This window comes from Bifidobacterium sp. UTBIF-68 (assembly GCF_006408855.1).
GTDB classification, from domain to species: domain Bacteria; phylum Actinomycetota; class Actinomycetes; order Actinomycetales; family Bifidobacteriaceae; genus Bifidobacterium; species Bifidobacterium reuteri.
This window is the reverse complement of sequence record NZ_JFAN01000038.1, coordinates 1-49,923: the sequence shown is the minus strand read 5'-3', so window position 1 is coordinate 49,923 and position 49,923 is coordinate 1. Positions and strand designations below refer to the sequence as shown.

Genomic DNA, 49,923 nt, shown 5'->3' with positions numbered 1-49,923 from the left:
CCAATAACCCGAGGGGCGCGTGTCACGCCACTGCACAATCATGGTTATTGCATTCGCGTGGCGCAGAAGACGCGCGAACAGCTTTGTGCGCCGTTCACAATTCGCCACAGCACAGTAGGTCTTATCGCACCCTAGAACAGGCGCAGGGAATCGTCCTCGGTGCCTTTCATCTCGTCATAGTCGAGGATCAGACACGTGAAGCCACGATCCTTGGCCAGCACCTGGGCCTGCGGCGTGATGGTCTGCGCGGCGAAGATGCCGTGCACAGGAGCAAGCAATGGATCGCGATTGAGCAGCTCACAGTATCGCGTCAATTGCTCCACGCCATCGATGCCACCATGACGTTTGATCTCCACGGCCACATGCTCGCCATCCGCATTGATGGCCATGATGTCTACCGGACCGATGGCGGTGGGATACTCGCGGCGGACCAGTTTCGCGCCCTTGCCGATGCGTTCGATCTGCTCGGCGAGATAGCGCTGCAGATGATCCTCCACACCGTCCTTGATTAATCCCGGATCCTCGCCCAAATCGTATGTCTGGTCGGAGTACACGCGGTACAGCGTGACTTCGAGCACATCCGACCCTTTGTCGGCAGTGACACGCAGCACTTTTTCGGGAATATCGTTCTCGTTGACAGAGTCGGTGTCGACAGAGTCGGTGTCGGCTGGCGTCATTTCGCGAATGGTGCAGGGGGCGGTCATCCAATTAAGCGGTTTATAGGATCCCAGTTCGGAGAAGATCAACAAACTGGAGTCGGCCTTGATAAGCAGCACCCGCTTGGCCAGCGGCAATGAGGCGTTGAGACGGCCGGAGTATTCGGCAGCACAGTCGGCAACAATGATTCGCATAAGCCACCACTGTAATGCAATGCATGGTGATTGTTGTGGGCGGGGAGAGGAGCGCCGCAGAGAAGCAACGGTATCGGCTTATGTTTCGCTCCACTTTCCCATACAACAATGGGGCGAAACATAAGCCACTGTTGTCAATGACTTATGTTTCGCCCCATTCCATACGCGATTCACGGCGTACGAGGCAATCAGTACGCGGCGAGGATGTCGATCACGAACACCAGCGTGGAGTTGCCCGGAATCGTGTCCCCGGAGCCATCGGCGCCGTAACCCAAGTCCGGCGGAATCACGAGCAGCACCTGCGAGCCGACGGTCTGACCGATCAGCCCCTGCTTCCATCCGGAGATGATCTGGCCGCTGGCCGACAGGTCGGCGTCGAACGTGGTGTTCTTGTCCCACGAGGAGTCGAACTGCTTGCCATTCGTAAGCCAGCCGGTGTACTTGACCACGGCGGTATCCGAATCGGTCAGGGTCTTGCCGGAACCCTTGATAAGCGTCTGCGTCACCAGACTGTCCACAGAACCCTGACCGTTCATATCGACTGAGGGCTTGCCATCCTTGGCGCGGGTCACCTTCGGCAGGTTGGCGGGCACATCCTTGACCTCCTCGCCAGTGGCCTTCTCAAGATCCTTGGACTTGGAGACGAACGTCATCGCCAGGATGTACGAGTAGCCTGACGAGTCGTTGTCATTGACGCCGAAACCGATGGTGGTGTTGATTTTCGCGCCCTTGATCTGGTTGTAGTAGGTGGAGGAGAGGGTCGAGGAATCCACCTTGAGCGAACAATCCGGGGTGTTCTTGGTCCAGGTGTCCATGAGCTCGGTGCCGTCCTTGACATTCAGGGCTATGCCCTGCGCGCATACGCGATCGCCTTCCTCGATGGTCTCGCCATCACCTTTCTGCAGCACCACATAGGAGCCGTCGGAGACGGTCATCGGAGTGTTGAAGGAAATCGTCGGCTTCTCGCCGAGTTTGCCGGTGGCGGTCACGCCGGCGATCTGCCTCGCGGACGAGGATGCCGAGGAATCGTTGGAATTCTTGGAATCGGAAGAATCGGAAGAGCTGGAGGAGCCTGAACATGCGGCCAGCGAAGCGCACATGACCAGTGAGCATGCCAGCGCTGCGGCTTTGGACAGCGGGCGGAATTGAGACTTACGCATGGCTCACCAGAGTACCGTCAAACCCTGATTTTTTCGTTCGCCGGCAACGGTTCAGACGAGTTCCTAGGCAATGGACAGGTTCGGATTGTAGAATAGTGTCGTTATGAGTGCTCAAGAACAGACCATGAATCCAAGTCAGGATGTCATCGATCCATTGGAGAACCGCGTTGAGGGGCAGGGATCCGAGGCGGGAAATCCGGGGGAGAACAAGGACGGCGAGCCGAAGCGTGCCGCGCGTCCGACCCGTCATGCCATGATCATGCGCGGCATCGTGACGCCTATTTTCGGCTTGCTGGCCGTGGCATCCGTGGCATTGGGAATTCTGAATGCCACGATGTGGAAGCCGTCCAGCATCATCAACGCCAGTGCGACAATCAGCGGCACCCAATATGTCGTCACCGATCCCGGCGTATTGCCGCTGCTGGATCGGAACGCCACGCTGAACGTGAAGCCGAGCTCGTCGTCGATGCAGGTGTGCGTGGCGCTTGGCACGTCCAAGGATGTAGCCGGCTGGGTGGCGTCCGAGTCGTCGTATCAGCGCATCACCGGATTGGCGTCGTGGACTTCGCTCGCCACGCAGCAAGGCAAGGCCACGGGGGCCGCCTCCGAGGCCAGCGATGACAACGCCGTGGCATTCAAGGATTCGGACATGTGGTCGCAGGTCAAGTGCGGCAAGGGCGAAGTGACATTGACCAGCACCAAGACCGCCGATTCCACCGTGGCTATCGTCGATTTGGGCAAGGATGCGTCAAGCGCCGAGATTTCGATGCGCTGGGTGCGCTCGCAGGTGCCTGATTTCGCGATGCCGTTCTATCTGTCCGGCGGCCTGCTGGCAGTGGTCGCCGTCCTCTGCGCCTCCGTGTTCGCCATGCCTCCGCATAAGCGTCGCAAACGTATGGTGGAAGGCAAGGCCGTCATCCATACCGATTTGTCGTTTGCCGAGCGGGTTGAGCAGGGGCTGGTCGGCACCAAGCTGCCGGAGTCCGTGCCTGCGCGCAAGCGTCGCCGCCATGCCGCACATCGCCGTGGCGCGAAGAACGAGCCGGAATTGGAATCCGAGCAGATCGAGACCCCGGTGATCGTGGATCCCGCGGCGCGCAATATGGTCGCGGACCAGCAGGCCCAGCAGTCCGAACAATCAGAGCAATCAGCGCAGCCAGAGCATGATGTGTTCGAGGCTGCGGAGTCCGGTGCCGAAACCGGAACTCAGCTTGGCGGTGCGGACGGTGCGCACAGCGCTGGTCATAGTTATGGACATAGCGGGCGCGCCGGTTCGTTCGATGATCAGGCGACTTCAGTAATCACCCCTGACGAACTGCAGGCGTACTTCTCCCGTTTGGCCCGGGAAGTGCAGGATGGGCAGGCCGCAGATACGAACACCGGGGATGATGCGGACGCTGACAGCACCGATACACACGTCGATCAGCAGGAGGAGGGGAAGTGATGAGCAAACGGATGCATGGCTTGATGAGACATGGCTGGGTAAAACTTGGCGCGACGGCCGCCGCTGCATTGGCTCTGGTGCTGCCATTGGCCGCATGCGAAGGGCAGCTGCCGACCGCTGAAGCGCCTGCCGCCTCGCAACCTTCGCCTGACCTGACCGAGGCGCAGGAGAAGAAGATCCGGACCAAGATTCTTGAGACATTGGATGAGGCCGACGCGGCGAAGTCCGCAGATGGCTACAAGGCGGTGATGGCTGGCCCGCAACTGGAGATCCGTGCCAGTCAGGTGACCATCGCACAGAAGAGCGGCAGCATGAACAAATATGCGACCATCCCCAAGGATGTGTCGCAGGTCGTGATTCCCACCGATGACGGCTGGCCGCGTTCGGTGTTCACCATCACCACGACCACCGAAGACCAGCAGTCACAGCGTCTGCTGGTGCTCAACCAGAACAGCGCGCGTGAGAACTACAAGCTGGTTGCCATGGCGCGTCTGTTCGATGGCGTGAGCATGCCGAAGTTCGAGATTCCCACGCACGGTTCGCAGATGGGCACCGCCAAGGACACCGGTCTGGTGGCCACGCCGACCGATGCGCTCACCCAGTATGCCGACGTGCTGCAGAACGGCTCCAGCAGCCAGTACGCCTCGACGTTCACCGACGATATGCTCCGCCAGCGTATCGCATCATTGACCAGCACGGTTCAGGAAGGCATCGCACGAAACAACGGTACGCAGCAGCAGACGTTCACCGCAGTGCCGGACCAGATGTGGGTGATGCGCACCGCCGACGGCGGCGATCTGGTGGTCGGACGCATCGATTCGACATGGACCCGCCAGGCAGGCGACGGCCGAGAATCCCAGCCCGCGTCCGACGATGAGAGAATCCTCTACAATTCCGACCATTACACCAGCATCATGAAGGTCACCTATGTGAACGTGGTGGCGCTGTACGTTCCGCAGTCCGGCGACGGTGCTCAGATCACCGCGGTCGGTGCCGATCGGCAGCCGGTCAAGGTGGAGGCGCTGTGACGCGTTCGTCGTGTCCGCCTATCGCTGAGCAAGGGCAATGAAGCGCGGTTCTTTCGATGCTGGAACTACAATCGGTTCCAGCATCGTTTTGTTATGCGCAGGCATGTGTGGCCATGCGCGATTACATGTGGAGGCATGGTATGGCTGATCAGCAGTTCAATCCGGGAGTATCTCTGGCGGGCGCGGTCGATTTGGAGGCGCTGAAGCACCAGGTCAAGGCTGAGCCTGGTCAGGCCGGGGGAGCTCCGGCTGCAGGCGCTTATGTGATAGACACCACGGAGAATACGTTCCAGGCGATGGTACAGACCTCTGCCACATTCCCGATTCTGCTGCTGCTGTGGATTCCGACCGATGACCGCCTCTTCCCGATGGCGCGTGCGCTGGGTGATGCCGTCAACGCGTTGAACGGCAAGATCCAGCTGTCCCGTATCGACATCTCCACCAACGCCTCAATCGCCCAGGCACTTCAGGTGCAGGGGGCACCCGCGCTGTTCGCGCTGATCGGCGGCCGTCCGATGCCATTGCTGCAGGGGCTGCCCGGCGATGATGAGCTCAAGCAGCTGTGCGATGAGGTCATCCCGAAGATCATCCAGGCCGCCGCCCAGGCTGGGGTCAGCGGCACCGCCCCGTATTCCGGGGACCCCGATTCCGATGCGGCCAAGAGCGCTGCGGCATCCGGTGCCGACGCGGCACAGCAGGTGCCGCCCGAGCATGCCGAGGCGCACCGCCTTGCAGAGGAGGGTGATTACGCCGGTGCCGCAGCCGAATACGAGCATGTGCTGGAGATGAACCCGGGCGATGCGCTCGCCGCCCGCGAACGCGCCAAGGCGCTGCTGCTGGCCCGCTCCGGTCAGGCGAATGTGCGGGAGGTCCGTGCCGCCGCAGCCGCCGCTCCCGATGACGTGGATGCGCAATTGGCCGTGGCTGATATCGATATGATCGGCGGGCAGATTCAGGATGCGTTTGATCGGCTGCTGGACTATCTGGCCGCCGGCCACAAGGCGGACATCGAGCCGGTGCGCAAGCGTCTGCTGGAGTATTTCGCCATTCCGGAACCTACTGATCCGCGTCTGGCCCGCGCACGCCGTCGCCTCGCCACGCTGATGTACTGAGAGGTACTGAAGCGGTACTGAGCTGTACTGAGAGGTGCTGACTCTGGTCGGGGCGAGTGCTGACTCTGGTCGTGGCGGAGCGGATTACGCCATTCTGTTCGTTCCGAAGTACTGCTGGAAATGCGGGCCGCTTGTGGCGAGTTCGGCCTCGAAATCGCCGGCCCATTCGCCGAACGGGCGCGCGGCCAGCCCGTCATTGTTGAACCTGGCCTGATCGGTGATTTCGGTGATGCAGAACTTAGGTATGGTGAGGTTCGTCACCGGACTTGATCGTTCTGCCTCGGCGACGATCAGCGGCGCATTGCCGCCACCGAATACATCGATGCTCCAGCCGTCTTCCGCGATCCACGCGGAATAACGGTTTTTGATGATGATGGCTCCGCCTCGCTTGACCAGTTCCGCGGCGATGCGCGTATCGATCTCCCGTTCCACTTCGTACCGTGTGCCTCCCACGGAGGGGCCCTTGACCGTGACATAGGCTTCGGTGAAGCGCTCGCGATGCTGGTCCAGCACATCCATCGGATTGACGTCCGCGGTCATCGGCACACGCAATGTGTGCGAAGTCAAACGGATACGTAGCGCGTAATTGTCGGCGTGCACGTAATAGCTCTGGATGATGAGGGTCGGCGCATCGCCGTCATCGTATTCCGCGGGGAATTCGCGGCAGAAAAAGCGGCGCTCGTATTCGAAGTCATCTGTAAGTTCCGACATAACCCCATTGTAGGGCGTACTTCGGGGGCGACGAACTGCCGATGCCAGTCATGTGCCGTGTTCGTGCCGGGGATGGTGTACAGTGGAGAAATTGTTTGGGTCCGTAGCTCAGTGGATAGAGCGTCTGTCTCCGGAACAGAAGGTCGAGGGTTCGATCCCCTTTGGGCCCACCAGAATGGCCGTATGGCGGGCATTGCAATCGCCCGGATACCGCAAGCCGCTAGACTGCGACGTAATCGGCAACAAGCCGGTGAAGGCATATTGATGCGTGTGGTCGGCACTTTTCGTGACACGATGGCGTGCGCATCACATCATGGAAGGACAATGATGATGAGCGAGAAGATGGAAGCGGTCGCTACTTCTGAAGCGCCGGCGGCGCTGGGCGCGTACAGCCAGGCGGTGAAGGCCAATGGGTTCGTGTTCGTCTCCGGCCAGCTGGGCATCGACCCGGCCACCGGCGAACTGGCCGGTGAAACCGCCGGTGAGCAGGCAGCACAGGCATTGAAGAACATCAAGTGCATTCTGGACACCGCAGGTACCGGCATCGAGCATGTCGTGCGCGCCACCATCTACCTGAAGAACGTCGAGGACTTCAAGGAGGTGGATGCCCGCTATGCTGAGGTGTTCATCGGTTCCGTGAAGCCCGCCCGCGTGGCCTTTGGCGGCAACGATATCCCCAAGGGCGCGCTTGTGGAGATCGACGCCATCGCCGCGCTCTGATTTGGGGCGGTTGCGGCCGTGCTGCGCGTGGCGGCTGTGGGCGCCGTTGCAGATTGCGGGTTGTATAAGCGTCACTCTGTATGAAACAAACTGCTTGGGTGGGAAATCTTTGTGCTGGGCAACAGTCAGTGCAAGTAATTCCCGCCCGAGCCGTTTGTCTCGGGAAATCGTTGCGCTGACGGTTGGTGAGCGCAAGTAATTCCCGCGTGAGCCGGAAACAGGGGTGTGCAGACGGCTGAACGGATTGTCCGCGCAACGATTAACGATGTGCGCCGATTCGGCAGGGGACCGTGCAACAATAGTGGTCATGGCATCCAAAGGAAAACCGTCACCGCGTTCGGCCGTGAGCCCGCTCAGTGACGCGCAGGTCGCGACACTCGGCCAGCGGCATAAACTTGTAGACCCTATGCACGATTACCCCACCGGTCCGGGGCGCAAGGCCAAACTCGACGAAATCAACGCGCAGAATCCCAAGGCCACCAAGCGTCTGCTCACCGGAGTGGATGTGGTGTTCCGCGCCAGCTGCAAGACGCGCGCATGGGGTCTGGAGCAGGTGCCCGAAGATGGGCCGTTCATCACCGCAGCCAGCCATATAACCATGTTCGACGTGTTTGTGCCGATGGCGAGTCTGTTCCACATGGGTCGTCGCCCGCGATACATGGCCAAGGCGGAGATGGCGAAGTGGCCGTTGATTGGCAGATGGTTCCAATTGGTTGGCATGCAGCCGGTGCAACGACATTCCGGCAAGGCCAAGCAGATTGAGGAAACCTCCATTGAGATTCTTACATCCGGTCGTCCGTTGACGGTCTGGCCGGAGGGCACGGTGACCCGTGACCCGAAGAAATGGGTGATGAGCATCAAGGAAGGCGTGGGGTATATCGCTTTGGAATCCTCGCGCAGGCTCGGGCGTCAGGTCCCGTTGTATCCCGCAGTGACGTGGGGTGCGGCATCCATCAACCACTGGTGGCCGTGGCCGCGCAAGAATGTGGTCATGTGCTATGACCATGCGCTTGACTATGCCGATCTGCTCGCGGATATGGACTCATGGGGCGAAGAGCCGCCAGCCGAATTGGTGAACGAACTGATGTGGCGCGTGCTCAAGCGCATGAATACCGTACTGGCTGAGATTCGTGGCGAACAGTTTCCTGCTGAAGGCTACTGGGACTATCGGAGTATGTCCCGCAAGCCATGGCCTGAAGCAGGCGGCCCTTTCCCGGCGCAGTAAGCGACGCCTGAGCGAGGCGATAGCCGAGTGAGGGTAGGAATTATAGAACCCCATGCGACAGACGAAGGAGTAAAACATCATGGGTAAGAAAGTAACGGTACTTGGTGCAGGAGCATGGGGTACCACCTTCGGCCAGGTTCTGGCGGATGCCGGCAACGCCGTGACCATGTGGGCGATCGAACCGGAGATTGTGGAGGGCATCCGCGACCACCACCGCAACGCGGTTCGTCTGCCTGTCGTGGAACAGCTGCCGGACAACATGACCGCGACCGGCGATCGTGCCGAGGCCGTGAAGGACGCCGACATCGTGGTGGTGGCCATCGCCGCGCAGTTCGCGCGTGTGGCGCTCGCCGAGTTCAAGAATCTGATTCCCGAGGACGCCATTGTGGTCAGCCTGATGAAGGGCATCGAGCGCAATACCAACAAGCGTATGGATGAAGTGGTGCGTGAGACGCTCGATCTGCCTGCAGAACGGTTCGCCGCCATTTCCGGCCCGAACCTGTCCAAGGAGATCGCATTGCGCAACCCTGCCGCCACCGTGGTGGGTTGCGCGGATATCGAGAATGCGCGCAAGGTCGCTGAAGCCTGCACCACGGATTATTTCAAGCCATTCGTCACCACTGATGTGATCGGTCTGGAGATGTGCGGCAGCCTGAAGAATGTGACTGCGCTCGCCGTGGGTATGGCGCGCGGTGCCGGATACGGCGAGAACACGGCCGCCATGATCGAGACCCGTGGCCTTGCCGAGCTGACCGCGTTGGGCGCGGCCGCAGGCGCCGATCCGAAGACTTTCGCCGGTCTCGCCGGTGTGGGCGATCTGATTGCCACCTGTGGTTCGCCCCTTTCCCGCAATTACACGTTCGGCTCGAACCTCGGCAAAGGCCTGAGCGTGGAGGAGGCCACTAGGGTGAGCAATGGTGTGGCCGAAGGCGTACCTACCACCGATGCCGTGGTGGCGTTGGGCAAGCAGCTGGGTGTGCCGACCCCGTTGGCGTATCAGATGAGCCGCGTGCTCAACGAGGGCATTTCCTGCGCTGAAATGCTGGCCGGATTGTTTGGCAGTGAGGTCACGGCCGAGTAGGCTACCTATAGGTTGATGCCGTTAGGGCGGATTCCGGTTGCCGTCGGCAAGGCTTCGGCGGCGGTCGGGTTCCGGCTGCATGGCATCCACAGGTTTGATTCGACTGCTGGGGCGGTTGCGCATGCTGAAAGCCACGGCGGTATTGCAAAGGATGGTTATGGCCAAGAAGCGTATTGTGGTTCTCTACGGCGGACGTGCAGACGAGCATTCGATTTCATGCATTTCCACGGCCGGAGTGCTCAATGCATTGGATACCGAACGTTTTGAACCGATTCCGGTCGGCATCACCAAGGACGGCACATGGATTGTCAACGGTGAGGATCCACGCGGTTGGGCGCTTGACGGCGGTGAGCTGCCGACCGTGAAGGTCACGCCGGAATCCCGCCCGGTGCTGATTGACCCGTCTCGTGGCAAGGATGGTTTCTTCGCAGGCGAACCGGAGCATCTGAGTGGTGCGCACAGTGGCGACGCCGGCTTCGGCACCGGTTTCGTCAGTCTGAATGATCCTGAGGCGCATCACGTGCTGACCTCGCTCGGCCATGTGGACGCGGTATTGCCGGTGCTGCACGGTCCCTATGGCGAAGACGGCACGGTGCAAGGCCTGCTGGAGATGATGGGTGTGCCGTATGTGGGCTGCGGCGTGTTCGCTTCGGCGGCATGCATGGATAAGCACTACACCAAGATCGTGCTCAACGCCGCCGGCATCCCCACCGCGCCTGGCATCATGGTGGATGCGCGCAATTTCACTGCGGCGGATGTACTCGCCCAAGTCGAGGCCGCGAATCTCGCGTACCCGCTGTTCGTCAAGCCCTCCCGAGCTGGCTCCAGCTTCGGTGTGACCAAGGTCGAGCAGGCGGAGGACTTCGAGACGCAGCAGGACCTCTTGGCCGCAGCCGTCGCCACGGCCGGTGAGCATGACTGGAAGGTGCTGATCGAACAGGGAATCGACGGTCGCGAGGTCGAATGTGCGGTGCTGTGCCCGAAGGCAGGCGAGGAGCCGGAGGCCAGCTGGCCGGGCGAGATCGTGCTCGATCATCAGGACGATGACCAGTTCTACGATTTCGACTCCAAGTACATGGATGCCTCCGCAAGCCATGTCGAGGTGCCCGCCAACCTGCCGGTCAGCGTGCTTGAGGACGTGCGCGATGTGGCCCGCCGCGCCTTCAAGGCCGTGGACGGTGCCGGTCTGAGCCGTGTGGACACGTTCGTGACGCCGGACGGCACGGTGATGGTCAACGAGATCAACACGATGCCCGGTTTCACGCCGATTTCCATGTATCCCAAGGCTTGGGAGGCCACCGGTGTGGACTACACCGAGCTCATCACCCGCCTCATCGAAGGCGTGCTGCGGTAGTCCTTGCTCCAGTGGCCTGTCTCGTCGCTGTCTGATCGTCGGATTGTCTGATCGTCTGCGCGGTTGGACTGCTGATGGACTGCTGATGGGATGGTCACGTTAAACCGAATGTCAAATCAAAGGAAACCGATCATGATTCTGGTCACTACCACGCCGTCCGTGGACGGATATGTCATCACCAATTACCAGGGCATTGTGTTCGGCGAGGTGGTCGCCGGCGTGAACATGTTCAAGGACATCGGGGCGGGATTCCGCAACATGTTCGGTGGACGTAGTCAGGGTTATGAGGAGGAGCTGACCAACGCCCGCAACGAGGCGATTGCGGAGATGCAGCAGCGTGCTGAGGCGTTGGGTGCGCATGCGGTAGTCGGCGTGGATGTCGATTACGAGGTGCTTGGCACTGACGGCTCCATGTTGATGGTCACCGCTTCCGGCACCGCTGTGCAGCTCTCGCGCAGGGGGTGAAGCGGCAGTCCGCGACAGTCTGTCTGGATCCGCCGCGGCATCCGTCGGTGATTCTCGGGGAGTCGCTAAGTCCCGCCGAGGCTTGTTGCGGCATCCGTAGGCAATTCTCCGGCGATCCGCTAAGTCCCACCCCGCCGAGACACTGTGTGGGGCCTTTGTCGTGGTGGCGGCTCGTATCCGGTTTACTTGCCATTGCATGATGCGCACGAGCCGTGGCGCCTGAGGCGGTCCGTCGGGCGAACCTGTCTGGGGACACAGCCTGGGACACAGCCTTGCCGGGGCAAAACCTCGGCTGGGTTGGATTTCTGTCCCGCTGACGGGTTGTGAGTGGGCTGTGAGCGGGGTGTTTCCTTTACACGGCCGAGGTTTTGCTTCGCTGAGGGGTGACTGGCGGAGCTTTTTCTCTGTCGGTCCGTGGTTTTGCTTCGCTGGCGGGCTGTGAGTGAGGTGGAATGTCGGCTGGGTCGAGGTTTTGCTCCGCTGAGGGATGGCTGGCGGAGCTTTTTCTCTGTCTGTCCGAGGTTCTGCCCCGCTGACGAGCCATGAGCGGGGCGGATGTGTGATTGGTCCGAGGTTTTGCTTCGCTGGCAGGCTGTGAGCGGGGTGTTTCCTTGGTGGAGTCGTGGATTTGCTTCGCTGAGAGGCGGTGAGCGGGGCGGATTATGGGTTGGTCCGAGGTTTTGCTCCGCTGACGGGCTGTGAGTGAGGTGGGTCATCGGTCAATCCGAGGTTTTGCTTCGCTTGGGGATGATTGGTGGGGTTGTTTCTCGGTTGGTCCGAGGTTTTGCTTCGCTGGCGGGTTGTGAGCGGGGTGAATTACAGGTAGAGCCGAGTATATGCCTCGCTGGTGGGCGGTAGGAGGGGTGTTTCCTTGACGCGGCCGAGGTTTTGCTTCGCTTGGGGATGATTGGCGGGGTTATTTCTTGATTGGCCCAAGGTTTTGCCTCGCTGGCGGGCTGTGAGTGGGGTGTAGTCCCGGTTGGTCCGAGGTTTTGCTTCGCTGAGGGATGATTGGTGGGGTTGTTTCTCGCTTGGCTAGAGGTTTTGCCTCGATAGTGACCTGTGATCAGAAGTGATCAGAAGTCCGTTGACGAATGACTGACTCTCAGACCCTCTTCACGTGCCAGCTCGTCCTGTAATGACGGACACGCTATGCGCGCGGCCCGTTGGTTTGCCTGTCGTCGCGCGTTGCCTGCAAGCAGCTCTGTTGTCTGCTTCGCGGCAACGCTTCGACAAGAAGGCACAGCATAATCAACGAGTTTCTGACGCAGGAGAGCCGGATACCAGAGAGAGTTGTAGAGAGAGTCGCTGTAATACCCAGCAATATTGACGCATCATCGTCGAGCGTCACTAATTCACTTGTAGTTTCCTTTTATTCAGCATCCGTACCGCAAACGGCGAACACTGTTCACTTGAACGCCAGTGTCGGGACAGATAAGCCTCATACCTTCTTGCCTTGGAATTATGGGCCGCGCGAATACAGCGCGAATCGATGCCCCGACTCCCAGGGTTCGGCCCCGCTGACCGGATCTGGATGTGCGTTGAGAAAAAGGAACATCATGAAGAACCTGCGTAAGATTGCGGCTGGCGCCATCGCCGCCGTGCTGGCGTTCTCGATGGCCGCCTGCGGCTCGTCGACCGCCTCCAACAGCTCTGACTCCGCTTCCACCGGCAAGTCCGTGAAGGTCAACGAGAAGTCCGCCAAGGCCACCTCCCTCGCCGACTTCGGCACCATGGACGACCTCGTCAAGGCCGCCGAAGAGGAAGGCGCCCTGAACGTCATCGCTCTGCCTCACGACTGGTCCAACTACGGCGAGGTCATCGATACCTTCAAGAAGAAGTACCCGAAGATCAAGGTCACCGAGCTCAACCCGAACGCTTCCTCCAAGGAAGAGCTGGACGCCGCCAAGACCAACAAGGGCACCGACGCCGCTCCGGACGTCTTCGATGTCGGCCAGCAGATCGCCGCCACCTCCACCGATGCCTTCGCCCCGTACAAGGTGCAGGCCTGGGACAAGATCCCGGATGAGAACAAGGACGCCAACGGCGCCTACTACGCCGACTACACCGGCATCATGTCCATCGGCTGGAACAAGGACAAGTACGGCGACATCTCCAAGCTCGAGGACCTGCTCGACCCGAAGTTCGCCGGCACCGTGGCCCTCAACGGCAAGCCCGCCGAGGCTGGCGCCGCCTTCAACGGCTACCTGATGATCAACCAGCTGGCTGGCGGCGACATCAACAACCTGCAGCCCGGCCTCGACTTCTTCAAGAAGCTCAAGGACGCCGGCAACCTGACCACCGTTGACGTGACCAACGGCACCATCGACTCCGGTCAGACCGGTGTGGTCATGGACTGGACCTACAACCAGGCCTCTTACAAGAAGGAACTGAAGTCCAAGGGCGTGAACTGGGAGTACAAGACCTTCCCGAAGGCCCAGGTCGTCAGCTACTACAACCAGGCCATCAACGTGGACGCCCCGCACCCGGCCGCCGCCCGCCTGTGGGAGGAATACCTGTACTCCGCCGAAGCCCAGAACCTGTGGTTCAAGGGTGGTGCCAACCCAGTCCTGCTCTCCTCCATGAAGGAAGACGGCACCGTGGATCAGGACACCCTGAAGGACGCCATCACCATCGAGGGCAAGCCGGTCTCCTACACCAACGATGACGCCACCCGCATCACCGAGTGGCTCCAGAACAACTGGGACAAGACGATCGGCAACTGAGCCTGACCGCCCACGCTCAAGCCAATCAAAGGTAATTCAAGGTAATCACCTATGACTGCTGCAATCGCACAGAACGGACCTGCCGCCGCCAAGGTGGCGGGTCCGTCCGCTAACTCCAGCTCTTCCACGCTGGCGCGCCACCGTCAGGAACTCGGCACTTTCGCCGTCACCCTGCCGTTCTTCGCCTACACCGCGTGCTTCCTGCTCGCGCCGACCGTGATCGTGGTAATCGGTGCGTTCCAGACCCGTGACGGTGGCTTCACGCTCGCCAACTTCAATAAGCTGTTCGAGCCCAACACGCTGTCCGCGTTCGTCACCTCCATCCTCGTGTCCATCGCGTCCTCGGTGATCGGCGCCGTGGTCGGTGGCCTCGCCTCATACGCTCTGGTCATCGGTGCCAAGCCGAACGGTCTGATGCGTCGCCTGGTTTCCGCCATCTCCTCCGTGCTCGCCCAGTTCGGTGGCGTGATGCTCGCCTTCGCGTTCATCGCCACCATCGGCATCAACGGTATCGGCACCATGCTCATCAAGACCCTGACCGGTTTCACCGTGAATCCGAACTGGCTGAGCTCGCTGCCCGGCCTCGTGACCGTGTACTGCTACTTCCAGATCCCGCTGATGATCATCATCTTCCTGCCGGCAGTCGATTCGATCCGCCCGCAGTGGCGTGAGGCATGCGAATCCCTGGGCGGCAACACATTCCAGTACTGGACGCGTGTAGCGCTGCCGATTCTGGCGCCTCGCTTCATCTCCGCGTTCCTGCTGCTGTTCGCGTCCGCGTTCTCCGCATACGCCACCGCAGCCGCTCTGTTCTCCCAGCGTTCGATTCTGGTTCCGCTGATGATTCAGGGTGCCATGCGCAATGAGATGGATCCGAACCAGCAGGGCTTCGCTCAGGTGCTGGCGTTTGCAATGATCATCGTCGTGGCCGTCGTCATGCTGCTGAGCCACGCTGTGGAAAAGAGGGCCGGACGTTGGCAGTGAATGAAACCTCCGCTACCGTGGCTACCGTAGCCTCCAAGACCGTCAAGGCCGGCGAAACCGGTACCAAGCCGCCGCAGCTGCGCGCAGCTCGCATCCGCAAGCAAAGCATCATCAAATTCGTGATTCTGTTCATCACGCTGGCGTTCCTGTTCGTACCGCTGATCGCCATGCTGATCTTCACGCTGCGCCACCCGCTGTCCGGTCGCTGGTCCGCCGCTCCGTGGATTGCGATTTTCACCGGCAACGGCGAATCGCTTGGAGCCGATCTGACGGTTCTGTGGCAAGGCATCGGCACCTCGCTCGCCCTGTGCGCGGTCACCGTGGTGATCATGCTGCTGCTGATGGTGCCGACCATGGTCATAGTGCATATTCGCTCCAAGGCTCTGGAACGCGCGATTGAATGGGTGGCGACGCTGCCGCTGACCATCCCGGCCATTGTGCTCGTGGTGGGCCTGGGCCCGATTTATCGCTGGCTGTCCGCCGACGTATTGAGCACCAACCCGATCTGGCTGTGCTTCGCCTACGTGATTCTGGTCATGCCGTTCGCCTTCCGCGCCATCGCCGTGGGACTCAACTCCATCGACGTCAAGACGCTGGTTGAGTCTTCGCGTTCGCTCGGCGCATCCTGGCCGAAGGTGTTCTTCCGCGTGATCATCCCGAACCTGTGGCAATCGATTCTGTCCGCATCGTTCATCTCCATCGCCGTGGTGCTGGGCGAATACACCGTCGCCTCGCTGCTCGGCCGTATGAACCTGCAGGTCGCGCTGTACCAGCTCGGCCAGTCCAATTCTCAGATCTCCACCGCCATGTCGCTGCTTGCTCTGCTGTTCGGCGTGGTGCTGCTTGTTGCGCTCGACCTGATCTCCGATGCGATGCGCAAGACAAGGGAAGGTAAGTAATCCATCATGACTCTCGACAGCACAACCGCCACTTCCGCGCCGGTCTCCCCGGCAGCCGAGGAGGAGGCGTTCAAGAACGATCCCACCGCCACCCTCGAAGGCGTGCGCGGCAAGGATGTGACCAAGGCCGCCAAGGCCCTGCTCAAGGATTCCGCCAAGCGAGGCGGTGGCTCCATCCAGATGCAGGATGTCGTCAAGATCTATCCGGGCTCCACCAAGCGTGCCCTCGACGATTTCAACCTGGACATCAAGCCCGGCGAAATGGTCGTACTGCTCGGCGGCTCCGGCTGCGGCAAGTCCACGGCACTGCGTTCGCTGGCTGGCCTCGAAGACATCCAGGGCGGCCGCATCATGGTCGGCGGTCAGGATGTGACCGGTGTGCCGGTCAACAAGCGTGAGATGGCCATGGTGTTCCAAGCCTACTCCCTCTTCCCGCACATGACCGCCCTCGAGAACGTGGAATTCGGTCTTGAAGTGCGTGGCGTCAGCAAGGAAGAGCGTCGCAAGATCGCCATGGAGCAGCTTGACCTGGTGGGTCTTGCCGATCAGGCCAAGAAGTACACCCAGCAGATGTCCGGTGGCCAGCAGCAGCGTGTGGCCTTGGCGCGTGCATTGGCCGTCAAGCCGCGCGTGCTCCTGCTCGACGAGCCGCTTTCCGCATTGGACGCCAAGGTCCGTGTGCAGCTTCGCGACCAGATTCGCCGCATCCAGCTGAGCACCGGCACCACCACCGTGTTCGTGACCCACGACCAGGAGGAGGCGCTCGCCGTCGCCGACCGCATCGGTGTGATGAACAAGGGCAAGATCGAGCAGATCGCCGCCCCGCAGGACCTGTACCAGCGTCCGGCCACCGAATACGTGGCCACCTTCATCGGCCTGACGAACCGTCTGCCCGGTGCCTCCAATGGCGAGGAGGCCGTGGTGTTCGGCCAGCGCATGCCGCTGCTGGCAGGTTCCGCCGCCGGAGATGCGGTCGCCGTGTTGGTGCGTCCGGAGAACCTTGCGTTGAGCCTGCCCGGACAGCATGATTCCAACATCGGCGAGCACGCCCGTGTCGAAGTGATTCACTTCCTCGGTTCGCTGGTGCGTGTGGATACGGTGATCACTTCCGGTGAATTCCAGCGCTGGAACAAGGGCGAACAGCTCAAGGTCACCGTGCAGCTGCCCGCCAACGAATTGCCTGCGGGTCTGGCCCCCGGCGACGAAGTCATCGTGACGCCTCGCCCTGTGGCGGCACTGGCCTGCTGAGCGTTCCTCTGACGTCCGTATTGTTCCCACAGGGGGATTGTGCGATTATGCGCGATCCCCCCGTTTGTTTCAGTTTCGACGCGCTCTGGAATCACCCTGAGGGATGAGTATGCATCTGGCATCGGTACCGTATTCTGGAACATGACAGGTATGCACAATCGGTGCTGTCAGACCAATGATGATGGGGGAATGCACATGAACGAGACAACGCCGTCCGCTCCGGAAACGCCGCGGCAGCAGGACAACGCTCAGCCATCGCAACCTGTGATGCAGCCCAATGTGTCACAGCCCAATATGGCACAGTCCAATATGACACAGCCCAATCCGTCGCCGTCCAATGATGCGCCGCAGCCTGATGCATCATCGAGCGCACAGCAGCCTCAGCTGACGCCCACACCCCAGCAACCTTCGCGAGATTGGTGGTTTGTCGCCTATCGACGGTTCGCGCTGATCGGGGCCGCGCTTGCCGTCATGATCGCGTTGTGGATCGGAGGCAATATTTTGGCGAGCGAAGCCGCGCATCAATTCTTCGGAGGCAATCAGCCGACATGGATGTCATTGCTGACCTCTTCCGGCCCTATGTATCTGATCGCCATACCGTTGAGCATGCTGATCTTCACGTTGGTGCCCGCCGTCAAGACGCGTCAATACACGTTGAAGGGCGGCGAGTTCGCTCAGCTGCTGATCATGTGCGTGCCAGTGATGATGCTTGGCAATCTCATCGGACAGCTGATGGCTGCGGTCGCTTCCCAAGGGCAGGCCAGCGACCGTGTCCAGCAACTGCTGGTTGGAGGCGATGTATGGGCTGTTGCGTTGTTCGCTGGTGTGCTCGCACCGATATTCGAGGAGTGGATCTTCCGCAAGGAGATCATCTCCCGTCTGCGCCGATACGGTGAGAAAACCGCCATCGTGTTCTCCGCCTTGGCATTCGCCCTGTTCCACCTGAACATATACCAATTCTTCTATGCCTTCGGTCTGGGACTGATCCTCGGATATGTCTACACGCGCACCTCACGCCTGTGGTATGTCATCGTCATGCACATGTTCATCAATTTCCTCGGCGGAGTAATCGGGCCTGCGGTGATACGTCTGATTGATCCGAGGGTCTTGAACGGTACGTTGAGTGAAAGCGAAGTGGCGCGTATGGCAGCCGGCGGGCAGCTCAATGGCCTCGCTGTTGTGTCTCTGTATTACTTGGCGATGCTCGCCTTGTGCGTCGCGGGAATCGTGCTGCTGGTGCGCTGGCGCAACCGTTGGGAGTTCTATACCGCGCCCGAGGAATTGCCGGCCGGTCTCAAGATTCGTACTGCCTACGCGAACCCCGGCGTCATCGTCTATATGCTGCTGACACTGGCGCTGACCTTCTGGATGCTATTGCAATGACTGAGATCGCGGTGATGCCGTAATGACGATTGTGGGCGATGCCGAACTTCGGCATCGCCCACAATCGTTTTCGGATGTCTGCTGAACGCTGTCATTCCTGCGCGTTGTAGGATGAACCACCGTCCTCCACCAGATAGTGAGGGGCTCCCTCTGCAATAGAGCGCGCAGCCTTGTCGCGGATGGTGGACAACAGCACGCCCGGGCGTGCGAACAGCAGTACCTGACCTGTTCTGCCGTATGGCGAGAATCCGGTGAACTTCACGAGCGGCGGTTGTGTTTCCAACTCAAGGTCGGCGGTTGCGGCGGTGACGCGGGCAAGGATATCGCGGCTCACCTCATCCGGGTCGCAGGATGCCTTGGCGGTGAACTCCAGCGTGATCATGCTTTCGCTCACAGGGCTGAGCTTGGTCAGAGCGGCCGTATTCAATACCGAATTGGGGATGATCATGAAGTCGCCGCCACGCGTGCGCACCGTAGTGTGACGCCATGTGATGTCATGCACGGTGCCGGTCACGCCTTGCACGGTGACCAGGTCGCCCGGTTGGATGACGCGGCCGAGCATCAGTCCGAATCCGCCGATCACATTGGCGATCGTATCCTTCAGGCCAAGGGAGAGAGCGACGCCGCCGACGCCAAGAGCGGTGACCAGCGTGGTCGGATTGATGCCGAACACCGGTTGCAGCACCATGGCGATGGCGGCCACCCAGATCAGCACGCGTGCGAGATTGATGAAGATCGATGCGCTGGGAATCTGGGATTTGTCAAGGGCCTTCCTCAGGAGACGGCTCAATATACGGTCGGCGATCAACGCCAGCACCGTCATCAATACCAGCCAGATCAGTCGGCCCATATTCATCTGGAACCACTGTTCAATGCCGCTCATAGTCACGTTGTTTGTCATACTGCCACTGTATCGGGCTTATTGGGGGAAGCTGTGGAGACTGCGGAAAACGCGCTGGAAGTTGCCGGTGCGTTGGCCAGATGCGGTGGTCCGGTAATGGAGCGGCTTGATAATGGGGCGGTTTGCTACTGGAACGGCTCAGGTGAACGCGCCGGAAACCCGATGATCGGCGGTGTGACGCCGTCTGCATGATTGTCGACACGACCGCCGGCGCGACCGCCGTGTCGACAATCATGTCATTGCTGATGCTCGCGGCAGGTCTGTCCCAAGCCTCGGGCCAGACGGATCGGATCGAGGATCTCGTCGAGCTGCTCCGCCGGCAGATCGGTGCGCTCACCGGCCACTTCGCGGACCGTGTGGCCGGTGCGTACGGCTTCGGCCGCAATGTCCGCGGCCTTCTCGTATCCGATGTAATGGTTGAGCGCGGCGGCGATGGATGGCGAGGATTGCGCATAGTCGCGGCCGATTTCCGTGTGGATTTCGATACCCTCCACGCAGTTGGTGCGGAAGATGGTCATGGCGTTGGTGAGCAGCTTCATGCCGGTGAGCAGCTCATGCACCATCAGCGGGTCGAAGGCGTTGAGCTGCAGCTGACCTTCGGCCACGGCCCAGTTCACGGTCACATCCATGCCGAAGATGGAGAAGCAGCACTGGTTCACGCATTCGGGAATCACCGGGTTCACCTTGGCCGGCATGATTGACGAGCCTGCCTGACGGGCCGGTACGTTGAGGTCGTTGAATCCGCAGCGGGGGCCGGAGTTCAGCAGTCGCAGGTCGTCGGCGGCTTTCTTCAGGTGCACGGCAAGGCTCTTCACGGCGGCTGATGTGGCCACATAGGCGCCCATATCGGTCATGGCGGCCACCGGGTCGGGCGCCGCGGTGATGGGAAGGCCGGTGATGTTGGCCAGATGCGTGGTGGCGGATTGACGGAACCGCAGGTCGGCGCAGATGCCAGTGCCGATGGCGGTGGCGCCGAGGTTCAACTGTGCGAGCAGGGGCACCACGCGGTCGAAGGCCGCCAGATCGGACTTCAGCAGGGTGGCGAAGGCATGGAATTCCTGGCCGTAGGTCATCGGCACGGCATCCTGAAGTTGCGTACGGCCGATGGTCACGTCGTTGATGTGCTTGTCCGCCAGATCATGGAAGGCCTTGGCCAGTTTCTTCGTGGCTTCGGCCAGCGGCCCTATCGCGTCGATGAGCGCGAGCTTGCATGCCGCCGGATAGGTGTCGTTGGTGGATTGGGATTCGTTGACGTCGTCATTGGGGTGGACGTAGGCGTAATCGCCGCGTTGGTGGCCGGCGATCTCCAGCGCCCGGTTGGCGATGACCTCGTTCATGTTCATGTTGGCGGACGTGCCGGCGCCGCCCTGCATCACATCCACAGGGAACTGGTCGGCCAGTTTGCCGAGTTCGATCTCATGGCATGCCTGACGGATGGCTTCGGCCTTATCGTGGTCGATGAGGCCGAGCTCCTCGTTCGCGATGGCGCATGCGCGCTTGACGGTGGCATAGGCGCGAATCAGCTCCGGGTGCTGGCCATCCGTGATGCCGGAAACCGGGAAATTGCTGATGGCACGCTGGGTGTGGATGCCCCAGTAGACATCGCTGGGGACCTCCAATGTGCCGATGCAGTCATGCTCCACACGTGTGGTCGTTTGGGTGCCATGCGGGAATGCGGTCTGTTCGCTCATAATCACCATCTTTCCGTGTCGGACGTTGAAACGCCAGCATTGTCGACGATTGCGCCTTGTGAGAAACCTCTCATGCCCATGCCGGCTGCGGCCTGTTTGTTGTGCGGCGCGTACTGTGGCGGTATTCCGTGGGTGGGTTCTGCGGGGCTGTTAGCACGTCTGTCTCCTCGTGCTGATCGAGGAGACAGCGGACAAGTCACATGTGGGATGTAAAGATGCGTCGCCAGTATGTGAGCATGTCCTCGCGGCTCATAGCCAGATAGATGCCCATGGCCAGGACTGCCACATCTTCCTTGAGCAGGTCCCTGAGCTCGATGGTGTCGCTGAGCTCAGGCCAGCGATGCAGCACGGACAGCAGCCCTCCCACCGAGAAGTCGACCATGAGGTCGGTTTTCAGATCAAGGTCGGTGGGGTCCTTCTGCAGCATGTTGACAATCTGCAGACGGGTGAAATCACGCAGGGATTCGGCGAGCTCGACTGTACTATGCGGGCCTGCGATCAGCGCCAGCCGGTCGAGGCGACGGCGCTGCTCGGGGTGGGAGAGGATCCAGGTGATGCGTTCCCTCCATTGGTCTGTGGGATCGCCGTCCGGGTCGGGGCGCTGATTGATTGGTATGGATTCCACCTGATGCATGATGGCGGCATCGGCCAGCTCATGCAGGCTGGCGAAATGGTAGTAGAAGGAATTGCGGTTCACGCCGGCCTCGCGCACGATGTCGGTGACGGTGATCTTGCGGTAGTCGCGATTGGCGAGCAGCTCCCAGAACGCGTTCTCAAGACGGTCGCGGGCGGGAAGCACTTCGGAACTCAGGCGTGGACGTGGCATGATGCCCCTCTTTCGCGTACGTGATCGGCGGAACCGGTCCGGTCATGCTGATCACCCTGTTCGTACTATCTTATTGGTGAGTTTATTATACAGAGTAACCAATTTGAACTGGCGATTTGATGCCGAGCGGATAGTGGTTTTGGCGTTTGCCGTTCCTGACCGGTTACTGGCTGCTGGACGACGCCGATGGCGGCTCGTCAGCGGCCGTTCCTCCGTCGGCATGGGCCTCCGATACGGATTCTGGGGCCGTGCCACTTTCGTCGGCGGTACGGGAGGTCGCCGCCTTCCCCTTGGCTTTCGTGGTGGACGCTCTGAGCAGAATGGCCACGGCTTCCGTCAGATGCCGCCGGTCCTCGGGAGTGAGTCCCACATATGCGCCCAGCATGGAGGGGATGGACGCAGGAAGGTGGCTCATCAGGTCCCCTAGCCGTGTGGCGCCATTGGCATGCAGGACTCGGAACAAGGCGTCCACGGCACGTTCGCGCTGTTCGGGCGTCAGGTCGGTCACCCATTGATTGAGCTGCTCGTTGAACCACTGCGAACCGGTGCTGATATCGGGCTCGGTGACGAACCGGTCGCCGTCGACCCGCCAGGTATACGCGGAATGCTGCATGATGCCGTCCGAATCCGAAGACACCACACGGCATGGTTCCGGAGTCTCGAAGATCATGCCCACAATAGAGGAGCTGGGCACGATCTTCGTCACCTTTGGCTGCACGGCGAGATACGCGGGACTGCTCACAATCTCGCGGGGGAACCCCGGGCCGTCCAGGGAATAGATGTGCCGTATGCGGCGCTGTACCTTCTGTGTGGCGTTCATCGCCGCATAGATCGCCAGATTGCCGCCCTTGGAGTGTCCGGTCAGCACGATGGGCCCCTGCCAGAGCCGGGCCACCGTGTCCAGATAGGCGCTCGCCGCGCGTTGCGCAGGCACGGGGTATTGGAAGGACATGTTGAAATCCTCCTTCCATCCGATGAATGAATCATCGGTGCCTCGGAAGGAGATGACCAGCGTGCCTTTATGTGTGCGGTGCCGTCTGCTTGGGCCATCCGGCAATTGGAATGTCGCGGCCGCGAACTGCGTCTGTTCGCCGCGGTTGACGTGTTCGGCCACAGCGCCCAGACGAATGTTGCGGAATCGCGGAGAGCCTGCGCACACCTGGAATAGCGTATGCGTCAGGCTGGGGTCGATGACCGCCACCACCTGCGGTTCGTGGGGCTTGTCGTCATCGCCGGATGATAGCGAATGATGCAGTTCCTTGTTCGCTTCCGCGAGGCTTACCGATTCCAGCGGTGGGTGCCAAAGATTGCGGAACCAAATCAGCGGATGCTCAGGCTCGAATGCCCGCAGTCGGCCGGCGAACGAACTGCCTGAGGCGTGCGGCTGGTTTTCGTCCAGCATCAGGGCGGGGCCGATGTTGGCCACGTCCTCATAGACCAGCGTGGCCAGGATGAGCGCGTCCACCTCATTGAACGGCAGCTCGTCGAACGGACGCTTTTCATCGCGTGCATAGTCAATGATGTTCGCCATAGCCGCGTCCCTCCCTGCGTACAGCCGGGCTCGGAAGGCCCGGCTCTTGGCAAGATTGTACGAGACTGTGGCGGACGGCTTCCCGACGGTGCTCCCACGGCGAACACATGGGCGCCGTTGTTCATCACTTCAGCCGGGAATGATGGATTACGACCTGTGCGGCGGGGCGGTCAATCAATCCAAGTGCCATAGAGCGAGATGAATGATTCCGCAGTGAAGCGCACATCGTGCACGTTCGCGCCGAGCGCCAGATCGCCCACGCGTTCATAGATGGGGATCTGGAGGTATTCGTCAGCAAGATACTGCTGGAGTTCCTTGTAGATGCTCTCGCGCTTGGCGGAGTCAAGTTCCCTGATGCCCGCGCTGAACAGTGCATCCAGTTTGGCGCGCTGCTCGGCGTTCGCGATGTTCCAGCGAGCGTATTTGTTGCCGGTCCCGTCCTTCACGTTGAGCAGGTTGTCGATTGCGGACGGGTCGCTGCGCGTATAGCTCCAGAGCATTGACAGGTCGTATTCGCCGGTCTTTTCCTTGTTCACCGAATCCGACCATGTGCTGATCTCGATCTGCAGGTCGGCTCCCACCTGACGCAGCTGATCGACCAGAAGATCCTGTCCGGGGTTTTTGACGAAGTCCAGCATGACAAGCGTCAGTTTCCTGCCGTCCTTGTAACGGTAGCCGTCCTCGCCCAGCTTCCAGCCCGCCTTGTCAAGCAGGTCGTTCGCCTTGTCCACGTCATACTTGATTGCATCGGGCGTGGCCTGGAACATCGGGGTGGACGACCCCAGGATGCCTTTGACCACCGGATAATCCTGACGGTACACCGTGTGTGCATAGGCGGCGCGGTCGAGTGCCAGGGAAACGGCTTCGCGGACGTCCTTGTCGGACAATGGACGGCTTTCGTCTCGCACATTCGGATAGATGTCGTACGAGGTGCCGGGGATTGCTCGAGATTGGATAGTGCCTCCGGCGGCCTTGATCTGTGCGGCCTCGTTTTCGTAGATCTCCCCTTCCGCCGCCTGCCAGATGGCGTCGATCTGTCCGCCGGCAAGGCTGCCGGTGCGCACGGACTGCTCGGGGATGTATGAGACCTCGATGCCCTCCAGATAGGCGTCGCCCTTACTGCGCGTCTCGAACGGCGAAGGCGAGTTGTATCCCTTGCGGCGGGCCAGGGTGGTCTTGCTGCTGATATCCCATTGGGTGAGCGTGAACGGTCCGGTGCCATACAGGTTCTTGCCGTGGCAGCGTTCCTGAGGGGTCTGCTTGAGCGATTCTGGAGCCAGCAGACCGAGCGTGGTGGTGGATGTGGCTTGCAGGAAGGCGGCGTTGGGCTGGCTGAAGGTGAACGTCACCGTGTCATCATCCACCTTGGTGACTGATTCTAGGCCGGTGATGTAGGTGATGGGGCCTATGCCGCTGTTCGCCTCATCGAGGAACGCGTTGAAGTTCGCGACCACCGCATCGGCGTTGAACGGCTCGCCATTGGAGAACGTGATGCCATGCTTGAGATTGAACGTGTAGGTCTTGCCGTCGTCACCCACGGTCCAGTCGGATGCGAGCCACGGCTTGATTTCGCCGGTCTCGGGATCCTGATCGGTCAACGACTCGGCGAATTGGCGTACCAGTGAACGGGTGGGCGTCCAAGCCGCCTGGGATGGGTCGATGCAGTTGAGAATCTCGGTCGGCTCGGCGATGCGCAATATGCCGCCCGAGTGCGGCGTGCCGCTGCTGCTCGCCGTTCCGTTGCCTCCTGCGCTGCCGGCCGCGCCGCAACCCGAAAGCGCCAAAGCGCCTGCGAGTGCCAGCGCGGCCAACCTGCGTGTCGATGAGATGCGTGATCCCATGTTTTCCCCTTCTCTATTTCCCCCTGTGTTATGCAACGGTTGACATTCCCCCAAACGTGAACCGTTGCGTGCCACAATACAGGACGGAAGGGTGGTACACACGCCTTTGCCTATAGGCGTTGGTTATGGGTGATTATCCGACGGTGTGCAGATCGAATCGGCCGAGATCCACGCCTTCGTGCTCGAGCAGTTCCGCCTTGACGTCGAGTCTGCCGCCATAGCCGCCGAAGTGCCGTCCGGCGCCCACCACACGGTGGCATGGCACGATGATGGTGATGGGATTGCGTTTCACTGCACCGCCCACGGCCTGCGCGGCCATCCGGCCGCCGCCTCTCCGCTCTGCAAGCTCCGCGGCGAGCTCGCCATAGCTCACGGTTTGCCCGTAGGGGATTTCCGCCACCAGATCCCATACTTCACGCTGGAATGGCGTGCCATGCGGGTTGAGTGGGGGTGCGGCGTCGAGCTCCGGGCGCTCGCCGGCGAAGTAGGCTTCGAGCCATGCCCGAGTTTGGCGGAACACTTCAGCGGCGTCGGTATCGGCGTCGCTGGTGTCGGCATTACCGGCGTCGGCGTCGTCGGCATTGTCGGTATCGTCGGCATCGAGTCCTTGGAACGCTTCGGAAGGGGCCCACCACCAATCTTCGAGACAAAGCTCGGTGAGTGCTTCGCCGTCCGTGGTCATCATCATGCGGCCGATGGGTATTTCGACCGTGGCTCGCACTATCGGGTGTCGTGCGTGTTCATTCATGGGCATCATTATCCGTCCGCTCGCCGAATGCTGCCATTGACTTAGAGGTTGTTTGTGCTGAGAGGGGGCATCTGCCTTCAATGTAGTGGATTCACGGTGTTGCGGCTTAATGTACCTCATTGAAGACAGATGCCCGTACCGAATGCGTGAATGATTCGGCACGGGCATCCAAAAAGGAAGAAAGACGCATTGCTGAATGCGCCGATCGGCTTACTCTTCGACGAACTTCAGGAAGGCGTCGGCCTCGGCGGCGAGCTTGGCCTTGTCCTCGTCGGTCAGACCCAGCTTGCCGGTGCCCCAGGCCTCGGGAGCCAGGGCGAATCCGGCCTGCTCGTCCACAGGCAGCAGCTCGGCCTTGTTGAAGCCCAGTACCTCGTTGAGCTTGGCGCGGGTGCCGGCGCCGGCGGACTGGCCTGCCACAGAGGAGATGGCGACCTTCTTGCCGGCCAGCACGGAAGCGGATTCCGCCGGGAACGGCTCCAGCGGGCGGGACAGCCAGTCGAGCAGGTTCTTCAGCACACCCGGGTAGCTGTAGTTGTACTCGGGGGAGAAGATCCACACGCCATCGGCTTCGACGACGGCCTTGCGGGCGGCGTTGACGGCGGCCGGCGGGTTCGGGAACTCGACATCCTGGTCGAAGAACGGGACGTCGGTGTAATCGAGGAACTCGACTTCGGCGCGGTCGCCGATCAGGGTCTTGGCCTCATCGGCGAGCTGGTGGTTGAAGCCGTTCTTGTGCAGGCTGCCGACCACGAACAGAAGCTTGGTCATGATGTTACTCCTTGGCTGTAGGGCTGCATGGATGCTCGCGGCTGGGTGGTCGGAGCCATGCAGTTTCGATACTTGTTATTGCCATGCCCCATTGTGCGCCCGCGTGCCTGACAATCCCTTCGCGCTGGGCGAAGGCGCGGGAAGGGCATGTGCGGGATGCGTGTGCGAGCGTGGTGTGCGGGAGGCACAGAAGTGGACTGATGCCATATGTGAGCAACGGCGAAAAGCGCGGAATCATGCGGAGACACGCGGGAATGTGCATTTTTCCGATAAATGGCGTATCTTATTCACCTGTTGCTTCATACAGCAGCATTGCGGACATAGCTTAGTTGGTAAAGCGCAACCTTGCCAAGGTTGAGACCGCGGGTTCGAGTCCCGTTGTCCGCTCTCTGAAGGCTGGTTCAGCCTGATGAACTGACCCGGGCGGTTGGCGCAGAGGTAGCGCACTTCCCTGACACGGAAGGGGTCACAAGTTCGAATCTTGTATCGCCCACTCGCATGAGACCGGCAGACGGCTGCCGGTTTTCTTATGCCAATCGGGCGATTGGCGCAGCGGCTAGCGCACTTCGTTCACACCGAAGGGGTCGTAGGTTCGATTCCTACATCGCCCACCCGATGCATCCCGCCAGTTTGGCGGGATTTTTTTGTTTTCCGGTTTTTACAGGCCGCGCTGCTTGAGCCCTGCCACGATCTGTACATAGAATTCGCGCACATCGAACCCGGGGATGTTCTCCCTGTCGAGGTCGATCATGTCGGCGTGCGAGATGCCGCGCGTGCCATTCGGCTCCAGCCATGTGAACCGTTCGCCCCATGGGAATGAGGGCTGGGCCACCAGACCGTCATTCGGGCCGTCGAACCACTTGACCAGTGGATAGGTGAAGTTCAGCGGGAACTTGCCGGTGGTGGCGTGGGCCAGTTTGGAGCCGACGCTCTGGCATACGATGCCCGCGAATGGGTCAGCGGCGGCGACCCCAGCAGTGTTGCCTGATGTGCCATTCGATGTGCCGTTGGCTGTGCCGGTTGCCATGCCTCCCACAGCAACGCCCACAGCACGGTTCGCAGCGCAGTTGAGTTCGTTCCAATCGCCGATTTCGGCATTGAGTCTGGCGCAGCCGGCCTGGGTGAGATCATGCACCGCGGCCATGAAATCCGGCTGGGAATCGCCGAGCCGGGCTGCCGCGGCGTTGTAGGCCGACTCGACCTGTTTCTGGGCGGCGAGAGGAATCTTCTCCAACAGGTAATCCGCGAACCCGCATCCGCGGTGCGGGGTGTTGATGGTGGTCAGCGATGCCACGTATGGCGCGGCACCGCACCGGGCGATGGCGTAACGCATGTCCAATCCGCCCTTGGAATGGGCGATGACGTTCACCTTGCCGCATCCGGTGGTCTCGACGATGCTGCGGATGCGTTCGGTCAGCTCATGTGCCGAATCCGGCACCGAAGCGGCCGACTGGTGCTCTCCGTAATAGATGACGGCTCCGTTACGCTGCAGTTCTGCGGGCACGCGTCCCCAATAATTCAGCACTTTGGTGTCGCGGAAGAATACGCCGTGCACCAGCAGTACGGGGTATCGCGTGGCGCAGATGCGCTGGGCGGCGCGTGAACGGTCGAGTCGGTCCTTGGCGGATTCGAACCGCACTTCGTCGTCGACCGTGCGGATGATCAGATGCAGCGCGATGAGATTCGCCACGGGAACCCATCCGCAGAGGATGCCGATCACACGGATTTTGAGCCCCAACTGCACGGATGTGACGTACACGGTGATGATGCCGATCCAGAACACCAGAGATTCGATGATGACCGTCACGGCCACCGAGGCTGCCCACGTGGGCCATGCGTCGGCCCAGGGCGCCGGCCAGCCTGCGGCGAGTATCGTGAACAGTGATGCGCCGAGCAGAAGGGTTGCGGCCAGGCACGTCCACCAGAATATCGTAAGCATGATCACGCCGAATCGGCATGCGGCAATGCGAGGATTCATATGCCCTATCATATGTCCGCGTCGCCGCCGGATAGGGTGGCTGCTAGCTACAAATCTGGGCGACGGTTGTTGTGATTCCGATGCTTGATATGGGCGATGGATGCCGCTTTGGGCTGTGTCAGGCTAAGGTGATGGCTATGGCTGCGTTTGGCGATGTGATTTTCGACTTCTGCGACGTATTGGTTGACTGGGAGCCGCGCGTGCCGCTGACCGGACAGGTGCCGGAAGCGGTGATCGATCGATTGTTCGACCATGACGACCCGTATGGATTCTGGCATTACGATGAGCTGTCCGACTTGGGCTGGGGTGAGGAACGGGTACTCGCGGATTATGCCGCCCACCATGGGGTGGCCGGGTTCGTCGACACTTCGATGGCTGATATGGCTGATATGGCCGATACTGCCGATGCGGTGGCTGCTGGGGAAGCTGCGTCCTTTGCGGCGAATCAGGCTGCATATGAGGCATTCCGGCTGTATTTCGCCCGGCAGCGACTGGCGTTGGTCGGCATGCTGCCCGGCATGCCCGAACTGTTGCGCGACCTGCACGCCGCAGGTGTGCGTTGCTGGGGATTGACCAACTTCACGGTGAAATACGTGGACGCGGCGCGCGAGCTGTTCCCTGAACTCAACCTGTTGAAGGATGTGGTGGTCTCCAGTGCGGAGCGCATCCACAAACCCGACCCGGAGATCTTCCGGCGTGCCATCGCCCGTTTTGGCGTGGATCCCGCACATACGGCGTTCGTGGATGACAAGCCGTGGAACGCCGAGGCAGGCACCGCAGCCGGACTGCACGGCATCCGTTTCACTGATGCCGTCTCCTTGCGCGTCAGACTGCTTCCTTGACGCAGAGCGCCCACTTGGCGAAGAGAGAGGCCGATGGATATTAGCCGGTTGCTTCCTGGCAATCGCGCCCACCCTGCGGATGATACAGGATGGGCGCAAAGCGTGATGTGGCCGCGTAACGCCGCGGCCTGGGCTGGTGCCGGGCCGGAATCGCCGGCCTATGGCAGTTGCGCCGGCGTATCCTCCTCACGAGGATGGGTCTTCCTCCACCAACGCTGCACGAAGTAAGCGCCATAGCACAGCACGATGAACACCAGTTCCGCGCCCAGCGCGAACCGCTGCTCCTTGTCGAAGAACACCAGCAGGAACGAAGCGGTGCACAGGATGAACGCGCCCCACGAGGTATAGGGGTAGCCGGGCGTGCGGTATTTCAGCTCATCGACCTGATGCCCGGATGCGACCCAACGTTTGCGGAACACGATCTGGCAGTAGGCGATGGCGATCCAGACCACCACCGCGGACAGGCCGGAGAGCGCCACCAGTACCAGATACACGGTGGATGCGGCCACCACCGAAGACAGCAACGCCAACAACCCGCCGGCCATGGCCGCGCATAGGGCCAGCAATGGCACGCCGTGACGGGTGGTCTTGGCGAACCAGCGCGGGATCATGCCCTCATGCCCCATCGACCACACCATGCGCGTGGAGGCATACAGTCCGGAATTCGACGCGGACAGCACGGCCGTGAGCACCACGAAGTTCATGATGTCCGCCGCATATGGGATGCCGATGGAGCTGAACACGAGCACGAACGGGCTTTCGCCCACGCCGGCCTGGCGCCATGGAATCAGCGCGCACATCACCACGATAGAGCCGATGAAGAACAGCACCAGACGCCACAGGGTGGTGTGGATGGCCTTCGGCACGGCGGTTTCCGGGTCACGCGTCTCGCCGGCCGTCACGCCGATGAGCTCGGTGCCGGAGAAGGCGAAGTTGACGGTCAGAATCGTGGCGAACACCGGCATGAAGCCGTTCGGGAAGATGCCGTCCTTGACGAGGTTGCCGAACAGCGGGGCGTGTGTGTATCCCTTCATCGGGATCACGCCGAAAATCGCCAGCAGACCGATTACGATGAACGCGCAGATGGCGAATACCTTGATGGACGCGAACCAGAACTCGGCCTCGGCGAAGAACCGCACCGACAACGCATTCAAGGTGAAGATGAGGACGATGCATGCCGCCGACCACACCCATGTGGGCGTATCGGGAAACCAACGCTGCATCAGCAGGCCGGCGGCCGTGAACTCGGAACCCAGTGCCACCGTCCACGTCATCCAATACTGGATGGCGATGACGAACCCGGTGCCTGGTCCGATGAACCGCTCCGCATACACATGGAAGGAACCGGTCACCGGCATGGCCACCGAGAGCTCGCCGAGCGTGAGCATGACCAGGTACACGATGACCGCGCCGATGGCATACGCCAGGATGGTGCCGATGGGACCCGCCTGCTGGATGGTGTAGCCGGAACTCAGGAACAGGCCGGTGCCGATGACGCCGCCGAGCGAGATCATCTGCAGATGGCGTGATTCCATGCCCCGCTTGAGATTCGTGTGCAACGCATGCTTGGTATGGTCTGTGCCGCCGCTGGTCTCGTCCGATGATGCATGTGCCGTCGCCTCGGCTGACGTATCGGAAACGGGCGGCTGCGACTGTGCGGCTGTATCGGATTCGGTCTGACTCATACTGCTCTCTTTGACGTGTGTTCCTGCCATGGCTGGCGCGCAGGGATGAATCGGCAAAGAAGACGCCCCGCCGCGCCCAGAACAGTATACGCGTGCGCAGCGCAGCCATAAGCCGTGAGTCGGCATATGGCGCAGACCGCTAGTTGCCTGCGCCGGCAGTTCGATACTATTTGTTGGCTCCCCTTGTCAGGGGAGCTGGCCCGCGAAGCGGGACTGAGGGGTAGTGAATACGTCAGCGCAGTTCTGGCGGAAGACCACTAGGCGCGGTGGGCGAGATTCAGCTCGATGGCCAGACGATAGTAGTCGATAAGCCGGTCGACCATGTTCGGCCAGGTGCGCCCCTGCACGGCGGCGAGTCCGTTGGTGCCCATGAGCCGACGCAACGGCTCGTCCTCGACGAGCCGCGTTACGCATTCGCGCAGATCGTCCTCGTCATTGGGACGGTACAGCAATCCGGTCACATTGGTGTCGATCAGGTCAATCGGTCCGCCGCTGGCTGGGGCGATGACCGGCAGCCCGGATGCCATGGCCTCCTGAATGGTCTGTCCGAACGTCTCCTCATTGCCGGTGTGCACGAAGATGTCCAATGCGGCATAGGCGTCGGCGAGGTCGTCGCCATGAAGCATGCCGGTGAAAACTGCATGAGGCAGCTGCTCATGCAGTATTTCCTCCATCGGACCGCCGCCGACCACGACCAGTTGGATATTCAGGTCGGCCAGTGCCGCAAGCTGTTCCACCTGCTTTTCGGGGGCGAGCCGCCCCACGTAACCGACCACCGGCATGGTGCCGTCATGGCTCCATGCGCGATGCAGTTCGGCGGCATGACCACCCGCAGCGCGCGTGGGGGTGAACAAATCGGAATCCACGCCACGGCCCCATAGGCGGATCAGTGAGGGGTCCACGCCGAACGATTCCAGCCTCTGCTGCGCTTGGTCGGTGGGTGCGAGGGTGAGCGTGGCCATGTTGTGCATCTGTGCGATGCGTTTGGCCACGATGTCCTCGGCCTTCTCGCCGGCTGCCTTGCTCACTTTGCGCAGCCATCCGGTGTGGTGCGGCGCTATGCCGTCCGTCACACCGTCCACCGCCTGACGGGCGAATCGGCGTGCGTACTGCGCCACGTCGGTCTGGTAGATGGCCACGGTGGGCACACCGAGCTCCTCACCGGCGATGAGCGCCGCATGGCCCAGCTTGGAGATCGGTGCCGCCACGTGAATGATGTCCGGCTTGGGGGCGTCCTCGATGGATTGGATGATCGGGGTTTTCGGCGAAATGGCCACATTGAACTTCTGAATCGGCACGGTCGGCACCGCGTCCACAGGGAAGCCGGCGTATTCCCCGCTTTCCGGCGCTGGCTGAGGCGCGATCACGCGGGCGGAGAACCCTTGTTCGGCAAACCGGTCGAGAATATGCTTGACGCTGCCGGAAACGCCGTTGGTCTGCTCCAATGACGATTCACTGACGATCAGCACATTGAGCTTGCGCCGTTGGAAGCCTGATGATGTGCCCTCGCTCTGATTGCCCGGGATGGATGAATCATCCGATTGTTGCTTCGCTGCATCGTTCACGATGGATACGCCTGTCGATTCTGAAGTATGTGCTGTGGATGGTTGATGATGACGGTCAGGCCGTCGCTGCCGACGATGCCGTGACCTTGGTCGGATCCTTCTGCAGGGTCAGGAACACGAGGGCCACGACCAGCAGGATGGCGATGGACAGCACGCCGATCGAGGCGTTGCCGGTCAGCGACGTGGTGGTGGCCACGAGGAAGGTGCCCAGGATCGAGGCGGTCTTGCCGAAGATATCGTAGAAGCCGTAGTACTCGTTGGCGTGGTCCTTCGGAATGATCTTGCCGTAGTACGAACGGGACAGCGCCTGGATACCGCCTTGGAACATGCCCACCAGAATCGCGAGAATCCAGAATTCAAGCGCGGCCTTCAGGAAGAACGTGGCGAAGAACACGATGCCCATATAGGCGATGACGGCCACGGTGATCATCGGCTTGCAGCCGAAACGGCCGGCCAGACGGCCGTACAGGATAGCGCAGGGGAAGGCCACGAACTGCGTGACCAGCAGGGCCACCACCAGCTGGGTCGAGTCGATGCCCAGCTGCGTGCCGTACGAGGTGCTCATTGAAATCACGGTGTTCACGGCATCGATGTAGAAGAAGAAGGCGACCATGAACATCCAGAGCGGCTTGTTCTTCACGATTTTGCCGAACGTCGATCCCAGCTCGGTGAAGGTGCCGCGGATTGCTTCAGCTGTGTGTTCGCGGGTGGCGCGGAAGTGCTCCTGGCGGTAGCTCGTGATCAGCGGGATCGTGAACGCCACCCACCATATGGCCGTGATGATGAACGAGGCTCGCGTGCAGGCCACGGTCGACCAGCCGAACACGGCGGGGCCGCCGAAGATCAGCGCGATGCACACGATGAACGGGATGGTGGAGCCGACATACCCCCAGCCATAGCCGTGCGAGGACACCTTGTCCATACGGTCGTTGGTGGTGGTGTCGATGAGCATCGAATCATAGAAGGTCAGCGAGCCGTTCAGGCCTATGGTGGCCAGTACATAGACGATGAGGAACGGCAGCCATGTCAGCGGCAGCGCCATCGCGCAGCACATCACCACGCCGGTGCCGAAGAATCCGAGGAAGAACTTGATCTTCATGCCCTGCACGTCGGCGATGGAGCCGAGCAGTGGCATCAGGAGCGCGATGACCAGCGAGGCGATGGTCTGCGCGTATCCCCAGGCGGACACGATGTTGCCGTCCGCGGGCATCAGCGATTTCGCGTAAATCGGAATCACGGCGGTGGACAGCAACACGAATGCGGAATTGCCGACATCGTAGACGATCCACTTCTTCTCGCGGGCGGACAGTTTGCCGGTTGCCGGCGATGACGTGGTGCTGGCTGCGCTCATGCTTACGCTCCTTGGAATTTACACAACTGAATCAATCGTAGAAGCGATGCATATACGCCGAGTGCCGTTTAAGTTGAACGGAATGTGAACAAACATGCCGGAGTCTGCGTCAGGCTTCACCGCTGGGGTGTGTCCGACGCGGACTCCGTGTCCGGCATTCGCTGAAGGGTGTTGGGGAGGTGCGGCGGGCGTCGCTACTTCTTGAGTAGCGTCATGGCCTCATCATATTCGGGGCACTGCGGGATGCCGTTCACGCTGCGGGAGATGGCGATGGACGTTGCGGCGTTGGCGATGTTCACCGATTCGGGAAGCCCGTGCCCTCTGGCCAGCATCGCGCACATCACGCCCGTGTGGCATCCACCTGCCGAGCGGGTGTGTACGGCCTTGGTCGGGAATCCGGGAATATGCGTGGTGTCGCCGCCGGGCATGCGCACCCATGCCCCCAGCGAACCGACGCGTACCACCAGCGGCGCACGCAGTGTCGCGCCGAGCCCATCGCAGAGCTGATGCATGAAGTCGTCCAGTCCGCCGCCGATGGTGACTTTACTGTCGTCGATCGGGGCGCCCAGGCGTTCGGCCAATGTCATGGCTTCCTGGCGGTTGCAGGACCAGATGGGGCGCGCAAGCACCAGATCCTCAAGCATATGGTCGTTGACCAGACGCAACGTGTTGGTCGGGTTGATGACCAGCGCATAGTCGCGTGTGGCCGGGTCGGTGCCTGCCTTGAGCAGGAAGCCGTCCACGCCGGTCGCCGTGTGGTCCATCAGCGTATTGCCGCTGATGTGGACGACATCATGCTCCTGTGGCTCAAGCATCGAGAAGGTGTCGGTGCCGCCGTGTGCCTCGGCGCCATAGGAGGCGATGAAGGTCTTCTGGGGCGCTCCCGAGTTGAGTACCACGCGGAATCCGGAATCTTCGTCCAGCCGATCCTGGCCGATGTGGGTGATGCCGTTGTCCTGGAATGACTGCCGGATGAAGTTGGCCCACAGGCCGTTGCCGAGGATGCCGGCATGCTCGGCCTGTACCCCCATGCGGCTGACTGCTTCGAGCACACGGTAGCTGCCGCCGATCGACGGCTTGGGGTGGTCGGCCACGGCGAAGCCGCCCTGTGCCGGCACTTCGTCCACATTCATCATGATGTCAACCCAGATCTGCCCCAGGGAGATCACACTCGGCCGGTGCGTGCCGATTCCTCGTCTCAAATCCAACATGACAGCCTCCTTTGTCGCGCATGGAAACACTCAGGGCTTCTTCGCTCCCGACGTCTCCTAAGGAAATTATATGGGAGCACATCGGAATCGGAATGGACAAACCGCCGTTCGTTATTGGATAAGACCTGAGAAACAGCGGTGCATCAGGGGTATTTCAGTGGCGTATCGGGGTCATGGGTCGGGGTGACGGACAAGGCTCACAGCACGGCAAGCGTGAAATCGATGAGCAGTTTGACCCCGTACAGCGTGATGACCCAGCCGCATGCACGGTTGAGCAGGGTGAGGATCTTCGGGCTGAACTTGTGGGCGAACGTATTGACGAGAAGCGTCACGCCGAAGAACCACAGCACGGAGGCGGTTTCGACGCCTGTGATGAATGGTGTGGTCTGCTGTGCGTTGAGGGTGGCCGCGAACGCTCCGAGCATCAAGGTGCCGTCGATGATGGCCTGCGGGTTGAACCAGGTGACGGCGCATGCGGTGCCGATGGTGCGGAGCAGTCCGCGGGCGCCGAGATGCCGATTGGGAATCCGTGTGGTGACGGCGCTGGATTGAGTTTCGCTGCCGCCGGCTGCCATATGCGGTGCCGACTCGGATTGATTGGCGGGGGACTGGCCCTTGCGGGGCAGCGCCAATCCCAGTCCTATCCGGATTACCGCCAGTCCGCCCAGCCCGAGCACGATATGCTCCAGCCAGGGGTGCGATTGCATCAGCGCCCCGATGCCGAAGAAACAGGACAGCGACAGTGCCACATCGAAGAAGACCACGATGAGCGCGGTGATGAGGGCGTTGCGTCGGGTGCGGGTCAGTGCTGAGTTGATGACGAACAGGTTCTGCATGCCGATCGGTGCGATGTAGGCGAATCCCATCGTCAATCCCTGAAGGTACAGACCCATTGCCTGCTTCCTTTCTGCTGTCACCTGTGTGGTGCGCGCGTTGCGCATTCCTGCGTGCGCCGTTTGGCCCTTGTGCCCCTGTGCATTGCCGACGGTTTGGTTGGGTGACACATGTATATCAGTACCAGCCAAACTGCATTGGATTCACCGTGGGTGCCGAGGGTGACGCACTATCATTTCCTAGAATTGCAGTGCTGTCGTCTTATGTTAGATAATCGTGTACTGTTGGCAACCAGCCAAGAGCGGATATCACTACCCAACCAAATGTGCGCTGTTGGCCAGAGTATTGCATCGGCCGGCGCGCTAGTGGTTTGTCTCGTGATCGTCTAAGCGGTATTGGCCCCCTCTGATGACGGGCTGGCGGCGAAGCTGACTGGGGGAGAGACAAGAATCTGAAATACACGTGTATTCAGTGAAACGGGCCACTGGCGGGGCATATGTGGGCGGGAGCCATCGCCGAGCCGAGATGGGCTGAGATAGAGGAGGTGCCGTATGGCGCGCATCGCACCACTGCACATCGATTGGAAGCCGGATCGGTCTGCCGATCGCCCAGTCACCGGGCAGATCGTCGATTTCATGTGCGGTCGCATCGCCTCCGGCGCATGGCCCATCGGCGCACGTCTGCCCAGCCAGCGTGCACTGTCGGAGGCCTTCGGGGTGAATCGATCCACCGTCATCGCGGCTATCGAGGAGCTCGCCGACTATGGCGTCGTCGAGGGACGGCATGGCGCAGGCACGCGCATCGTCAGCAACACCTGGTCGCTGATGCTCTCCGGCGCGCCTGACTGGGCGGATTATGTCTCTTCCGGCTTCTTCAAGGCGAACAACGATACGATTCAGGCCATCAATCGCTTTGAATTCGATCCCACGAAGACGAGATTGGGCACGGGTGAACTCGACCCGCGACTGTTCCCGCGGGATATGTGGCGGCGTGTGGCGCATGAGGCCGCCGAGGAGATCGATGCGCTCGGCTATCCGCCGCCCGAGGGGCTGGACGTATTGCGCGAAGCTATAGCCGGGCGCATGCACGAGTGGGGCATCGACTGCCGCCCTGAACAGGTGCTCATCTCGTCCGGGGCGTTGCAGGGGTTGCAGATGATTTCGGTGAGCCTGTTGTCGTCCGGCTCAACGGTGCTGGCCGAGGCGCCGAGCTACATCAAATCCCTGCAGGTGTTCCAGTCGGCGGGCATGAGGCTCGCCGGGGTGCCGATGGACGAACAGGGGCTGGACGTGTCGTCGCTGCCCGAGGTGCTGCGTTCGGTGGGCGCGTCCGGCCTTGCGTCCCCCGCCCGGTCTTCCGACTCCGGTGGCGGCGCGGTGCTGTATACCATACCCACCAACCACAATCCCACGGGCGTCACCATGCCTCTGGAGAGGCGGCGGGCGCTGGTCGACGCATGTGTGGCGGACCGGCTGCCGGTCATCGAGGACTGCGCGTATCAGGATCTGGTGTTCGACGACAATGTGCCACCATCGCTGAAGGCATGCGATGAGACGGGTATGGTGATCACCGTGGGCAGCGCGTCGAAGGCGCTGGCGCCGGGCCTGCGCATCGGGTGGATCGTGGCCGACGAGCGCATCGTGCACCGGCTCGCCGACGTCAAGATGCAGATGGATTACGGTGCCGGCACCCTGAACCAGTGGGTGTTCGCGCGATTCCTCACATCGGGGATGTACGCCGAGTATCTGGAGACGTTGCGCGTGGCGCTGCGTCAGCGTCGTGATGCGGCCCTGGAAACGCTGGACAGGCTCTTCGCCGGCCGCGCCCATTGGAATGTGCCAGTCGGGGGCTTCTACATCTGGCTGTCCTTCGACGAGCCCGTTCGCATGACGAGGCTGTTCCAGCGGGCGCTCGATCATGGTGTGCTGCTCAATCCCGGCGACATCTATGACTTTGCGGGCGACAACGCACTGCGCCTGAGCTATGCATACACCACGCCCGAGGAGTTCGCCCATGCCGCCGGTGTGGTGGCGTCATTGCTGTGACGGCGTATGGGGTGGGGTGACAGGCGCGGCATGATACGCGCATGAGTTGCGATTGTCGGTATTGAGCTGTATATTTGTGAAGTTGTGTGTTCGGCATGTCGGGTAACACCGCCGGTTGGACACGGAAAAGACTTGAAACATCAAGGTTTAAAGGGAGTCCATCATGGCAGCTCGTTGCGCAGTGTGCGGTAAGGGTCCGCAGACCGGTTACACCGTATCTCATTCGCATCGTCGTACCAAGCGTACCTTCCGCCCGAACCTCCAGTCTGTGCGCACCACCATCGACGGCGAGAACACTCGCCTGCGCGTGTGCGGCAAGTGCCTCAAGGCCGGCAAGGTTCAGCGCGTGGTCGCGTGAATCAGGTATTGACGTCTGCAAAACCCGCTTGAGCTTCGGCTCGGCGGGTTTTGTTTTTATAGAATAAGCAGCTATGGGCATTACTTTGGACACTGCATTGGCATCGCTGGTCGCCAACAAGCGCCGTGTGTCCGCGCTCAAGTCACTGGGTGTCACCACTGTGGGCGACGCTCTCACTTATTATCCCTTCCGCGTCGCTGATCCGGTGCGCCTGAGCACCATCCGCGAAGCGCAGCTTGGCCAGCAGATGGCGTTCGTCGCCTCGGTGCGCGATGTTCGCGTGGTGCCGGGCCGTACGTTCCGCGTCATCGCCACGGTTGATGACGCGGATTTCGCCAGAGCCCGCAATATGCCTGGCGGCACAGCGCAGCTCACGTTCTTCGGCGGGAGGAAGAACTACATCGACTGGGTGAGCATGCGGCTGAAATCCAGCCCGACGCTGGTGGTGTCCGGTATGCCCAGTGAGTACATGGGCCAGCTCCAGTTCACGCATCCGGATTTCATGACAATTGCTCCGCCTTCGCCGGTTGTCAATGGGACCGGCATATCGGGAGGCGCGGCTGCGGGGTCGCCGGTGCCATCGTCGCTGAAGTACGATGCCGATTCCTTGGACGACGCCATACTGCGCGTCACCCGTCCGCGCCCGGTCTACCATGCCAATTCGCGCATTTCCTCCGAACACATCCATGAGACGATACTGAACCTCCTGTGGATGATGGGCGCGCGCACCTCCACCCAACCCGGTGGGGCGGCTGGCACCTCTGTTGCGGCTGCTGCGGCATTGGTACCGCCCAGTACGGAAAGCATCGCCGTCCAGTCAGGTGAGGGGGAAGTCTCCCCGGTCGATTCGTCTGCCGGGAATCTACCAGTGGATGACAGGTTGTCCTACGCCATTCCCGACATCCTGCCCGAGCAGGTGCGCTCGGCTCGGGGGTTGCTGCACCGGGCCGAGGCGTTCCTGGCCATTCATGATCCCGATTCCCGCTCGCGGTTCAACAACGCCATTGAGACCCTGCGTTACGAAGAGGCCTTCGTCTCGCAGATCTCGTTGCTCAAGGCGCGCCAGCATGCGCACCGGTCGAACGCGCATGCCTGCAAGCTCGATGCCGGTTCGACTGATGCCGCCCCGGCCGATGCCAGTTCGACCGGTGCCACCTCTGCCGGCGCCACCGCACAGCAAGACACGTCCCGGAACGCGTCGCATGACGGATCTCAGGGCAATCTGCGCGACCGGTTCATCGCATCATTGCCGTTCTCGCTCACGGCCGGTCAGCGCCAGGTCATCGATGACATCGCCGCCGATCTTTCCGGTGACTGCCCGATGCAGCGACTGCTGCAGGGCGAGGTGGGGTCCGGCAAAACCGTGGTGGCGCTCGCGGCCATGCTGCAAGCAGTCGGCGCCGGCTATCAGACGGTGCTTGTGGCTCCCACCCAGGTGCTCGCCGAACAGCATTATGAGACGATCGTCACGATGCTGGCGCGAGTGGACGAAACCAATGTGTGCAGTGATTCGAGCGGCGAGTCGGATACCGTATCGAATATCAAGTCGGATACTACGGCGCACGCGGCGTCCGTTTCCTCCGCGAGCACAGCAATCCCCGTCACACTGCTGACCGGAGGCATGAAACTGGCCGCCCGCCGTAAGGCGCTGGCAGCGGCGGCGAGTGGTGCGCCCGGTATCATCGTGGCCACGCATGCCGCCTTTTCCAAGACGTTCCAGGCCCCGCGTCTGGCGTTGGTGGTGATCGACGAGCAGCATCGTTTCGGCGTGGAGCAGCGCGAAAGCCTGAATGCCAAAACCGATGACGGCACCACGCCGCATCTGCTGGTCATGACCGCGACGCCGATTCCGCGCACCGCCGCCATGACATGGTTCGGTGATTTGGACATCTCATGGCTTACCGAGCTGCCGGGCGGTCGCAAGCCGATTCGCACGGTGGTGGTCAACGAGTCGGACGTCCCCACGATGGTCCGTATGTTCCAGCACATCCGCCAGCGTATCGACGCGGGGGAGCGCGCATATATCGTCTGCCCCCGCATCGACGCGGACGACGAGTCCGGTGAAGCGTCCGCCGAACGCAACAGGGCGGCCGAAGACAACGGTCGCCGCTCGGCCTCCCGTGGACGCGGCGGGTCCCGGAAGGCCGGATCGGTCGGCATCGACGATCCGTACGAGACCTACGACGAGAACGGGGAGACCGTCGCCCGCCCGCCGCTGCATTCGGTGGAGGAGATCGCAGGACGGCTGCAGAAACTGCCGCAATTCGACGGCGTCAGGTTCGCCACGCTGACCGGACGGGACAAGGATGATGTCAAGACCCAGGTCATGGCTGATTTCGCGGCCGGGGCGACGCCGGTGCTGGTGTCCACCACGGTGATCGAAGTCGGAGTGGATGTGAAGCAGGCCAGTTGCATCGTGATTTTCGACGCCGACCGGTATGGCCTGTCCCAGCTGCATCAGTTGCGCGGACGCGTGGGCCGAGGCGGCACGAATTCTTGGGCGTTCCTGGTTTCGCGAGCTGAACCGGGGTCGATCGCCGAGCAACGGCTGGAAGTCATCCATCATTCTTTGGATGGTGCCGAGATCGCGCAGGCCGATCTGGAGTTCCGCGGTGCCGGCGATGTGCTGGGCGACGCGCAGTCCGGCGGCAAGTCGAGCCTCAAACTGCTGCGCGTAGTCAAGGACGCCGACATGATCGCCGACGCCCGCTCGCGCGCGGAACGGATCCTCGCCGCCGATCCGGAGCTGACGGACGACGTGCAGCTCGCCGGTGCCGTACTCGATTTCACTCGCGGCAACGAGACCTTCCTGACCTCCAGCTGAGACCGTAACGCGCCAGTTTACGCAGGCTCGCTACGGTGTGTCCATTGTCGGTCCGGCAAGGCTACTGCTGCAAGGAGAGATGATGGGCGAGAACATGCGCGATGTGCTGTTTCTGGTCGTGCTGTTCGCGGCGAACGTGATTCAGGCGATCACCGGATTCGCGGGCACTGTGCTCGCGATGCCGTTCTCGATGCTGCTGCTTGGAACCGATACCGCCAAAGTGGTGTTGAATCTGACCACGCTGCTGGCATGCCTGTGGCTGGGCGTGCAGCATCGTGCGCATATTCGGTGGCGCATTCTTGGCGAGATGGTGGGACTGATGGCCATCGGCATGGCTGCTGGCGTGGGGTTGTATGCGGTGCTGCCGCTGACGCCCCTGCAGAAGGCCTACGGCGTGTTCATCATCGTAATCGCGTTGAAGAATCTGATATGGCCGTCGCATGGCGAGCCGCCGCACTGGTTGCTCGTCATCATCGTACTGCTGGCAGGTGTAATCCATGGCATGTTCATCTCTGGTGGTGCGTTGCTGGTCATCTACGCTGCGGTGAGGCTCAAGGACAAAGACGAATTCCGTGCCACCATGGCTTGCGTCTGGGTGGCGCTCAATTCGGTGCTGGCCGTGCAGCAGGGGGTTGCCGGCGTACTGACTCCGCATGCACTGGTGCTTACGGCGGTGTCGATTCCGCCGTTGGTCGTGGCGATCGTCTTCGGCAACCGCCTCCAGAAGCATGTGAGCCAACAGGCGTTCCTGAAACTCACTTATGTGCTGCTGGTGGTTTCCGGCGCATCGATCGTGCTGTAGGTCGATTGCACCATAGGCAAGGACAAGGAGCAGGCGAATGACCGTTCGTTTGAAGGAATTGGTGGAGCAGACCGCCGACCAGAACATGGTGCTGGTGGCGGGCCGAGGTGGGCTTGACCGGCCGGTGCGATGGGTGCATATGGTCGAAAACGAGGAGATCGCCGGCTTCCTCGAAGGTCAGGAGATTGCGTTTACCACCGGTATCGGTCTGGAGACACAGGAGGACCTGTATCCGTTGGTCAAAAGCGCCTACGCCTCTGGAGCCACAGGTGTGGTGGTGAACATCGGCCCGTTCATCCATCAGATCAGCCCGGAAACCATACGGTTCTGCGACGAGCATGACTTTCCGCTATTCAAAGTGCCATGGAGCGTGCACATGGCACAGATCATGCACAGCTTCAGTTTAGCCATCACGATGAGCGAGAAGCACAGCATGGAGTTGGCCGCGGCGCTGGAGAACGCCATCTTCCATCCCGATCGCGAGGAGATGTATCTCGAATATCTGGAACAATCCGGTTTTGCCAAGGACTGGAACTATTGCGTGACCGTGTTCAGCGCGTGCGCCGATACTGCAATGATGATGCCGGCTGAGCCGATGGATGACGGCACCTCGGCGGTGGGGGCGGCGACTGCATCCGTCGCCGGGAATGAACCGGGAATCCACCTCGTCCACGGACATCACGACGCCGAGCGTGTAGCCTTGTACAGTCGTGACATTGAATCGTTGATTACGCGCAATCAATGGCGTGTGGCTGTGGTGCACATCGAAGGACGGCTGGTGTTGGTGTTCGCCAGATATACTGCCGAACAGGTCGAGATGATGGTGCGCGAGATGATTGCCGCGATTCGTAGTCAGGGCACGACACTCGAACGTACATACATCGGCGTGGGCAAGGTGACCAAGTCAGCCCGATGCATCGGCAAAAGCTACAATCAGGCATTGAAACTCGAGCGGTTGCAGCATCTGCGTGGTCGTGCGGGCGAGGTTGCCCTCTACGATAATTCCGGCATCGACAAGCTGCTGCTTGCCGTCTCGGACCATGCGATCCTGGAGGACTATTATCACGACAGCATCGGCCCGCTCGTGGAATACGACCGTGTGAACGGCACTGATCTGACCGAGACGCTGCGTGTGTATTTCCAGTTCTCCGGTTCGGTCAAGGAGACCGCCGCCAGCATGTTCGTGCATCGCAACACCGTAAGCTACAAACTCAACAAAATCGAAGACATTCTGGGCGTGAGCCTGTCCGACTTCCGCACGCGCGAATTCCTCTCGGTGGGGCTGCAGGTACGCGAGGTCCTCGACTGCTAGTCAACTGTGCAGGATGCAATCGCAGATGATTGTGCTGGAGCACAATCATCTTTAGGTTCTGCGATATGGAACCATGAATCATTCGCTCGTAGACTGCAAAGCAATCAAGGAATCCACAAGGATTCCAAGCAGTCGTCAAGCAGCAAATAGCAATCATGTGATGCGGCACATCGCGAAACCGTTGTTTCGATTGTGTATCGTGCACATCTCTGTTTCGTCTGTTTGGCGTAAGCCCGCATGAAAGGACGAGACGATGAGCGAATCACTGGCAACCAAGGAACTGACCGGCGAAGAAGTGGCCGAGCTGCACCGCGAATACGTGATGCAGTCCTGGCACAAGCAGGGCGAGCCGGTGATGCCGGTCAAGTCCGCCAAGGGCATCTACGTCTACGACTACGACGGCAACAAGTACGCCGACATGTCGTCGCTGCTGGTGTGTTCCAACCTCGGCCATGAACTGCCCGAGATCGTGGATGCCATCAAGGCCCAGGCCGACAAGATGTGTTTCATGGCCCCTGCCTACGCCTCCGAGCCGAAGTCCAAGCTCGCCAAGATGATTGTCGACCTTGCCGGCAGCGACTTCTACCAGCGTGTGTTCTTCACCAACGGCGGCGCCGACTCCAACGAGAACGCCATCAAGATGGCCCGCATGGTCACCGGCCGCCAGAAGATCTTCAGCTGCTACCGCTCCTACCATGGTTCGACGTTGGGCGCGTCCTTCGCCTCCGGCGATTGGCGTCGCTTCGCCACCGAGGCCGGCGGCGCGGCCCCGAGCTTCGTGCACTTCATGAACCCGAACATGTACGAGGACGGCTTCGAACGCGGCAAGGATGACGCCAAGGTCACCGCTGTGTACCTCAAGCGCCTCGAAGACCAGATCATCTACGAGAACCCGGACGATATCGCCGCCATCATCATGGAATCCATCGTCGGCGCCAACGGTGTGATCCTGCCGCCGGACGGCTACATGGAGGGTGTGCGCGCCCTGTGCGACAAGTACGGCATCCTGATGATCTGCGACGAGGTCATGGCCGGATGGTGCCGCACCGGCAAGATGTTCGCCTGGCAGAACTTCGACATCAAGCCCGACATCTTCACCTTCGCCAAGGGCGTCACCTGTGGTTATGTGCCGCTGGGCGGCGTGGTGGTCTCCAAGACCATCTCCGACTACTTCACCGACCATGTGCTGCAGTGCGGTCTGACCTATTCCGGCCACACGCTGGCTTGCGCCGCCGGCGTGGCCGCCGTCAACTACTACGTCGAGCATGACGTAGCCGGTCACGTCAAGGAGATGGAAGGCATCCTGAAGCCGTTCCTCGAGGAAATGGCAGCCAAGCACAAGTGCGTGGGCGAATCGCGCACCATCGGCCTGTTCTCCGCGATGACCATCGTCAAGAACAAGGAGACTCGCGAACTGATGAGCCCGTACCACACCGCCAATCCGGTGATGGGCAAGATCATGGGCGCCTTGAAGGACAAGGGCTTCCTGACCTTCGGCCGTGAGACCAACGTGAACATCTGCCCGCCGCTGACCATCACCGCCGAAGAGCTCAAGGCCGAACTGCCCAAGGTGGATGAGGTCCTGACCTGGGTCGACGAGAACTTCTGCGACTGAGTCCTTGCTGCGGCTCCCCTCGTTGAGGAGAGCCGTCGGCATAAGCCGACGGCGGGGAGCCGTACGGACAGAAAGGAACGACAACAATGCTTTGGGATTATCAACAGCCGGTCGCCATACGCTTCGGCAACGGCCGCGTCCGTGAGATCAAGGACGTGGCGGCGGAAATGGGTCTAACGGAAGGGGGCCTGCTCGTTTCCGAGCGTCTCTTCGCCAAGAACGGCACCGCTGAGAGGATTGTCAAGGACTCCGAAGGCGCGATCAGCGAGATCTTCTCCGAATTCTCGCCCAACCCGGACGTTACCGAAGTGGATAAGGCCGCGGCCCTGATCCGCGAGAAGAACCTCAAATTCGTGGTGGCGATGGGCGGCGGCAGCGCGATGGACCTCGCCAAATCGGCGGCCAGCATCGCCCTGACGAACGATTCCATTGCTGACTACCACGGCACTGGCAAGGCCATGCCTCAGGAGCATTTGCCGATCATCGCAGTGCCCACCACAGCCGGCACCGGCTCCGAAGTCACCTGCGTATCCGTTCTCACCAACCGCGCGCTGGGCAAGAAGGCGCCGATTGTCTCGGACGGCTTCTTCCCCTCAGTGGCCATCATCGACCCAGAACTGACCTATTCGGTGCCGCCGCACGTCACCGCCTCCACCGGCATGGACGTGCTGAGCCAAGCAATCGAAGGCTATTGGAGCAAGGGGCATCAGCCGATCTGCGACGCCTGCGCCATTCACGCTGCGCCGCTCGTGTTCAAGTACCTGCCCATCGCCGTGGCCGAACCGGACAACGCGGAGGCCCGTCAGAAGATGTGCGAGGCGTCAGTGATCGCCGGGCTGGCGTTCACGCTGCCGAAGACCACGTCCTCGCACGCCTGCTCCTTCCCGCTGACCAATATCCATGGCATTGCGCACGGCGAGGCCTGCGGTCTGACGCTCGACTGGTTTGCCAGAATCAACGCGGACGCCCAGCACGGCCGTGTGCAGGAGTTCGCCCGGGCCATCGGCTTCGAGGATGTGGGTGCGATGGCCGACGCCATTCACGAGCTCAAGGCCAAGGTGGGGCTGCGCACCGGGCTCAAGGACCTCGGCCTGAGCGCCGAGCAGATCGACGATCTGGTGCGCATCAGCCGCCATCCGAACCTGTACAACAATCCGGTCGAGATCACCGACGAGATGCTCCGGGACATGTACGAGCATCTGGCCGCCACCGACTGACCGGAGCGAGCCGAGACAGGGAATGGTTATGCCGGGCGCTTGGCATCATACCGGGCGCCTTCCTCGGTCTCGCTATCGTATTCCATATTCAAGTCCACTATTCGAGCAATCGGTAATAATGTGGAAACAGAACGTTTGCAAGTCGTAAGAACTACGTAATCGATCACGCGATTGCCGCCGGTACAACAAGGGAAACATCGGGAAAGACCAGCAGAGGAGACGATTATGAGCGATGCAACAACACCGACTCCGAGCCGAAACCAGAATGAGCCGGGCACGTCGGTAGTGGCGGGAACCGCCATCAGCGGAGTGTCCATTGTAGAGGGTGCCGCCACCGCCAAGCGCAAGCCCCTGCCTACATGGATGAAGTCGAAGAAGATTCAGCCGCTGATTTCGCTGGTGCTGCTGATCGCCGTATGGTGGGCGGTCACTTCCGCCGGCCTCATCAACTCGCTGTACCTGCCGGGGCCGAAAGCCGTATGGGACGCCTTCATCGAGGCGAACAGCTGCCGACCGGCCTCCGCCGGATCCTCGCGCATCGTCTGCGGTGAACAGCAGTACTTCCTGTGGCAGCATCTTGTGGTCTCGCTGGAGCGCATCGGCATCGGCATGGCCCTGGGTATCGTGGTCGGCGTACTGGTCGGTTTCGTCTTGGCGGAAATCGGCTGGCTCAACCGCATCATCCTGCCATACATCAACTTCATTCGTGCGCTGCCGCCGCTGGGCTACATCGGTCTGCTCATCGTCTGGTTCGGCATCGGCGACACCACCAAGATCTGGCTGTTGTTCCTCGCTGCATTCCCGCCAATCGTGCTCGCCACCGTCGACGGTATCAACGGGGTGAACCGTGACCGCGTGAACTCCGCGCTCTCCCTCGGCGCATCGCGACCCAAAGCATTCCTGTTCGTGGTCTTCCCGAGCGCGTTGCCGTCCATCATGAACGGCATCCGGCTGGCGGTCGGCTTCGCGTGGACCACCGTGGTGGCCGCTGAGCTGAACAACGGTATCCCCGGCATCGGCGCGCTCGCCTATCTCTCCGGCACCGAGCTCAACACGCCATTGACCATCGCCTGCATCTTCGTGATCGGCATCGCGGCGCTGCTGCTCGATTGGCTGATTCTCGGCATCACCCATCTGGTGACACCGTGGGTGGGCAAGGAATAACGGCGAAGAGACAGTATGGCAAATCAATCGAGGAGAGGAATCACGATGCTGAAGAACAATGTCGCCAAGTTGATGGCGTCGGACGGTGGCGAGCGGCAGAACGGTTGTGAAACATATCGTGAAACAAAACGCCGCAGGATGGTTCGCCGAGTCGGAGCGCTGGCGGTGAGCGCTTCAATGCTCGCCGGTCTCGCCGGCTGCGGTAAGATGCCGACCGCCGACGAACTGGTCGGCAACACCTCGGGTGCGGCGGTAAGCGAATGTCCGGTGCCCTCGGCCAAGAACGAGGACTTCACCGGCACCATCCGCATCGCATGGCAGGCCATTCCGAACGCGGATCTGATTGTCAAAGACAAGGGGCTGCTTGAAGCCTGCCTGCCGAACGCCACCATCCAGTGGAGCCAGTTCAACTCCGGTGGAGATGTAATCCAGGCGTTCGGCTCGAACTCGCTGGACATCGGGCTGGCCGGTTCTTCCCCGGCAGTGCGCGCGGCATCCGCCCCGCTGAACCTTCCGGTGAAGGTGGTTTGGATCCATGACATCATCGGCGACGCGGAATCGTTGGTGGCACGCGGCGGCGACTACAAGTCCATCAAGGACCTCGCCGGCAAGAACATCGCCGTGCCGTTCGGCTCCACATCGCACTTCTCGCTGCTCTCCGCACTGCACAACGCGGGTATGAATGAGACCAGCGTGAACCTCATCAACCTTGACCCGGATAAGATGTCCGCCGCATGGACCCGCGGCGAGATTGACGCGGCTTGGGTGTGGGATCCGGTCCTGAGCACCTTGAAGGCGGATGGTGGCACCATCGTGACCTCCAGCGCCGCCACCGCCGTAACCGGTTCTGCAACCTACGATATGGAACTCGCCACGGACGCGTTCATCAAATCCAACCCGAAGGTCATGGAGACCTGGACCGCAGTGGAGAACTACGCGGTCGGACTCATCTCCAGCAAAGAGGCGGATTCTGCGGAATCCATCTCCACAATTCTCGGCAACTCGGTGGCCGACGTGAAGAAGCAGTTCAAGGGCTACACCTACCCGCAGGCCAAGGACCAAAGCGACATCTTCCACGGACAGCTGCCGGGCATCTTCAAGGACACCGCGGAATTCCTGAAAACCCAAGGCAGTCTGGACAAGGTGAGCGACGACTATTCCAACGTGCTCTACACCGACGCCATCGATCAGGTGGCCAAGCAGTAATCAGCCGCACCCGTGCAGTATTCAGCCGAGGTTCGCGCAGCGAGAAAGGACTTATCATGGCGAAGGACGACGCGCTCACTTGGGGTGAGCTTACCGAAAAGAAGACGATGGACGATCAGGGCGTGGCGGTGGACATCCGTGGCGTCAACAAACGGTTCATCACCCAGCAGGGCGATCAGGTGACCGCTTTGCATGACATCAACCTGACAATCAACAAGCATGACTTCATCTGCGTGGTCGGTCGTTCGGGCTGCGGCAAAACCACGCTGCTCAATATGTTGGCCGGCTTCGAGAAGCCGTCGGACGGTGAACTGGTCTCCGGCGGCGTGGCGATTGACGGACCGAGTCCAAAACGCGGCGTGGTGTTCCAGAAGCCTCCGCTCTATCCGTGGCTCACCGTGCGCAAGAACGTGGAGTTCGGCATGAAGATGCAGGGCGTACCGGTGGGGGAGCGTAAGGAACGCGCCGACCATTTCCTCGATTTGGTGGGACTGTCCTCCGCCGCCGACCGTCGTCCATACGAGCTCTCCGGCGGCATGCAGCAGCGTGCGCAGATCGCGCGCGTGCTCGCCACCGAGCCAGACGTGATCCTGATGGACGAGCCTTATGGCGCGTTGGACGCCCTGACCCGCGAGAAGCTGCAGAACGAGCTACTTCGTATATGGCGCGAACGCCACAGCACGGTGTTCTTCATCACTCACAGCGTGGACGAGGCCATTTTCCTCGCTACTCGTGTGATTGTGATGAGCGCGCACCCCGGCACGGTGAAGATGGACATTCCAATCACATTGCCGCGCGACCCCGATGATCCGGACAATATGGAGAAGGTGCGTGCCATGCCCGAATTCGTCAAGCTGCGCGAGGAGATCACCCAGGCCATCTATGTGCAGGACGATCAGGAGTAGCCGGTGGTTCAGGAGGCCGTCCAGGAGCAGTCAGTGGCAGATGGAGAGAGGGGGTCAAAAGCCGAGAAGGCCGAGAAGGCCGCGAAAGCCGCGTGCAGGTAAAACAGCACTAGTTATTTGGGTATGCAGGTAAAAAGTGCACATGAAGAGGCCTTTTTGATGCTGGTCGCGTACCTGTTTTACCTGCAGCTGTGCTTTACGACACTGTTTCACCTGCAACTATGACTTATATCTGTACCTGTTTTGCCTGCAGATGACGGCTGGCCTTGTCGTTACTCCGGTATTGCTGGTCTTCATGGCATTGTTTCA

Annotated in this window: 40 protein-coding genes and 4 tRNA genes; 28 read left to right on the top strand and 16 right to left on the bottom strand. The window is 61.0% G+C overall.

Annotated elements, in window-relative coordinates; genetic code table 11:
• Positions 1–131 precede the first annotated feature (131 nt).
• Together nucS and BW14_RS10180 are read right to left on the bottom strand one after the other, a co-directional pair.
• Positions 132–851: an endonuclease NucS gene (gene nucS, locus BW14_RS10185; protein ID WP_044089391.1), complete on the bottom strand. Its 720-nt coding sequence runs from the start codon at positions 849–851 to the stop codon at positions 132–134.
• Between the two features lie 188 nt (positions 852–1,039).
• Positions 1,040–2,011 (bottom strand): FKBP-type peptidyl-prolyl cis-trans isomerase, encoded by a 972-nt coding sequence (locus BW14_RS10180; protein ID WP_044089393.1) that lies wholly within the window; start codon positions 2,009–2,011, stop codon positions 1,040–1,042.
• Between the two features lie 259 nt (positions 2,012–2,270).
• On the opposite strand from BW14_RS10180, the gene BW14_RS10175 reads away from it, so the two are divergent.
• The 3 genes from BW14_RS10175 to BW14_RS10165 all read left to right on the top strand — a co-directional run bounded on the left by BW14_RS10175 (position 2,271) and on the right by BW14_RS10165 (position 5,595).
• Complete coding sequence (locus BW14_RS10175; protein ID WP_140490520.1) at positions 2,271–3,455, top strand: hypothetical protein; 1,185 nt, start codon at positions 2,271–2,273, stop codon at positions 3,453–3,455.
• Between the two features lie 23 nt (positions 3,456–3,478).
• Complete coding sequence (locus tag BW14_RS10170; protein ID WP_044089425.1) at positions 3,479–4,483, top strand: hypothetical protein; 1,005 nt, start codon at positions 3,479–3,481, stop codon at positions 4,481–4,483.
• A 140-nt stretch (positions 4,484–4,623) separates the two neighbouring features.
• Complete coding sequence (locus BW14_RS10165; RefSeq protein ID WP_140490507.1) at positions 4,624–5,595, top strand: tetratricopeptide repeat protein; 972 nt, start codon at positions 4,624–4,626, stop codon at positions 5,593–5,595.
• Positions 5,596–5,679: 84 nt separating this feature from the next.
• On the opposite strand, the gene BW14_RS10160 is transcribed toward BW14_RS10165, so the two are convergent.
• Entirely contained in the window at positions 5,680–6,306 is a 627-nt protein-coding gene (locus tag BW14_RS10160) for a hypothetical protein (protein WP_140490505.1), read from the bottom strand.
• A 97-nt stretch (positions 6,307–6,403) separates the two neighbouring features.
• Here BW14_RS10160 and BW14_RS10155 point away from each other — a divergent pair.
• The 11 genes from BW14_RS10155 (at position 6,404) to BW14_RS10100 (ending at position 18,391) form a co-directional block, all read left to right on the top strand.
• Positions 6,404–6,479: transfer RNA gene (locus BW14_RS10155), tRNA-Arg, on the top strand.
• 157 nt (positions 6,480–6,636) lie between these two features.
• Entirely contained in the window at positions 6,637–7,026 is a 390-nt protein-coding gene (locus tag BW14_RS10150; protein ID WP_181162375.1) for a Rid family detoxifying hydrolase, read from the top strand.
• Positions 7,027–7,333: 307 nt separating this feature from the next.
• Positions 7,334–8,251: a 1-acyl-sn-glycerol-3-phosphate acyltransferase gene (locus tag BW14_RS10145; protein ID WP_140490501.1), complete on the top strand. Its 918-nt coding sequence runs from the start codon at positions 7,334–7,336 to the stop codon at positions 8,249–8,251.
• A gap of 79 nt (positions 8,252–8,330) precedes the next feature.
• A complete protein-coding gene (locus tag BW14_RS10140) occupies positions 8,331–9,332 on the top strand; it encodes an NAD(P)H-dependent glycerol-3-phosphate dehydrogenase (protein ID WP_140490499.1) in 1,002 nt (333 codons plus the stop codon).
• A gap of 157 nt (positions 9,333–9,489) precedes the next feature.
• Positions 9,490–10,686, top strand: coding sequence for a D-alanine--D-alanine ligase family protein (locus tag BW14_RS10135; RefSeq protein ID WP_140490498.1), 1,197 nt, complete (start codon positions 9,490–9,492; stop codon positions 10,684–10,686).
• A 132-nt stretch (positions 10,687–10,818) separates the two neighbouring features.
• Positions 10,819–11,151, top strand: a complete 333-nt coding sequence (locus tag BW14_RS10130) for a putative heavy metal-binding protein (RefSeq protein ID WP_044089400.1) — start codon at positions 10,819–10,821, stop codon at positions 11,149–11,151.
• A gap of 1,559 nt (positions 11,152–12,710) precedes the next feature.
• Complete coding sequence (locus BW14_RS10120; RefSeq protein ID WP_140490496.1) at positions 12,711–13,877, top strand: ABC transporter substrate-binding protein; 1,167 nt, start codon at positions 12,711–12,713, stop codon at positions 13,875–13,877.
• 51 nt (positions 13,878–13,928) lie between these two features.
• A complete protein-coding gene (locus BW14_RS10115; protein ID WP_140490494.1) occupies positions 13,929–14,861 on the top strand; it encodes an ABC transporter permease subunit in 933 nt (310 codons plus the stop codon).
• 17 nt (positions 14,862–14,878) lie between these two features.
• Positions 14,879–15,760, top strand: coding sequence for an ABC transporter permease (locus BW14_RS10110; RefSeq protein ID WP_140490518.1), 882 nt, complete (start codon positions 14,879–14,881; stop codon positions 15,758–15,760).
• Positions 15,761–15,766: 6 nt separating this feature from the next.
• Positions 15,767–17,008, top strand: coding sequence for an ABC transporter ATP-binding protein (locus BW14_RS10105; RefSeq protein WP_258186113.1), 1,242 nt, complete (start codon positions 15,767–15,769; stop codon positions 17,006–17,008).
• Between the two features lie 309 nt (positions 17,009–17,317).
• Positions 17,318–18,391 carry a CPBP family intramembrane glutamic endopeptidase gene (locus tag BW14_RS10100; RefSeq protein WP_140490514.1) on the top strand — a complete coding sequence of 358 codons (1,074 nt, stop codon included), beginning with the start codon at positions 17,318–17,320 and terminating at the stop codon, positions 18,389–18,391.
• A 91-nt stretch (positions 18,392–18,482) separates the two neighbouring features.
• On the opposite strand, the gene BW14_RS10095 is transcribed toward BW14_RS10100, so the two are convergent.
• The 7 genes from BW14_RS10095 to BW14_RS10065 all read right to left on the bottom strand — a co-directional run bounded on the left by BW14_RS10095 (position 18,483) and on the right by BW14_RS10065 (position 26,700).
• A complete protein-coding gene (locus tag BW14_RS10095) occupies positions 18,483–19,274 on the bottom strand; it encodes a mechanosensitive ion channel family protein (protein ID WP_140490492.1) in 792 nt (263 codons plus the stop codon).
• A 254-nt stretch (positions 19,275–19,528) separates the two neighbouring features.
• Positions 19,529–20,983 carry an aspartate ammonia-lyase gene (locus BW14_RS10090; RefSeq protein WP_140490490.1) on the bottom strand — a complete coding sequence of 485 codons (1,455 nt, stop codon included), beginning with the start codon at positions 20,981–20,983 and terminating at the stop codon, positions 19,529–19,531.
• A 196-nt stretch (positions 20,984–21,179) separates the two neighbouring features.
• On the bottom strand, positions 21,180–21,809 hold the full coding sequence (locus BW14_RS10085) for a TetR/AcrR family transcriptional regulator (RefSeq protein WP_140462828.1): 630 nt from the start codon (positions 21,807–21,809) through the stop codon (positions 21,180–21,182).
• A gap of 163 nt (positions 21,810–21,972) precedes the next feature.
• Positions 21,973–23,340, bottom strand: a complete 1,368-nt coding sequence (locus tag BW14_RS10080; RefSeq protein WP_140490488.1) for a DUF2974 domain-containing protein — start codon at positions 23,338–23,340, stop codon at positions 21,973–21,975.
• Between the two features lie 170 nt (positions 23,341–23,510).
• A complete protein-coding gene (locus BW14_RS10075) occupies positions 23,511–25,181 on the bottom strand; it encodes an ABC transporter substrate-binding protein (protein WP_140490486.1) in 1,671 nt (556 codons plus the stop codon).
• Between the two features lie 133 nt (positions 25,182–25,314).
• Complete coding sequence (locus tag BW14_RS10070) at positions 25,315–25,929, bottom strand: methylated-DNA--[protein]-cysteine S-methyltransferase (RefSeq protein ID WP_375138443.1); 615 nt, start codon at positions 25,927–25,929, stop codon at positions 25,315–25,317.
• A 210-nt stretch (positions 25,930–26,139) separates the two neighbouring features.
• Entirely contained in the window at positions 26,140–26,700 is a 561-nt protein-coding gene (locus BW14_RS10065; RefSeq protein ID WP_140490484.1) for an NADPH-dependent FMN reductase, read from the bottom strand.
• A 314-nt stretch (positions 26,701–27,014) separates the two neighbouring features.
• On the opposite strand from BW14_RS10065, the gene BW14_RS10060 reads away from it, so the two are divergent.
• The 3 genes from BW14_RS10060 (at position 27,015) to BW14_RS10050 (ending at position 27,311) form a co-directional block, all read left to right on the top strand.
• Positions 27,015–27,087 (top strand) — tRNA-Gly (locus BW14_RS10060).
• Positions 27,088–27,121: 34 nt separating this feature from the next.
• Positions 27,122–27,193: transfer RNA gene (locus BW14_RS10055), tRNA-Val, on the top strand.
• Between the two features lie 45 nt (positions 27,194–27,238).
• Positions 27,239–27,311: transfer RNA gene (locus BW14_RS10050), tRNA-Val, on the top strand.
• 47 nt (positions 27,312–27,358) lie between these two features.
• On the opposite strand, the gene BW14_RS10045 is transcribed toward BW14_RS10050, so the two are convergent.
• The gene (locus BW14_RS10045; protein ID WP_258186112.1) at positions 27,359–28,678 is read right to left on the bottom strand and encodes a triacylglycerol lipase; all 1,320 of its coding nucleotides are present in this window, start codon (positions 28,676–28,678) and stop codon (positions 27,359–27,361) included.
• 137 nt (positions 28,679–28,815) lie between these two features.
• Here BW14_RS10045 and BW14_RS10040 point away from each other — a divergent pair, with 137 nt between their 5' ends.
• A complete protein-coding gene (locus BW14_RS10040; RefSeq protein ID WP_181162374.1) occupies positions 28,816–29,520 on the top strand; it encodes an HAD-IA family hydrolase in 705 nt (234 codons plus the stop codon).
• A 158-nt stretch (positions 29,521–29,678) separates the two neighbouring features.
• Here BW14_RS10040 and BW14_RS10035 read toward each other — a convergent pair whose 3' ends face one another.
• The 5 genes from BW14_RS10035 to BW14_RS10015 all read right to left on the bottom strand — a co-directional run bounded on the left by BW14_RS10035 (position 29,679) and on the right by BW14_RS10015 (position 36,225).
• On the bottom strand, positions 29,679–31,205 hold the full coding sequence (locus BW14_RS10035) for an amino acid permease (protein WP_140490480.1): 1,527 nt from the start codon (positions 31,203–31,205) through the stop codon (positions 29,679–29,681).
• Positions 31,206–31,462: 257 nt separating this feature from the next.
• A complete protein-coding gene (locus tag BW14_RS10030) occupies positions 31,463–32,770 on the bottom strand; it encodes a glycosyltransferase family 1 protein (protein WP_140490478.1) in 1,308 nt (435 codons plus the stop codon).
• 55 nt (positions 32,771–32,825) lie between these two features.
• Positions 32,826–34,121: an MFS transporter gene (locus BW14_RS10025; RefSeq protein WP_140490476.1), complete on the bottom strand. Its 1,296-nt coding sequence runs from the start codon at positions 34,119–34,121 to the stop codon at positions 32,826–32,828.
• Positions 34,122–34,315: 194 nt separating this feature from the next.
• On the bottom strand, positions 34,316–35,332 hold the full coding sequence (locus BW14_RS10020; protein ID WP_140490474.1) for a PfkB family carbohydrate kinase: 1,017 nt from the start codon (positions 35,330–35,332) through the stop codon (positions 34,316–34,318).
• A 197-nt stretch (positions 35,333–35,529) separates the two neighbouring features.
• Positions 35,530–36,225, bottom strand: coding sequence for a LysE/ArgO family amino acid transporter (locus BW14_RS10015; protein ID WP_140490472.1), 696 nt, complete (start codon positions 36,223–36,225; stop codon positions 35,530–35,532).
• A 492-nt stretch (positions 36,226–36,717) separates the two neighbouring features.
• Here BW14_RS10015 and BW14_RS10010 point away from each other — a divergent pair, with 492 nt between their 5' ends.
• The 10 genes from BW14_RS10010 to BW14_RS09965 all read left to right on the top strand — a co-directional run bounded on the left by BW14_RS10010 (position 36,718) and on the right by BW14_RS09965 (position 49,614).
• Positions 36,718–38,211, top strand: coding sequence for a PLP-dependent aminotransferase family protein (locus BW14_RS10010; RefSeq protein ID WP_140490471.1), 1,494 nt, complete (start codon positions 36,718–36,720; stop codon positions 38,209–38,211).
• A gap of 163 nt (positions 38,212–38,374) precedes the next feature.
• Entirely contained in the window at positions 38,375–38,569 is a 195-nt protein-coding gene (gene rpmB, locus BW14_RS10005) for a 50S ribosomal protein L28 (RefSeq protein WP_044089189.1), read from the top strand.
• 73 nt (positions 38,570–38,642) lie between these two features.
• Positions 38,643–41,393 (top strand): ATP-dependent DNA helicase RecG, encoded by a 2,751-nt coding sequence (locus BW14_RS10000; RefSeq protein WP_140490469.1) that lies wholly within the window; start codon positions 38,643–38,645, stop codon positions 41,391–41,393.
• A 79-nt stretch (positions 41,394–41,472) separates the two neighbouring features.
• Entirely contained in the window at positions 41,473–42,195 is a 723-nt protein-coding gene (locus tag BW14_RS09995; protein WP_081886462.1) for a sulfite exporter TauE/SafE family protein, read from the top strand.
• Between the two features lie 37 nt (positions 42,196–42,232).
• Positions 42,233–43,507 carry a PucR family transcriptional regulator gene (locus BW14_RS09990; protein WP_044089186.1) on the top strand — a complete coding sequence of 425 codons (1,275 nt, stop codon included), beginning with the start codon at positions 42,233–42,235 and terminating at the stop codon, positions 43,505–43,507.
• A gap of 253 nt (positions 43,508–43,760) precedes the next feature.
• Positions 43,761–45,122: an aminotransferase class III-fold pyridoxal phosphate-dependent enzyme gene (locus BW14_RS09985; RefSeq protein ID WP_140490467.1), complete on the top strand. Its 1,362-nt coding sequence runs from the start codon at positions 43,761–43,763 to the stop codon at positions 45,120–45,122.
• Between the two features lie 86 nt (positions 45,123–45,208).
• On the top strand, positions 45,209–46,339 hold the full coding sequence (locus BW14_RS09980) for an iron-containing alcohol dehydrogenase family protein (protein ID WP_044089184.1): 1,131 nt from the start codon (positions 45,209–45,211) through the stop codon (positions 46,337–46,339).
• A 225-nt stretch (positions 46,340–46,564) separates the two neighbouring features.
• Complete coding sequence (locus tag BW14_RS09975) at positions 46,565–47,503, top strand: ABC transporter permease (protein ID WP_081886463.1); 939 nt, start codon at positions 46,565–46,567, stop codon at positions 47,501–47,503.
• A gap of 45 nt (positions 47,504–47,548) precedes the next feature.
• A complete protein-coding gene (locus BW14_RS09970; RefSeq protein ID WP_219846509.1) occupies positions 47,549–48,709 on the top strand; it encodes an ABC transporter substrate-binding protein in 1,161 nt (386 codons plus the stop codon).
• Positions 48,710–48,765: 56 nt separating this feature from the next.
• A complete protein-coding gene (locus BW14_RS09965; protein ID WP_202962209.1) occupies positions 48,766–49,614 on the top strand; it encodes an ABC transporter ATP-binding protein in 849 nt (282 codons plus the stop codon).
• Positions 49,615–49,923 lie beyond the last annotated feature (309 nt).

Bases quoted from the DNA above. Each gene is read 5' to 3' on its own strand.
- BW14_RS10025 (WP_140490476.1), bottom strand. From the start codon at position 34,121: ATGAGCGCAGCCAGCACCACGTCATCGCCGGCAACCGGCAAACTGTCC.
- BW14_RS10045 (WP_258186112.1), bottom strand. From the start codon at position 28,678: ATGAATCCTCGCATTGCCGCATGCCGATTCGGCGTGATCATGCTTACG.
- BW14_RS10085 (WP_140462828.1), bottom strand. From the start codon at position 21,809: ATGCCACGTCCACGCCTGAGTTCCGAAGTGCTTCCCGCCCGCGACCGT.
- BW14_RS10080 (WP_140490488.1), bottom strand. From the start codon at position 23,340: ATGGCGAACATCATTGACTATGCACGCGATGAAAAGCGTCCGTTCGAC.
- BW14_RS10095 (WP_140490492.1), bottom strand. From the start codon at position 19,274: ATGAGCGGCATTGAACAGTGGTTCCAGATGAATATGGGCCGACTGATC.
- BW14_RS09970 (WP_219846509.1), top strand. From the start codon at position 47,549: ATGCTGAAGAACAATGTCGCCAAGTTGATGGCGTCGGACGGTGGCGAG.
- BW14_RS09980 (WP_044089184.1), top strand. From the start codon at position 45,209: ATGCTTTGGGATTATCAACAGCCGGTCGCCATACGCTTCGGCAACGGC.
- BW14_RS10105 (WP_258186113.1), top strand. From the start codon at position 15,767: ATGACTCTCGACAGCACAACCGCCACTTCCGCGCCGGTCTCCCCGGCA.
- BW14_RS10065 (WP_140490484.1), bottom strand. From the start codon at position 26,700: ATGACCAAGCTTCTGTTCGTGGTCGGCAGCCTGCACAAGAACGGCTTC.
- BW14_RS10135 (WP_140490498.1), top strand. From the start codon at position 9,490: ATGGCCAAGAAGCGTATTGTGGTTCTCTACGGCGGACGTGCAGACGAG.
- BW14_RS10165 (WP_140490507.1), top strand. From the start codon at position 4,624: ATGGCTGATCAGCAGTTCAATCCGGGAGTATCTCTGGCGGGCGCGGTC.
- BW14_RS09965 (WP_202962209.1), top strand. From the start codon at position 48,766: ATGGCGAAGGACGACGCGCTCACTTGGGGTGAGCTTACCGAAAAGAAG.
- BW14_RS10120 (WP_140490496.1), top strand. From the start codon at position 12,711: ATGAAGAACCTGCGTAAGATTGCGGCTGGCGCCATCGCCGCCGTGCTG.
- BW14_RS10180 (WP_044089393.1), bottom strand. From the start codon at position 2,011: ATGCGTAAGTCTCAATTCCGCCCGCTGTCCAAAGCCGCAGCGCTGGCA.
- BW14_RS10175 (WP_140490520.1), top strand. From the start codon at position 2,271: ATGCGCGGCATCGTGACGCCTATTTTCGGCTTGCTGGCCGTGGCATCC.
- BW14_RS10020 (WP_140490474.1), bottom strand. From the start codon at position 35,332: ATGTTGGATTTGAGACGAGGAATCGGCACGCACCGGCCGAGTGTGATC.
- BW14_RS10040 (WP_181162374.1), top strand. From the start codon at position 28,816: ATGGCTGCGTTTGGCGATGTGATTTTCGACTTCTGCGACGTATTGGTT.
- BW14_RS09985 (WP_140490467.1), top strand. From the start codon at position 43,761: ATGAGCGAATCACTGGCAACCAAGGAACTGACCGGCGAAGAAGTGGCC.
- BW14_RS10010 (WP_140490471.1), top strand. From the start codon at position 36,718: ATGGCGCGCATCGCACCACTGCACATCGATTGGAAGCCGGATCGGTCT.
- BW14_RS10150 (WP_181162375.1), top strand. From the start codon at position 6,637: ATGAGCGAGAAGATGGAAGCGGTCGCTACTTCTGAAGCGCCGGCGGCG.
- BW14_RS10015 (WP_140490472.1), bottom strand. From the start codon at position 36,225: ATGGGTCTGTACCTTCAGGGATTGACGATGGGATTCGCCTACATCGCA.
- BW14_RS10090 (WP_140490490.1), bottom strand. From the start codon at position 20,983: ATGAGCGAACAGACCGCATTCCCGCATGGCACCCAAACGACCACACGT.
- BW14_RS10170 (WP_044089425.1), top strand. From the start codon at position 3,479: ATGAGACATGGCTGGGTAAAACTTGGCGCGACGGCCGCCGCTGCATTG.
- BW14_RS10000 (WP_140490469.1), top strand. From the start codon at position 38,643: ATGGGCATTACTTTGGACACTGCATTGGCATCGCTGGTCGCCAACAAG.
- BW14_RS10100 (WP_140490514.1), top strand. From the start codon at position 17,318: ATGACACAGCCCAATCCGTCGCCGTCCAATGATGCGCCGCAGCCTGAT.
- BW14_RS10145 (WP_140490501.1), top strand. From the start codon at position 7,334: ATGGCATCCAAAGGAAAACCGTCACCGCGTTCGGCCGTGAGCCCGCTC.
- BW14_RS10160 (WP_140490505.1), bottom strand. From the start codon at position 6,306: ATGTCGGAACTTACAGATGACTTCGAATACGAGCGCCGCTTTTTCTGC.
- BW14_RS09975 (WP_081886463.1), top strand. From the start codon at position 46,565: ATGAGCGATGCAACAACACCGACTCCGAGCCGAAACCAGAATGAGCCG.
- BW14_RS10035 (WP_140490480.1), bottom strand. From the start codon at position 31,205: ATGAGTCAGACCGAATCCGATACAGCCGCACAGTCGCAGCCGCCCGTT.
- BW14_RS10075 (WP_140490486.1), bottom strand. From the start codon at position 25,181: ATGGGATCACGCATCTCATCGACACGCAGGTTGGCCGCGCTGGCACTC.
- nucS (WP_044089391.1), bottom strand. From the start codon at position 851: ATGCGAATCATTGTTGCCGACTGTGCTGCCGAATACTCCGGCCGTCTC.
- BW14_RS09995 (WP_081886462.1), top strand. From the start codon at position 41,473: ATGATGGGCGAGAACATGCGCGATGTGCTGTTTCTGGTCGTGCTGTTC.
- BW14_RS09990 (WP_044089186.1), top strand. From the start codon at position 42,233: ATGACCGTTCGTTTGAAGGAATTGGTGGAGCAGACCGCCGACCAGAAC.
- BW14_RS10130 (WP_044089400.1), top strand. From the start codon at position 10,819: ATGATTCTGGTCACTACCACGCCGTCCGTGGACGGATATGTCATCACC.
- BW14_RS10070 (WP_375138443.1), bottom strand. From the start codon at position 25,929: ATGAATGAACACGCACGACACCCGATAGTGCGAGCCACGGTCGAAATA.
- BW14_RS10140 (WP_140490499.1), top strand. From the start codon at position 8,331: ATGGGTAAGAAAGTAACGGTACTTGGTGCAGGAGCATGGGGTACCACC.
- rpmB (WP_044089189.1), top strand. From the start codon at position 38,375: ATGGCAGCTCGTTGCGCAGTGTGCGGTAAGGGTCCGCAGACCGGTTAC.
- BW14_RS10115 (WP_140490494.1), top strand. From the start codon at position 13,929: ATGACTGCTGCAATCGCACAGAACGGACCTGCCGCCGCCAAGGTGGCG.